Genomic DNA, 57671 nt, shown 5'->3' on the forward strand with positions numbered 1-57671 from the left:
CACACCACCGGCGAAGGCCAGACCAGCAACGGACAGCACACTCTTACGCATGATCGTGTTCATGGGGGTAGCTCCTTCACGGGGGTAAACACCCAGCCGACCGGGGGATCGGCGTTACCGGGTGCGAGCACCTCGTCCGGCGCTAACAACAAAGTCTTTTCGGCGGCCTACGGGCGGGGGGCTCGTGGCGCCGGGTCTGTGTGTAACGACCACCGGGCCGACATCATTCCGGGCTGGCCCATCCACCGGCACCCTGTCGAGCGGGGGTGCGGGGGGCGGTCGTTCAGGGGATCTGCAACGACCGGCGGGGCGGAGTCATTCCGGCATTGGCACCGGCTCGAGCGGGTGCCTGGTGCGGTCGTTCAGGGGATCTGTAACGACCGGGCCAGGCCTGGCATTCCAACCCGTTGAGTCGGGGCGGCGGGCCGGTGGTACTGCGATCGTCAGGGTATGTAACGACCCCGGGCCGGCCCCCATTCCACCGCACGAGTGCAGCCAGTCACACCCCAGAGACCCCCGATAACGGACATTCGACGCCCGGACCGCCCACCACTCCCGGCGTCAACCGGACATTCGACGCACGCCCGGCCACCGCCCCGGCCATCAGACCGGGCCGGGGCCATGGTCAACTCCAGATCACCGACATCGGGGCATCACCGCGCAGGGATACCGCGACATCGCCGACACCGAGTCGATCACCCCCACGCCGCACCAGTGGTGCGAGGGCGCGCCAGATGCCCAAGAGGTGCGGCACGGCGAGGACACGATGCCGGTAAGCGGACACCGAGCGCCACAGAGGGAATCGTGGCCATCAGGACGCCCCGAAAACCACACCACCGAGACGGTGGTTGGCGGTGATCGACTCCAGATCGCCGACATGGGGGCATCACCGCAGCGGGATACCGCGACATCGCCGACACCGAGTCGATCATCCACGGCGCACCGGTAGGCGGGCGCGTCAGGTGCCGAGGTAGCGCAACACGGCGAGGATTCGGCGGCTGTAACCGGTCACGTGGGCGAGGTCGAGTTTGTCGAAGATGGCGTTGACGTGCTTCTCCACCGCGCTCTGCGACACGTGCAGACGCTGGGCGATGGCGGCGTTCGTGTGCCCCTGGGCCATCTCGTGCAGCACGTCCCGTTCGCGCGGGGTCAGCCGACCGAACGGGTCCGGCCGGTCGGAGCCAGCGACGACCTGCCGGACCACCTCGGGGTCGAGCGCGGTGCCCCCGGCGGCGACGCGGTCCAGTGCGTCGAGGAAGTCGTCCACCTGGGCGACCCGGTCCTTGAGCAGGTACCCGACTCCCTCAGGGCGGTTCGCGAGCAGCCGGCCGGCGTACCGCCGCTCCACGTACTGGGAGAGCACCAGGACGGCGGTGCTGGGCCAGCGTCGGCGGATTTCCAGCGCGGCGCGTAGCCCGTCGTCGGTGTGCGTGGGCGGCATCCGGACGTCGGTGACGACCACGTCGGGACGGGACCGTTCGACCGCCTCGATCAGCTCGTCGGCGGTGCCGACCGCCGCGACCACCTCGTGGTCCTCCTCGGCGAGTAGCCGCGCCAGGCCTTCCCTGAGCAGCGTCGAGTCTTCGGCGAGGACTACCCGCACGGGAGCTCCGCGAGCACGGTGGTCGGACCGCCGACCGGGCTGGTCACCCGCAGCCGGCCGTCCAGCGCGGCGACCCGTCGGGCCAGCCCGGACAACCCGCGCCCGGCCGGGTCCGCGCCACCCACGCCATCGTCGTGTACGCGCATCCGGACCATCCCTTCCCGTACCCCGATCTCGACCGTGACCACGGTAGCGGCGGCGTGCTTCGCGGCGTTGGTGAGCGCCTCGCAGGCCACGAAGTACAGCACCGTCTCGGTCTGCCGCTCGGGGCGGACCGGCAGCTCGCAGCGGATCCGCACCGGCACCTCGGAGCGGCGGGCGACCATGGCGAGCACCTCGCCGAGGTCGCTGCCGTCCAGCGCCGACGGGTAGACCCGCCACGCCACCTCGCGCAACTCCTCGACGGCCCGCTGTACGTCCTCGTGTGCCTGGGCGAGTAGCGCGCGGGTGCGGTCGGCGTCCCGGGTGCGTCGGGCCCGGCCGAGCAGCATGCCGAGCGCGACGAGCCGCTGTTGGAGGCCATCGTGCAGGTCGCGCTCGATGCGGTGCCGCTCGGCGTCGACGGCGTCGATGACCCCGGCCCGGCTGGTGGTGAGCTCGCGGACCCGCGCCGCCAGCTCCGCCCGGCTTCCCGGGCCGAGCAGCCGCCGGGCCAGCCGAATGTCCAGCGCGGCGACGCTGACGATGGCCTGGACGTTGAGCAGCAGCAGCACCGCTCCGACGGCGACCTGGGCCAGCGCGTCGAGGGGGGTCAGCTCGCCGCGCACCGCCGCACGCAGCACGATCGCGGCCAGTACCACGCCGACGCCCAGCACGGCGTACGCCAACAGGCCGAGCACGCCGGGCAGCAGCCGGGCGGCGAGGTAGCCGACCTGCCGCCGGGTCGCCGCGCTGACCGGTGCGGGCAGCTCACCCGCGGCGAGCAGCCCCGTCAGCCGGCGGCGTTCCACGCGCACCAGCAGTGCGGCGTACCGCTTCATCAGGCCAGCGGCCTGGCGGCCGGCCGGGGGCGCGAGAGCGGACCCCGCGAGCGCGACGGCCGCGACGGCCAGGAAGACCAGCTCGACGGCGGCGGTCGCGGTCCCGGCGGCGACGCCGACCGGCAGCCGAAGGCGGTGCCACCACCGGCCGATCCGACGCTCTCCCGCCATTACCTGCCGCCCGCCCGACTGCCGGAGCCGACGCCACCACCGGCCGGACCGACGCTCCCCCACGACCACCTGACGCCCGCCCGACTGCCGGTCTAGCGCTCGTCCGAGGCCCACGAGCCGCTGCGGTAGAGAGTGCCGCGACCGCCCGGGTCGGGCACGCCGTGCCCCGCCCCCTGGTGGTCGAGGGGGGCGGGCTCGGGGTTGCGGGCGGCGCGACGGGCCCGCAGCACGCGAGACCCGACGAACCAGGCGACGGCCGCCACGACGGCCACGATCACCACGTTCTGGAACACGCCGACATACCCCTCGACGAGGTGCCAGTTGTCGCCGAGCAGGTAGCCGGCGAGCACGAAGGTGGTGTTCCAGATCAGGCTGCCCAGCGTGGTGTAGAGCAGGAATGTGCCGACGGGCATCCGCTCGACCCCGGCCGGGATGGAGATCAGGCTCCGGAAGATCGGGATCATCCGGCCGAAGAAGACCGCCTTCACGCCGTGCCGGAGGAACCACGCCTCGGTCCGGTCCACGTCGCTGAGCTTCAGCAGCGGCAACCGGGCCGCGATGGCGCGCATCCGGTCCCGGCCCAGCGACGCACCGATCAGATAGAGCGCCAGCGCACCCACCACCGAGCCCAGGGTGGTCCAGAAGATCGCACCGATCAGGCTGATCCGGCCCTGCGCGGCGACGAACCCGGCCAGCGGCAGGATCACCTCGCTGGGGATCGGCGGGAACAGGTTCTCCAGCGCCACCGCCAAGCCGGCGCCCGGCCCGCCGAGTCGTTCCACCAGGTCACTGACGTAGCCGACCAAGCCATCCTGGGGCGGTCCGGCCTCAGCGATGGGGGTTCCGGTGGCGAGCACGGCGTGGGACGTTCGAATCATGCCCCCACGCTACGAAGTGATCCTGAGAGCCGACCATGGGGTCGACCACCCGGCCGCGCGGCCCGACCATAGCCCCGGGGGTGTGGAAAACCGCACCCCGCTACGGTTCGCTGTGGCGCAGCCACTGTGCGTACCCCGGGACGTCGCGGCGAACGCGCGGACGCACGCCGCCGCAGTCCGCGCGGCGCGCGCCCGGGTGGTGCTCTTTCCGGAGCTGTCCCTGACCGGGTACGAGTTGAACGCCCCGGTCGTGCCCGTCGACGACCCCCGACTGAGGCCGCTGGTCGAGGCGTGCGCCGAGACGGGCGCGCTGGCCCTGGCCGGAGCGCCGGTCGCCGGTGACCACATCGCCGTGCTGGCGGTGACCGGCGCTGGCGTGACGGTGGCGTACCGGAAGATGTGGCTGGGCGACGTGGAGGCCCGCCGGTTCCGGCCGGGCGACGCGCCGGCCGTGCTCGACGTGGACGGATGGCGGGTGGGGCTGGCGATCTGCAAGGACACCGGCGTCGCCGCGCACGCGGCGCGGACCGCCGCGCTCGGGATCGACGTGTACGCGGCGGGCGTGCTGGAGTCGGCGAGCGACGCCGACGTGTCGGACCAGCGGGCGCACCGGATCGCCACCGCGCACCGGGTCTGGGTGGCCATGGCGAGCTTCGCCGGGTCGACCGGTGGCGGCTACACCGAAGCAGCCGGTCGGTCCGCCATCTGGTCGCCGAAGGCCGAGGTGTACGGCCGGACGGGCACAGAGCCGGGCGAGCTGCTTCGCGCCAGCCTCGACTGAACGCGGTTAGGGTGGGCCGGTGATCTTTGGCCGGCTGGTGCAGTTGCGGCGCTATCCGGTGAAGTCGTTGCTGGGCGAGCGATTGCCGGCCGCCGACGTATGCGAGACCGGCGTCGCGGGTGACCGCGCGCTGGCCCTGCTGGATCGGGCCACCGGTCGGGTTGCCAGCGCCAAGCAACCTCACCGGTGGCGCACCCTGCTCACCCTGCGGGCGGCCGGCACGGCACCCGACGCGGTGCGGATCACCCTGCCCGACGGCCGGCACCTGTCGACCGCGGAGCCCGACATCGACGTGGTGCTCTCCGCGACGGCGGGCCGTTCGGTGACGCTGGTCGACGCCGTACCGGCCGACGCCACGCTGCTGCGTTCCCACCCGGACGCGGTGCTGGCCGCCGGATTGGCGGACGAGGTCCCGGCGGACGAGAGCCGGCTCGGGTCAGCCGCGCCCGGCACCTTCTTCGACTTCGCCCCGATCCATCTGGTCACCACCGCAACCCTGGACCGGATCGCCGCCGACCTGCCGCCCGAGGCTGGGACGGTGGAACGCTACCGACCCAACCTGGTGCTCGACACGTCCGGGGACGCGTTCGCCGAGAACGGCTGGGTGGGCCGGGAGCTGCGGATCGGCCCGGCCCTGGTGCTCGCCGTGCTCGCCCTGACGCCGCGCTGCGCGGTGCCGACGCTGGCGCACGGCCCGCTGCCACGGGAGACCGAGGCGCTGCGGGTGCCGGCCCGGCTGAACCGGATCGAGCCGTTGCCGGGCCTGGGCCCGCAGCCGTGCGTCGGCGCGTACGCCCGGGTGGTCCGTCCCGGCCGGGTGGCGGAGGGCGATCCCGTCACGATCGGCTGATTCTCGCCCGCCAACTAATGACGCTCGGCGCGGCTCCGGCCGATGTCGTACGGGCCGGGCATCATCGCCACATGAGCACGCTCCCTTCTCGACTGTCCGTCGTCACGCTGGGCACGCGCGACATCGGCACGTTGCGCTCGTTCTACCGTTCGTTGGGCTGGCCCGAGCTGCCGTCCAGTGACGACGGTTGGTCGGCGTTCCTGCTCGGCGGCGTTCTGCTCGCGCTCTATCCGCTGCCCGAGCTGGCGGCCGAGGCGGCGCCCGGCGTGTCCGAGCCGGCGGGCGGCTGGTCCGGCGTCACGCTGGCCTGCAACGTCGACAGCCGCGAGGCCGTCGACACGGCCTTCGCCACGGCCGTCGCGGCGGGCGCCACCGTGGTCGCGGAGCCGACCGACCGGGCCTGGGGTGGGCGCTCGGGCTACTTCGCAGATCCGGAGGGCAACCGCTGGGAGCTCGCGTGGGCGGGCACGGCCCGTTTCGACGAGCGCGGCGCCCTCATCTCCTTTGGCTGAGTTCGGCGGCCATCTGCGCTGAGCTGTGGTTGGGCTCCACTCCGTCCACCAGGATGGCCTCGCCGGCGAGGTGCCTTGTCCGCAAGGGCTTGATCTCCTGATAGTTGCTGGAGTGATACCAGGAGCGGGCCGTGGGCAGGTCGGGAAATTCGATGATCACCACATCGCCCGGCCAGGTGCCTTCCATCACGTCAACGGTGCCGCCGTGGACGATGAACCGGCCACCGAAGGGGGTGAGGGTGGCATCGATACGCTCCAGATACTCCAACACGTCGGCGTGGATGGGTGCTCTGCGCAGGTGCGCAAGCGCGTACGCGGTCATGGGTTCTCCGTTCGTTACGGGCGGTCGGCCCTGGGAGTCAATTACGCCGTCGGGACGCGGTCCAGGAAACCCAGGACCTGGGTCAGCCGTCCGTCCTCGTCGATCGTTGCGACGTCGAAGCCCACGATCGGCGCCTCGACGGCTTCCGGCCCGAGCTCCCAGGTGAAGCGGACCTGGTTGTGGTGGCCGTCGACCGGTCCGGCCAACCGGAACGTCATGCCGGGGAACTGGTTCTGCACCGCGGCGATCGTCGCGTCGATCGCCTCCCGGCCCTCGGCGACGGCCAGTGGGTCGACGTAGCGGCCCTCGGGGGCCCACAGGTCGTTGATGTCCCGGCGCCGCCTCGCCGGATCGCTCTCGTTCCACATCGCGATATACCGCTCGGCCAGCTCATCGAAGGTGGTAGCCACGGATCTCTCCTTGCCCGCTAGGGATGGGGCGGGTTGTCGCCTCTGGAAGAAATGATCTCGGCGCCTTGGCGCCTTGTCGATTACGTCGCAGGTAATGGCCGGTGCGCCGATGCGGTCACTAGGGTCGGGGCGTGAGGACCATGACCAGGCCCGGGCGACCAGTCGGGGAGTTGCTGCGCGACTGGCGCCGAACTCGCGGAATGAGTCAGCTCGACCTGTCGATCGAGGCGGGAGTGTCGGCCCGGCATCTGAGCTTCGTGGAGACCGGGCGATCTCGTCCGAGCCCGGAGCTGATCCTGCGGCTGGCGGAGCAGCTCGACATGCCGCTGGCTGAGCGCAACACGATGCTGCTCGCCGGCGGCTACGCGCCCGCCTACTCCAGCCACGAGCTGAGCGATCCGGAACTGGATCCGGTACGTGCCGCCATACGACAGATCCTCGACGGACACAGCCCGTACCCGGCGCTGCTCGTCGACCAGCACTGGCAACTCGTCGAAGCCAACCCTGCCGTCGCCCTGTTCACCGCCGGCGCCGAGCCCCGCCTTTTGACTCCACCGATCAACGTGCTGCGGCTCAGCCTGCACCCCGACGGCATGGCCCCGCGAATCCTCAACCTGCCCGAGTGGCGCGCCCACCTGCTCAACCGGCTGCGGCAGCAGGCCGTGACAACCAACGACCCGGTCCTGTACGACCTGCACGAGGAGCTTCGCGGCTACCCCGGCGGCAACGGCCACGGCGCACCGATCAGCGAGGCGGTTTCGCGCATCGTCATCCCGCTCCGGTACCGCCACAACGACCAGGAGATGTCCTTCTTCAGCACCACCACCCTCTTCGGCACGCCGCTTGATGTCACCGTCTCCGGGCTGGCCGTCGAGGCCTTCTTCCCTGCCGACTCGGCGACCACCGAAACGCTCCAGGCCCTCACCACGTCGGGGGTCGGCACGGGCACGTGACACTTCACCGCCGGCTCCGGTGTCGGTACGCCGCCCAGGCGGATACCGTCGCCCCATGCCCGAGCTGATCGCTCCCACCGTCCGCCTGCACGCCGCCTGGCTCAAGGCGCATGCCGAGTGGGGTCCCGGCCTCCACGAGGACGGTTTCGGGCTGCGGCCGTCCGACGAGGTGCGCTCGCCTGACGAGTTCGCGGCCTGGGTGGGCCGGCTCGCGGACGAGTCGGACGCGGCGAAGCCGCTGGCCGCTGGACAGGTGCGGTGCACGTACCGATGGATCGTCGAAGGTGACGAGGTGCTCGGTGGGATCGCGCTGCGGCACGGGCTCGACGACTACCTGTTGCGGGTCGCCGGCCACATCGGTTACGGCATCCGGCCGTCCGCGCGCCGGCGTGGGTTGGCCACCTGGGCGCTGGGCCGGATGCTCGATGAGGCACGGGCCCTCGGCCTGGATCAGGTGCTGGTCACCTGCGCGGTGGACAACGTCGCCTCAGCGAGGACGATCGAGCACCACGGCGGTGTCCTCGAGGACATCCGGGGCACCGAACACGGCGCGGTGCGCCGGTACTGGATCAAGCTCTAGCGCGCCGTCGGCTGTCACACGCCCCCGGTGTCGCTGAAGCGTCGCAGGGTCCAGCGGGCCGGCGGCCAGCTGGCGGTGTCGTCGTCCGTGGTCCATTCGGTGATCGAGGCTGCGGCCACCCCCAGGTCGAACGCCCGGTAGAGCGGCTGAGCGCCGAGCGCGTGGAACGCGCCTTCGACGGTCTCGGTGTGTCCGACCAGCAGCACCGTGGCACCCCGGTGTCGTTGTGCGATCTCCATGATCGCGCGGCTGACGCGGACGACCAACTCGGCCCAGCTCTCGTTGCCCTTCTCGAACGGCCGGAACACGCCCCCACCCTCCGCCGCGTAGTCGGCCTGGAACCGGCTGATCGGCAGACCGTCGGCGTACGGCGGCGTGTGCCAGGTGCACAGACCACAGTCCGCGACCGGATTGACGCCCAGCGCCGCGGCGATCGGCTGAGCGGTCTGGACGGCCCGGCGCAGCACGGACGAGTACACGGCGGCTGGTCTGTCGGCGGCAAGGTCCACGGCGAGCCGCCGGGCCAACTGACGTGCCTGATCGTGGCCCAGGTCGGTCAGGCCCCGGCAACCGTGCGGGCCGCCCACGATCCCCTCGACGTGGTGGATCGACTCGCCATGTCGTACGAAGATCAGCCGCGTCCGCATCGGACCATCATGCCAGCGGTGCTGGTAGATGTATCAGTCGTCCGTACGGCCGGTGGAAAAGCCGTTGGCCTGACTGAGCAGGGCATCGAGTTGTGCGCCCGTCCGCGCCGACAGCCGGTCCCGGTCCACCAACTCGGCGATGCGTTCCCGCAGCTCGGTGACGTGCTTGGCGCGGTCCTTCGAACGGCGGCTGAGGTCCTCCAGATCGTCGCGCAGATCCTCGGCGGTCCTCCGGTCGATCTCGCCGCGGGCCTGCGCCTCAGCGAGCACCGCGGCGAACGCGGTGGTTACCTGCCGCAGGCTGACCGGCACCTGCTGACCGATGGTCGGAGGCGCGGAGCTGCTGGCCGGCGGCGAGGATGGTGCCGCCGGCGTCGGCGACTGGCTGGTGGTTGACGGTGCCGGGGCGGTGGTCGACGGTGAGTCGGCGACCTGTGACGAGTCGGGCGAGCCGACGCTCTGGGCGAGCAGCGCGCCGAGACCGACCAGCGCCGCGAGACCGGCCGTGGCCAGCACAGCGAGGGGTCGTCGTGACCGGCGGCGGCGGGGCGGGGCGTCATCCGGTGTGGGGTGGGGGCGGGCCGCCGAGCGGTCGATCAGGGTGGGCGGGTGGGCCGAGTGCGCTGACGGCAGGACGCGCAGCATCTCGGTGGGCGGCTCGACCGGCTGGCCGGCACCGAACCGGGTGGCGAGCTGTGCGGCGGTCGGCCGGCGGGCCGGGTCGGCGGCCAGGCAGGCGATGGTCAGCTCGGCGATGTCGGCTGGCAGGCCGGGCACCCGCAGCGGCGGGACCGGAGTGCCCCGCCGGTGCACCTCCAGCGCGTCCTCCCAGCTCTGCACGGGCAGCGGTGCCCACCCGGTGAGCGTGCGGTAGAGCAGCGCGCCGAGGGCGTACACGTCGCTGGCCGGGTCCGGAGGGCCGGCGGCCAGTCGCTCCGGTGCGAAGTAGGCAGGCGTGCCCATCAGCGGCTCGCCGGTCTGGCCGCCGAGCGGGTGGTGCGGCCCGCCGAGCGCGGCGATGCCGAAGTCGAGCACCTTGGCGCCGGTGTCGGTGAGCATGACGTTGCCCGGCTTGACGTCGCGGTGCACCACGCCGATGCGGTGCGCGGCGGCCAGCGCCGCGGCGATCTGCCCGGCCACCCGGACCGCCTCCGGCCAGGGCAGCGGGCCGGTCCGCAGCCGGTCGGCCAGGTTGTGCCCGTCGACCAGCTCCATCACCAGGTACGGCACCACCGCGCCGCCGGCCAGGGTCGCCTCGGCGTAGTCGTACACCTGGGTCACGTGCGGGTGGGTCAGCCGGGCGGCCGCGCGGGCCTCGCGCTGGATGGTGGCCCGCAGTTGCGGGTCGGCGGCGAGCTGCCCGGCGAGCACCTTGACGGCGACCGGCCGGCCGAGGACCTCGTCGTCGGCCCGCCAGACCTCGGACATGCCACCAAGGCCGATCCGCTCGTGCAGTACGTAGCGGTCGTGGAGACGGAGAGTGGGCGTGAACGGCGACATGGCCTCACCAGTCTGCCTGGCCGCGTCCCCCTCGACCACCCAGGGCGCCCGGTACCGGCCCACTCCTCACCTACGTACCGAAATGGGCCGGTGCGCGGGTGACGGCGGACCGGCCCCGGGCCGGCGGGTCGGCTAGGAGCAGGGGGTTGCGGCGGGCAGCGGTCGCGGCTGGATCCGGTCGGCGAGCCGGCGCAGGACGACGGCGGTGGCCCGCCGGGACGGCGCGAGCAACGGCGGCCGGACTCGCTCGACCTGGACCGGAGCATCCGGGCGGGCCGAGTTGACGTGTCGGTTCATCGCGTCGAGGGCGGTGATGTAGCCGGTCGAGTGTTCCATGGTCAACTCCTCGGGACAGGTCCGGTTGAGGCCCGGACGACGAGTGCGGTGGGCAGCAGCACGTGGCCGGCCGCGGTGTCCGCGGGCGGGTCGAGCAGTAGTTCGGCGGCGATTCGGCCCTTCTCCTCGGCCGGCTGCCGAACGGTGGTGAGGCCAGCAGCGGCGGCCTCGGGGATGTCATCGAAGCCGGTCACCGACACCGGCGGGCGCTCGCCAGCCGGCCGCTGGGCCAGGGCGTCCAGCACGCCGAGGGCGAGCACGTCGGAGCCGGCCAGCACGGCGGTCGGCGGTGTGGGCCCGTCGAACAGCCCGGCGACGGCCGCGGACGCTGCCTGGCGACTGTTGCCCGGAGCGTTGACCACGGTCAGCTCGGCCCAGTCGACGCCGACCTCGGCGAACGCGTCGGCGAACCCGGCGAGCCGGCCTCGGGTGGTCGGGTGTACCGCCTCGTTCACCCCGGACAGGGTGAGTCGGCCGGCCGGCGCGTCGGGCAACACGCCATCGGCGAGCAGGGCCACCCGGCGGTGGCCGAGGCCGGCCACGTGCGCGGCGACGCTGCGGGCCGCGGCCCGCTCGTCGATGCCGACGAACCGCTCGTCGGGGCCGGCGTCGTCGCGGGAGGCCGTGCTGACGTACGGCAGCCCGCGATCCCGGATCACGTCCAACGCCCACTCCTCGTCGGCGACGCAGTAGACGCAGAACCCGTCGACCGCAGCGTTTTCCACCGCCCGCCGGGCGTCGGTCTGCGCCGGGGGCAGCGGCACCAGCAACATGCTGGTGCCGTGCCGCTCTGCCGCGCTGCCGACCCCGGCGAGGAAGCGGACCGCGAACGGGTCGGTGAAGGCGTACGACAACTGCGAGGTGAACAGCACCCCGATCGATCCGACGAAGCCGCGGCGCAGGGAGCGGGCGGTGGGGTTGGGGCCCGGGTAGCCGAGCTGCCGGGCGGCGTCCAGGATCCGTTCGCGCAGCGCGGCGGAGAGCTGGTCGGGGCGGCTGTAGGCGTTGGACACGGTGCTGCGCGAGACGCCAACGGCGTCTGCCACGGCTTGCAGGGTTGGCTTCACCGGCACCTCTCTGTATCGATCCAGTCTGTATCGATTCAGAGATTAGCCGGACCGGTCGGCGTCGGTCAATACCGTGCGCCGACCAATCCCGTCGTCGAGCCGTCAGGGCACCAGCACCAGACGACCCCGCACGCCCCCGGCGGCCAGCCGCTCGTGCGCCACCGCCACCTCGGCCAGTGGCAGCCGTCCGGCCAACCGCAGGCCGAGCTGCCCGTTGTCGACCAGCGCGGACAGCTCGGTCAGCCGGGCGCCGTCGGCGTACACCTCCTGGACCACCACCCGGGTGGCCCGCAGCGGCGGCGGGGCGAACGGCGCCACCAGGGCGACGAAGGTCCCCTCGCCGCGCAGCGCCTCGTGCGCGGCGACAGCTGGAGCGGGACGGCCTGGTCAGCCGGTCGGTGACCGCGAGCGTGCCGGCACGGGTCGACTACCGGCTCACGCCGCTGGGCGAGAGCCTGCTGCCGGTGCAGCGGGCCATCAAGGCGTGGGCCGAGACGCACATCGGCGAGGTGCACGCGCCCGGGACCACTACGACGCCACGGGCTCCTGAACCGGGGCCCGACGAGCGCGCCGCCCGACGGGGTCAGGGCAGGCGGGCCACCGCGCCGTACATGCTCACCTCGGTCGCTGAGGTGCGCGGCTGCGGCTCGCTCTCGGCCCGCCACTCGGCGACCGAGGTGATGCCCGGCTCGACCACGTCGAGGTCGGTGAAGAAGCCGGTGAACTCGGCCCGGGTGCGCAGGTTGATCAGCCCGTGCGGGCCGCCGCCCTTGGCCGCCGCTCTGGCCTCCTCGGCGACCTGCGGGGGCAGGTAATCGTGGGTGGCGTGAGAGGCGGCCAGGTAGCTGCCTGCCGGCAGCGCGTCGAGCAGCCGCCGCACCAGCGCGTACGGGTCGTCGCCATCCGGCACGAAGTGCAGGACGGCCACCAGCATGAGCCCGACCGGCCGCGACAGGTCGATGGTGCGCAGCAGCTCCGGATGGGTGAGGATCCGCTCGGGGTCGCGCAGGTCGGCGTCGATGTAGGCGGTGGCGCCGTCGGCCGAACTGGTCAGCAGCGCGCGGGCGTGGGCGAGCACGATCGGGTCGTTGTCCACATAGACCACCCGGGACTCCGGCGCGATGCCCTGGGCGACCTCGTGGGTGTTGTCGGCGGTCGGAATGCCGGTGCCGATGTCGAGGAACTGCCGGATGCCGGCCTCGCGGGCCAGGTAGCCCACCGCCCGCCCGAGAAAGCGGCGATTCTCCAGTGCGGAGATGCGGATGGTCGGGAACGAGGCCGCCATGGCGTCGCCGGACTCCCGATCGGCCTCGAAGTTGTCCTTGCCGCCCAGCCAGTAGTTGTAGCGGCGGGCCGGGTGGGGCACCGAGGTGTCGATCCGGTCGCTCGGTACACCGGCCGTCGCGCCGGGAGCATCGGTGGTCAAGGCTGCCTCCACGAGTCGGCGCGCATCGACCGGCATCGTCTGTCCACTGTCACCGGTCGCCGACCATGTTAGTGCCACCCAGGCCGGGGCACCGCCCCGGTCGCCGGTCACGCTGGATAGAGATCCTCCAGCAGCCGTCCGAGGATCTCCGGGGTGCGCTCCGGCGGCTCGGCCTCGACGCACAGCCGCTCCATCGCCACCGCGTAGTAATCCAGGTCGTCTCGCTTGTCCAGGTAGATGGCACTCGTGAGCTGTTCGATGTAGACGATGTCGGGCAGCTCCGGGTCACCGAAGCGCAGGATGGTGAACGCTCCCCCGGCGGCGGCGTGGCCACCGGCGGCGAACGGGATGACCTGGAGGCGGATGTTCGGCGACTTGGTCGCCTCGATCAGCGCGGTCAACTGGTCGCGCATCACCTCGGCGCCGCCGATCGGGCGGCGCAGCGCCGCCTCGTCCACCACGGCCCAGAGCTGTGGCGGGTGCTCCCGGTGGAGCAACTGCTGGCGCTGCAGTCGCAGGGCGACACGCCGGTCGATCTCGGCCGAGCCGGCCGCGCCGTGCCCGAGCAGCACCACCGCCCGGGCGTACTCCCGGGTCTGCAGCAGGCCGGGCACGAACTGCACCTCGTAGCTGCGGATCAGCGCGGCCGCCGCCTCCAGCCCCAGGTACGACTGGAACCAGGTGGGCAGGACGTCGCCGTAGCGGTGCCACCAGCCAGGGCTGTTGGCGTCCCGGGCGAGTTTGAGCAGCGCCTCCCGCTCCTGCTCGTCGGTGACCCCGTAGAGGGTGAGCAGGTCCGACACGTCGCGTTCCTTGAACCCGACCCGGCCCAGCTCCATCCGACTGATCTTGGATTCGGAGGCCCGGATCTCCCAGCCTGCGCCCTCCCGCGTCACCCCGCTGGACTCCCGCAGCCGGCGCAGCTGGGCACCGAGCAGGATGCGCAGCACGGTTGGCCCGGTTGTCGGGCCGCCCTCGGCGGGAACCATCGTCACGTGCGGACCTCCGGATACCGATCCACGCGGTCGGGCACCCTGGCCCGACCGACGTGTAAGCATGCCATGGACCGACAGTGAGATGAACTCCTCCGGACCGGTGAATCAGTCCCGTCGCCGGGATGGTCCATCGGCAACGCTCAGTTGATGAGATGGTCGAAGTCGCCATCCCGAGCGCCGAGCACGAAGGCCGCGATCTCATCCACCGTGTAGATCAGCGCCGGCCCCTCCGGATGTCGCGAGTTGCGGACCGCGATGCCCGCTCCGCCGGGCAGTTCGGCGAGTTCGACACAGTTCCCGCTGGGGTTGCTGCGGCGACTCTTCTTCCAGCTCAGCGGAGGCAACTGATGGATCGGAACGCCATTCGGAGGCTGCTGCATGAGGGCGTCTTTCTGCTCACGAGCCCGCCGATGCCCGTGGGAGGAGCGGTGACGGCGAGGGGTGCGGTATCGACATTGGACGGTGCTGCACGTGCATCTGCTATTGCATCTGCACCGGACGGCGAGCATGATAACGCACGTGAACGGTGCCCATCCGTTTACGTTGAGTTACCCGAATGGGGCAACCATCAGGAGAAACTGGGCCCGACGCGGCGTGCGCGCCGCGCCGGCCGAGGGCTGGAGGCGGTCGCGGCGATGGGAGTGTTCGTGCCGGATCCGATGAGTGTCGCCTCCGGCATCTGCGCCGCGGGCGCGCTGCTCTCCTCCTGGCAGCTCCGCCGACGGGCGCTGCGCGCCGAGGCCGAGATCGAGCACCTCCAGGCCGAGCTCGCCGCCGAGCGGCACGCCGCCAGCCACGACCCGCTCACCGGGCTGCCCAACCGGCGCGCCTTCTACCGGCTCGCGGCCACCCTGCTCACCGACGCGGCCGGGCAGCCGTTGATCGCCATCGTGCTCGACCTGGACGACTTCAAGCAGATCAACGACCGGTACGGGCACGCCGCAGGCGACCAGGTGCTGATCTGCGTGGCCGAGCGGCTGGCCGGGTTCGCTGGCGACAACCTCGTCGCCCGCCTCGGCGGGGACGAGTTCGCCGGGCTGCTCGCCAGCCCGACCGTCGATCGGCGCTGGATCGAGCACGCCACCCGGCGGCTCAGCGAGACCCTCGCCGCCCCGATCCGACTGACCGGATGCAGCGTCCAGGTGACCGCCTCGGTTGGTCTCGCCCCGGTGACCGGCCCGGCCCAGCTCACCGATGCGCTCAGCCGCGCCGACGCGGCCATGTACCAGGCGAAGAGTCTCGGCGGCAGCAGGTCACCCCGGCAGCTCGTCGACATCGCGCGTGTGGCCGAGTGCTGACCGGTCGGGGATCCGCGGGTGGGGTCAACGCACCTGGTCGAGGTCGCGCAGTGCAGCGTCGGCGAGGGTGACCAGGCCGACCGGCGACACCAACCCCCGCACGATCCCCGCTGACCGTGCCCGGTCGGCCGCGCTGGCGCTGGTGTCCAACGCCTGGCGGGTCCAGTCGCTCAGGTCGTCGAGCGCGCGGACCGCGAGGAACCAGGCCAGGCGGGCCGGGTCGACGTCGACCCGGCCGTAGCCGGCGAGGACGGCCATCTCCTGCTCGGCGGTGATCGGTGCGAAGGCGAGCACCCCGCCGATGACGAACATCAGGTCACACTCGGGCGGGGCGAGCACCGCGTCGTCCCAGTCGATCAGCCAGACCTGCCCGTCCGGGCCGAGCAGCAGATTGCCCAGGTGCGGGTCACCGTGGCAGACCACGACTGGCCCGGCCGGGTCGGCGGCGCGGCGCTCGACCTCGCGGGTCAGGGCCGACACCCGGTCGGCCACCGCGGACCAGACGCCCGCCAGCTCGGCCAGCAGCGGGCCGGCGGGGTCGGCCGGGTCCGGGTCGCGCAACCGCTCGGCCATCGCGCGGGTCCCGGCCACGATCGCCGGGTACGCCGCGCCGCCGGGCGGCAGCAGCCGCATCAGCTCGGCGGTCACCGGCACCGCGTGCACCGCGGCCAGCAGCTCGCCGTACGTGCGCCAGTGCGCCTCGGTCATCGGGCCGTCGAGCGCCCGATGGTCGGAGACCCAGGGCACCACCGAGAGGCGGCGGCCGTCGCGGTCACCGCACAGCCGCCCGTCGCGGGTGCGCAACGGCGCGGGAATGCCCGGCACGCCCTGCCCGGCCAGGTGCGCCGTCACGACGAGGCCGGCCGGGGTGCCGCCACCGCTCAGCTTGACCGCGTACCGGGCGCCGTCGGCGGCTCGCGCCAGCCACAGCCGGGCGTGCTGGTCGGCACCGTGGGTCACCTCGTCCATCGTGGTCAGGTCGAGGCCGAAGTCCGCGCGGACCCAGCCGACCACCTGCCGCGACGCGTCCTCGATCATTTGGACACCCTGCCATCGGCCGGGCCGCCGGCCCATCGAATTTAGACCGGCGCCGGCCCGGGCGTCGCCGCGCGCGGCACCCGGGCCCGACCGGTTCAGCGCAGCGTGGCGAGGTGCCGGTCCAGTGCGGCGTACGACTCGGCGGCGCCCTGCGCCATGCCGGAATCGGCCATGCCGTCGCGCTGCTCCTTGGTGTCGAACCGGGTCGTGCTGGTGATCACGGTGCCGCCGTCGCCCTCGGTGAAGACGATCGTCTCCACCGCCACCTGGCCCGGCATGCCCTCGAACTCGAAGGTCTGCACGATCCGCTCCGGTGCGGCGATCTCCCGGAACTCGCCGCGGAACGCGTAGTCGTTGCCGTCCTCGGCGTGTTCGACGAAGCGGTAGCTGCCGCCCTCCCGGAAGTCGATCTCGATGTCCAGCGGGTTGCCCCGCCCCCACCACTGCCTCAGGTGCTCGGCCTGGGTGTGCGCGGCGAAGACCAGCTCGCGCGGGGCGTCGAAAGAACGGGTGAGGGTGATCTCCCGGTCGGACGGGAGGTCGATCACGAGGTCACGGAGCTCGCTCATCACTGTTCTCCTTCAGATCGCGTAGGTAGTCGTCCAACCTGTCGTAACGGTCGTCCCAGAGCCGGCGGTACTGCTCGACCCATTCGGCGAGCGTGCGCAGCGGGGCCGGGTCGAGCCGGCATCGACGCCACTGCGCCTCACGGGTCCGCACGATCAAACCGGCGCGTTCCAGCACGTTGAGGTGCTTGGAGATCGCCTGCACGCTGATCGGGAACGGCTCCGCCAACTCGTTGACCGTCGCCTCGCCAGCCGCCAGCCGGGCCAGGATGGCCCGCCGGGTCGGATCGGCGAGAGCGGCGAACACCGCGCTGACCGGATCTGTTGTCATTAGTCGCTCTCAACCATCTGGGTTATCAACCGTTGGGTTGAATATACCGCTCACCGGGGTTCCGTCAACCCCGTCAGGAGAAGCCGGTCCGGCACCGGTGTGATTCGGACCGGCGCCGGGGTATGAGTGGCGATCACCGATCGACGGCCGAGAGGAACCGACGTGGCGAGCATCCGCGCCCTCGTTCTCAACTGCACCCTCAAGCCGTCGCCGGTCCCGTCCAGCTCCGAACAGCTCGGTCGGGAGGTGCTGGCCGAACTCGCCATGCAGGGTGTGGACGGCGAGATGCTCCGGGTGGTCGACCACGATGTGCGGTTCGGGGTGTCGACGGACGAGGGCGACGGGGACGGCTGGCCGGCGATTCGGGCCAAGATCCTGGCGGCCCAGGTGCTCATCATCGCCACGCCGATCTGGCTCGGTCAGCCGTCCAGCGTCTGCAAGATGGTCCTCGAACGCCTGGACGCCGAACTCTCCGAGACCGACGCCGAGGGCCGGCTACTCACCTACGGCAAGGTGGCCGGCGTGGCCGTCGTCGGCAACGAGGACGGCGCGCACCACACCATCGGCCAGGTGCAGCAGGCACTCAACGAGGTCGGGTTCACCTGCGCCGGGGCCGGCGCCACCTACTGGGTCGGCGAGGCGCTGCACACACTGGACTACCAGGATGCCGGTCCCAAGCCCGACACCACCGGCCGCACCACGAAGACGCTGGCACTCAACAGCGCACACCTGGCCCGGCTGCTTGCCGAACAGCCGTACCCGCCGCCGGACGCGAAGGGTGCCGGCCGCGAGCCGGCCTGACGTCAGGTGCCGGGCGGGGCGGTCAGCGCCAGCCGTAGCCGGCGCGCAGGGCCTGCCCGACCCGGTCGAACCGAGGCCGGTCCAGCACGGCCCCCTCGCGGCGGATGCTGTCCTCGCGCATGGTGAGCACCCGGTCCAGCCGGACCCAGCTCGGCCGGTTGTCCCGGTCCCATTCACCGGGCCCGAGCGCGAACCAGTGCCGCTGCCCGTGCCGCTCGCTCTGGCTGGACAGCATCAGCCCGAACAGCGTCCGGCTGTGCCGCCCGACAACCAGCACCGGCCGGTCCTTGCCCTGCCGGGGGTCATCCTCGTACGGCACCCAGGTCCACACGATCTCCCCGGGGTCGGCTTGGCCGTCCCGCTCGGGGGCGTAGGTCAGCTCCCGCCGCTGCAACGCGCTCACCTGGCGCTGGCGGGCCACCTTCGCCGGGGCCGGACCGGACCGCCGGGGCGACGGGATCGCGGCGCCCACCCGTGAGATGCGCGCTGCCACATTCCTCAACAGACCAGCCACGGCGGGCAGCCTACCGGTCCCGCAGCGGCCGTCGAAGCGGGCGGTACTACGGCAGACTGGTGCGCGGCATCGCGACGACGCGGAGGTACGCGCAGTGACCATCGAGGTACGTACCAGGAGTCTGCCCGGGGCGGTTACGGCACTCGGTTCCGCCGGGGCGTACACCCTGGTGGTGGACCGGCCGGTGGACGGCGGCGGTGGCGGGCTCGGGTTCAACGGGGGCCAACTGCTCTACCTCGCGGTCGCCGGCTGCGTCTCCAACGACCTGTTCCGGGAGGCGCGGGCGGCCGGCCTCGACCTGCACCGGGTCGAGGTGACGGTGCGGGGCGACTTCACCGGCGAACCGGCCGTGTCCACGGAGGTCCGCTACGACGTACGGGTCGAGGGCGACGCCCCGCCGGAGGTGCTCCGGGCACTGGTCGAGCGGGTGGACGCGATCGCCGAGATCCCCAACTCGCTGCGCGGTGGCACCCCCGTACGGCTGGGTCGCACCGAGATCGCCGGCGCCGGGCGTACCGATGACTGAGCTGCCACACGACCTGCCGATCCTGGAGCGCAGCGCGGTGCGGGTGGTGGTCCGCGACGGCGCCGACCGGGTGCTGCTGTTCCACACCCGCGACCCGGACCACCCGCGGCTGGGCACCTGGTGGGAGCTGCCCGGCGGCGGCATGGACCCCGGAGAGACCTACCGCGACACGGCGGTGCGGGAACTGCGCGAGGAGACCGGCATCGCCGTCACCGCCGACCAGGTGGGCCCGCCAACCTGGCGGCGGCGCGCGAGCTTCCTGCACCGCCAACTACGCCACGTCCAGGACGAGGTGGTCGTCGCGGTACGGCTGGACGGCCCCGGTCCGGACGTGGACGAGGCGCAGCGACTCGACTACGAGCTGGAGGACTACTTCGGCTTCCGCTGGTGGCCGCTGCCCGAGGTGGTGGCCAGCTCGGCCCGCTTCTACCCGGGACGGCTCCCCCGGCTGATCACGCCCTTCCTGGCCGGCGAGGAGATCGACGAACCGTTCGAACTGTTCTCGTGAACCGGGTCAGCGAGGATGCCGGACCGAGCGGCGGCGGGCAGAGTGGGGGCATGACGAGCGACCTGCACGGCCCGCTGTCCCGGTACGCCGAGAACCTGCACGCTCAGATCGGTGCCGAGCATCACGTCGCCTCCCCGCTCGGCGCCTGGCTGCTGCTCGCGCTCTCCGCCACGGCGGCGACCGGCCCCCGTGCGGTCGATCGCAGAGCGGCCGACGGGTTGGCGGAGGCCCTCGGCACCGATCTGACCAGCGCGGCCGAGGTCGCCCGCGCGCTGCTGGACGCGCCGCATCCGCTGGTGGCGTCCGCCACCGCGCTGTGGCACCGGCCGGGGCAGGGCGACGGCGGACCGTCCGACTGGCGGGCCGCGCTGCCCGCGGCGACCGAGGTCGGCGCACTACCCGACCAGGCCGGGTTGGACGCCTGGGCGCGTGAGAACACCCTCGGCCTGATCGAGACGTTCCCGCTGCGGGTCGGGCCGGACGTGGTGCTGGCCCTGGCCAGCGCGCTGGCCACCCGGATCTCCTGGGCCGACCCGTTCGAGGTCGCCGACGCTGACGCGCTCGGCGTCGACAGCGCCTGGGCGACCAAGCTGCGCCGGGCGCTGCGCAGCCCGGGCCACGGCCACCAGATCGCCATCGCGACGACCCCGGGGGCCGGTGACGTGATCGTGCACGCCGCGCCAGCCCAGGCGACCGACGGCGCGGGGCTGGTCGTCGTCTCGGTGGCCGCCGCGCCGCACGTCCCGCCGGCCGAGGTGCTGGCCGCCGCGTACCACCTCAGCGCCGGCGCGGCCGACGGCGCCGAGCCGGCCGGGCGCCGCTCGCTGTTCGACCTGCCGCTCGGCGACACTCCGCTGTGGACGCTGCGCGAGGAACGGGTACGGACCCGGGCCCGCGACGGCCGAGAGGAGCGACACCGCGCGGTACTCCCCTGCTGGTCGGCCCGGAGCGAGCATGACCTGACGGCTCCGAAACTGGGCTTCCCGGCCGCGTCGGCGACGTTGGCGACCGCGCTGGCCCTGCCGGTGGAGACCTTCGAGGCGCGTCAGGCGGCGATGGCCCGGTTCGGCCGGTACGGCTTCGAGGCGGCGGCAGTGACCGGGATGTTCGGCCTGACCAGCCTGCCGCCCGAGGGCGTCGCCCGCACCGCCGAGCTGCGCTTCGGCCACCCGTACGCGGTGGTCGCGGTCGCCACCGATACCCGGCCGGACGGCACCATCGGGCCCTGGCACGGGGTGCCGGTCTTCTCCGGCTGGGTCGCCGACCCGGAGGAGCTGCCCGAGGCCGACGCCTGAGCCAGGGCGTTCCGTGCGCAGTGACGAAGCGCCGGCGGCCCGCACGCTTTGTCAGCGGCAGATGCGTTCACCGAAACTAAAGGAGCCCACGTTTGGCCATATGGGCTCGCAACGTCTCGGCGTCCTCGGCGGACATCAACCGACGTGGGATGACGGTCGCCGGCATCTGGCCGACGTACACGATCCAGAACTCCGGGGTATCCCTTACCTGGGCGACCCCGTCCCAGGCGATGCCGCCGGACTCCGAGCCGCTGCGCATCATGATGTTGTCATCGGTGATGTCGTAGCTGCCCTCGACAGCGAAACGACTGGAGCGGCGCCGGGCGCGCAACCGCACCCACGGCGAGTACAGCATCGACAGCAGGCCACCCACGACCATCGCAATCCACAGCGGTGAGATCTGCTCGCCCCACGCGAACCCTCGCGAGACGGCCAAACCGATCGCCCCGACCACCGCCAGCACCGCGCCGATATAGCCGAACCTGCGCAGCCGCACGCTGCTCAGCGCAGCGGCCACGCGGCCTGGGTAGGCGGGATCGGCTGGGACGTCAAAACGGATGTGCACGCCAGAACGATAGTGCCCCCACCCGCCGCCCGGGCGGCGCCTGACTTCCGCCCCGCTGGCCGGCCGCTTCGGCCTGAAGATGCTGACCGCTGCAGCCGGGCGCTGATCTTGTAGAGGACACCTCGCACGATGGCTCGGCGCGTAAGGAAAACTGGCGGGCATGGCTGACTTGGGCGATGCGAAGGCCGCGCTGCACCACTACCTCCAGGCGACTCGCGAAGACCTGATCTGGAAGGTCGACGGGCTGAGCGAACGCGAAGCCAGAATGCCCCGCACCGCGACCGGCAACAACCTACTGGGAGTCCTCAAACACTGCCTCAATGTCGAAGCCGGCTACTTTGGGCCTACCTTCGGGCGCGAATTCCCGACGCCTGAGGAACTGGTCCCCATGCAGGCGTTCGAGGAGGACCCGCAGGCAGACTGGTACGCGACGGAGGACGAGACGAAGGATGGACTGATCGACCTGTATCGCCGTGTCGGGGTGTTCGCGGATCAGACGATCCAACAGCTACCGCTCGACGCGCCGGGGCGGGTGCCGTGGTGGCGGCCAGGTGCACAGGACGTGACGCTGCAAAGGATCATCGTCCACGTGACCTTGGACCTCGCTCGTCACGCCGGTCACGCCGACATCATGCGCGAGCAGCACGACACGGCGATCGGCCTGCGGCGGGAGAACACCAACATCCCCGACGACTATGACTGGCCGGCGTACGTCACCAAGCTGACGAAGCTCGCTGACCGATTCGGATAGCCGTCCGGGTCCGTCAACACCGGCGGTGAGGTCAGCATCCACCGGCGACGTTGCGAGCGGCTGGCGATGTACCGGAGATCCGGGTGAGCGTTGCCGCCCTGCCGAACTGCGACAATGAGCTTCCTGATCAGCCAGGCGTCCGCGTTGGCCAACGCTCAGGGGCCGGCCTGACGGGCGGGACGCGGGTGGGAAGATTTTTTCCGGGGCTGTGTCGATCCGCGGGCCGCTCGTTCGACGTGTGGGGGCGAGGGCCGACGGGCGGCCCCGCCGGACGAGGAGAACGCGATGTCGAAGTACCTGCTGATCATGCGGGGCACCGATGAGACGAACGCGGCCATGATGGCTGATCTCGACGAGATGATGGCCACGACCCGCCAGTTCATCGAGGACATGATGAAGGCCGACGTTCTCGTCGCGGCGGAAGGGCTGGACGATCCGGGCCAGGGCGTCGTGGTCGACTTCAGCGGCGAGGCGCCGGTGGTCACGGACGGGCCGTACGGCGAGACCAAGGAACTGTTCGGTGGCTACTTCCTGCTCGATGTCGCCACGAAACAGGAGGCGATCGAGTGGGCCAAGCGGGTCCCGGCGGTCCGCGGGTCCAAGATCGAGGTCCGGCGGGTGGCCGAGGCCGACGAGGTCCCGCAGGGCGGCGAGAGCAACGGCCAGATCTGATGGGTACGGCCGACGTCGAGGCCGTCTGGCGGATCGAGTCGGCCCGGATCGTCGCCGCGCTGACCCGGTTCACCGGCGATTTCGGGCTGGCCGAGGACGCGGCCCAGGAGGCGGTGGCTGAGGCGCTGGTGTCGTGGCCGCGTGCCGCTCCGGCCAATCCGGCCGGCTGGCTGATGGCCACGGCCCGGCGGCGGGCGATCGACGCGATCCGCCGCCGGGCCGCCCTTCAGCACCGATACGCCCTGCTGGCGGCCGACCCCGCGGTCGACGAAGAAGTCGACCCCGACAAGATCGACGACGACGTCCTGGCGCTGATGTTCGTCAGCTGCCACCCGGTGCTCTCCCCGGAGGCCCGGGTGGCGCTGACCCTGCGCGTGGTCGGCGGCCTGCCCAGCGAGGAGATCGCCCGCGCGTTCCTCGTACCCGTGCCGACCGTGCAGGCCCGCATCACCCGGGGCAAGAAGACGATCGCGGCGGCCGGGGTGCCGTTCGAACTGCCGGCGGCCGGCGAGCGCCGGGAACGGCTGGGCGGCGTGCTCAGCGTCCTCTACGTGATCTTCACCGAGGGGTCGACGGCGACGTCGGGCGACCGGCTGCTGCGTCCCGACCTCGCGTACGAGGCGATCCGGCTGGCCCGCACGCTGGCCGCGCTGCAGCCGGACGAGCCGGAGGTGCACGGCCTGCTCGCGCTGTGCGAGCTGACGGCCGCGCGCTTCCCGGCCCGGACCGGCCCGGACGGCTCGCCGGTCCTACTCGAGGACCAGGACCGGCGGCTGTGGGACTTCCCGGCGATCCGCCGTGGGCTGGCCGCGCTGGCCAAGGCATCGACTCGCGGCCTCGGCCCCTACGGTCTGCAGGCCGCGATCGCCGCCACCCACGCGTCGGCACCCTCGGTCGAGGAGACCAACTGGGACCGGATCGTGGTGCTCTACGAGGCGCTCGGCCGGGTCGCGCCCTCCCCGGTGGTCGAACTCAACCGGGCCGTCGCCGTGGCCATGGCCTCGGGTCCAGCGCAAGCCCTGGCCATCGTGGACGAGCTGATCGCCTCGGACCGGCTCCCCGGTTCGCATCTGGTTCCCACCGTGCGCGGTGAGCTGCTGACCCGCCTCGGCCGGCGACCGGAGGCACGCGCCGAGCTGGAATTGGCGGCCCGGCTATGCGCCAACCAGCGCGAACGCTCAGTGCTGCTGCGTAAGGCAGCCGCGCTGGGCTGACTTCCCCAGCTCGGTCAGCCAGGATCCGAGCAGATGAGTTGTCTCCCTCCCCGCTTCGGCCGCTGGCCTCGGAGCAGTTGGTCACGCGCGGGGATGGCTGGTGATGCCGTCCAAGACGGTGGTCAGGTTGTGGTTGAAGGTTTCCTCGGCGTTGAGGTGGGCGCCGTCGATGACGAGCCGGGCGACGGTGGGGTACCGGCCGGTCTTCAACATGCGGGTGAGGTAGGGGCCGAGGCTGGCCTGCCAGGCGGCCTCATCGGTGCCGGTGGAACGGGCGGTGCGTCGCTCGGTGACCTCTCTGCGGACCGCTCCGATGATGAAGGCGTTGAGGGCGCTCAAAGCCCGCTGGAGATCGTCGATGCCGCGCACGCTGGGGGCCTGGCTCAGCGCCGCCGCGGTCGCTTCGCCCACGGCGAGCGCGTGAGGTCCCAAGTGTGGCCTCCCGCCGAGCAGATCGGAAAACCACTCATGATCAAGGGCGGCGTCGCGGGTCGCGTGGGCGACGGCCAGCACCGTGGCGCGCCACTCGGAGTGCCGGCCGACCTCGGCGATCCGGGCATAGACGACGTCGACCATCAGATCGAGCAGTTCGGATCTGTTGGTCACGTAGTCGTAGAGCCGCATCGGGCCGACCCCCAGCTCTTTTGCGATCTTGCGAAGCGACAGTCCGTCGAGGCCGTGCACGTCGGCTAGCCGGATCGCCGTAGCGGCGATTTTCTCGCGGCTCAACGGCACCGGCGCCGCTCGCGGCTGGGGCTCGGGCCGTTCCCAAACGGGCATCGGCGCGCTACCGTACGGCGTATCCATGAATACAGCGTACGCTAAGGGGACGAAGATGAGAATCGCGATTGCCGGTGGCGGCCTTGGCGGGCTGACGCTGGCACGGATCCTGCATCGGCACGGCATCGATGCGGTGGTGTACGAGCGCGAGGCAAGCCGATCCGCGCGATCGCAAGGCGGCACGCTCGACCTGCACCCGGAGTCCGGGCAACGGGCCCTGGCCGAGGCGGGCCTCACCGGCCGGTTCCGGTCGGAGGCGCGGCCCGAGGGCGAGGAACATCGCATCGTCGACCCGACCGGACGGACCCTGGTACACCATGAGCCGCAACCTGGCTCATTCTCCGGACGTCCCGAGATTGACCGGAGCGTACTGCGTGATCTTCTGCTCGATTCGCTCCCCAGCGGCGCGGTTGCGTGGCGACACCGGCTTGTCGCAGCGACGCCACGACCTGACGGAGGCTGGGGACTGACGTTCGACGGCGGCCACAAAATCGACTGCGACATCCTCATCGGTGCCGACGGCGCGCGCTCGGTTGTCCGGTCGCTGCTGACCGACGCGGAAACATCCTATGTGGCCACCTTTGCGGAGCTGAACATCTGCGACGTCGACCGGCGCCATCCCGATCTCGCCGAGCTGGTCGGCCCCGGGAACCTGTGGTGCGTCGGGGTGAATCAGATCCTGGCAGCGCAACGCATCGGCGATGGCAGCCTCCGCGTCGGGATCTCGCTGCGCGCAGAGGATCGCTCGATCGACACATATCGCAGCAAGCCTGCTCTGCTGGACATGTTCGGTGGCTGGCACCCACGCCTCACCGCACTCATCGAGGCCGGCGACAGCGCGCCGACGCCGCGCAGGATCGAAGCGATGCCCATTGGTACGCGCTGGTCCAGCCGGCCGGGTATCACCCTCATCGGCGACGCCGCGCACCTCATGCCGCCGGTCGGCGAGGGCGCCAACCAGGCCATGCTCGACGCCGCCGAACTCGCCAGCCGACTCGCCGCCAACCCCGCCGACCCGGACTCTGCAATTCAGGCGTACGAGGAGGCGATGTTCAGCAGGATCCACCCGATCGCCGAAATGTCCGCACGAGTCCAGGCGATGATGCTGTCCCCCACCGCAGCGGAAGACATCATCCGCTTCTTCACGCCCCGGCCCGCCGAACCGGCACCCGCAGACTGAGAACGCGCTGCGCCTGACCATCGCACGGGATGGTCCCGCTTGACCTTGACACAGTGACAAGCTCTTCACTGTGTCAGGGAGGTGGTCCCGATGACCATGCCGAACGAGGACACGGACGCGATGCGAGCTCTCCAGGGGCTGGCGAACAGCGGCTCGTCGGTGCGGCTGCGGGCAGCGCTGGCGGTCGGCACGAACCCTGACCCCCGGTTCATCGACAAGCTCATCGAACGATGCGCGATCGAGCCCGACTTTCACGTACGCGAGATGCTGACGTGGGCACTCATCCGACACTCGTCAGCAGTGACGGTCCCAAAGCTCATGGACGAACTTCGCTCGGAGCGTGCGCAGGCACGAAGCCAGGCGCTGCACACGCTGTCCAAGATCGGGGATCGGCAGGCGTGGCCAGCGATAACACGGGCGCTGCTGACCGACGCCGACGACGAGGTGGCGCGGAGCGCCTGGCGAGCAGCGGTCGTACTCGTGCCCGAAGGTGAAGAACTCGGGTTGGCCGGAGTGCTGTCGACACAGCTCGGGCGCGGCGAGCGTGAGACGCAGTTGAGCCTGAGCCGGGCGCTGATCGCGCTCGGTGAGGTGATCATGCCGACCCTGCGCGCCGCGATGACGGATCTCGACCCTCGCGTGCGCGCGCACGCGATCGCCACGGAAGGGCTGTTGCGCGACCCGGATGCCGGATTCGAGTTCGCGATCGAGGAGGCGAAGCGCGTCGTAGCCGTCGGCAGGGCCGGCCAGGAGGGGTGACAGGCAGTGTTGATCGGTGAGGTGGCACGACGGTCCGGGGTCAGCGCCCGGATGCTCAGGCACTACGACTCGCTCGGGTTGGTGCGGCCGACGGGTCGTACCGGCGGTGGCTATCGGGAGTATTCCAGCGAGGACATCCGGCGGATCTTCCATATCGAGAGCCTGCGGTCATTGGGGCTGTCGCTGCGTGAGGTCGGGCGCGCGCTCGATGATCCCGGCTTCACGCCGTCAGAGCTCGTCGATGACCTCATCCGCCAGACGCGAAAGCGCATCGCAGAGGAGACGGAGCTGCTCACCCGACTCGGTCGGATCGGTGCCGCGGAACCCGCCGGCTGGGAGGACGTCCTCCAGGTCGTTGCCCTCCTCCAGGCACTGGGGTCGGAGAGTGCCGGGAAGCGCCAGCGCGCGGCCTTGTCGGCAGTCGAGGAGGTTCCGGTACCAGTGGAGGCACTGGTCGAGGCAGCGCTGAGCGAGACGGACCCGAACGTCGCCGGAGCTCTTCGATGGGCTCTGGCGCAATCGGGCGGTGGCGGTTTGGCACTGCTGGCGGAGGGCCTCGGCTCACCCGTGGCCGAGGTGCGGAAGCGTGCCGTCCAGTCCATCGCCGAGATCCCGAACGGTTACGCGACCGCGCTGCTGCGGGACGCCCTCGCGAGCTCCGACATCGTGGTACGCAGGTATGCAGCTCTGGCGCTCGGGGCACGTGGAGTAGCCGACGCGGTCCCGACGCTCATCGACATGGTCGTTGAGGAGACGAATGACGTCGATGCAGCCGATGCATTGAGCGCGCTGGCGAGTGACCCCGCGTTGGCGGATCAGATCGCTACCAGGCTCGTTGACTGCCTCGCTCACGGCACGGGTGAATCGTCTGTCCGTCGACGGCTGACACAGGCGCTCGCGGACATCCCGGGGATCACGACCGCACGCGCCCTCGCAGATCTGTCACATGACGAAGACCGTGCCGTTGCGCTTACTGCGACATACATTCTGAAGCTGCGCGACGCGCGGTAACGGACCGTCACGGTGTGCGGGAAGGCAGAAGCACCTACGGCCGCTCGGCGACCTGGGTGACGAATGTGCGCCACGCCGTCGGGCTGAAGGCCAGGGTGCCGCCGTCGCGGTTCTTCGTGTCGCGGACCAGGACGACGCCGGGAAGGTTGTCGGCGACCTCCACGCAGTCGCCGCCGTTGCTGCCGCTCTTCGTGCTCTTGCGCCACCGCGCGCCGGTCATGTCCATGAGGCTGCCGCTTCTTTCAGGAGGTCCAGGGACCGCCCGCGGGGAAGGGCCTCGCCCCGTATGCGTTCCCACCGTCGCTCCAGCGTAGCAATCTCCGACGCCTGGTCGACGATCTGCGCGTGCGCCTGACTGTCCACATGCGCCACTCGCGTTCCGCCGGGCAGTTCGGCGAGTGTGAACGGCCCATTGAGCCCCGGGTAGGCTGCCGCCTCGCTCGGCACGATGTGGAGTTGAACGCTCGGCAGGTCGGCACAGACCAAGAGGTGAGCGAGCTGGGCAGCCATGAGCGCCCGGCCCCCGGCGACCGGGCGGCGGATGATCCCTTCGTCCAGCACCGCGATGAACAGGGGTCCGCGCTCACGGGTCAGGATCGCTTGCCGGTCGATGCGTGCCGCGACCAACTCGTCTATCTCGGCTGGGATCAGCGCCTCCCAAGCAAGCGTGGCGCGTGCGTACGCCTCGGTCTGGAGCAGGCCCGGAACCCAGGCGAGCTGGAACGCCCGCAGCGCGACCGCTTCACGCTCGATGTCGACCCACGGTCGGAACCACACCGGCTCACGGCGGTTGAGCACGTCCGGCCATAGTTCCAGCACGTCCTTCCGGAGGATCTGTGCTACCTCGGCACGGTGCCGGGTCTGCGGGATGCGCCCCGGGTTTGCCCACCGGGCGACGGTCTTCGGGTGCAGACCGATGCGACCGGCCAGGCTTTCGGCCGTCTCGCACGCCTCGGCGAGCGCCGCGACGAATGCATGGTTCATGCCCGCGTCCCTTCGGGAGCAAATGGTACGTACCGAAGAAATCATCTAACGCTGTGTGATTGTCACGCAACCCTCGGCAGGGTGCTGCGTAGACGGCGTGAGTGGTGGAGGCGACAGAAGCCCGCCGCCCGCGTTCGTGCCGGGGGCCCGGCCGATCCGACGGCGAGCACCGAGGCCGGGCCCCCTTCCCATCACCGAATGCGAGGGGAAGCCGTGCCGGACACACCGAAGACGCCCGACGCGAGGCCGAATGCCGAGGTGGCAGAGCGGACGATCCAGTCCGGTGACCTGCTGCGCCTGACCCGGGATGCGAGCCCGCAGTTCGTCCGGGCGGTCACCGTCCGCGTGATCCGCGTACTGGCCGACCGGCACACCTACCACGGTTGGCTGTGGATCGAGTGCTACGAGCTGGCCCCGCACGGCGACGCGGTAGCCCGCCGCGAGCTGTACCTGATGCCCGAGGGTGTGCGCTGGCTGACGGCTCCACCCGCCCCGGTCCGTCGGCGCCGGCCGGTCGTACCCCTGCGGGTGACGGTGTGACCCGCCGCCGGTCCCTCGCGGCCCACCTGGCGCTGTCAGGCGTGTGGGATCGCCTGGCCGGGCCTCGGCCCGATGACCAGGCCGCTAATCATCGCCCGCGTGAACAGAGTTCTCGCCGTCCTGCACTGCCTTCCGTACCTCGTCGTTCGCCGTTGTCGGGTCGTAGCCGGTGGCGCGAAGGAGGTCGCTGGCGGCGGTACGCAGTTGGGTCACCACCGCGTCGCCAAACTCGTCGACCCCCTGGGCTCGGGCTCGGCCAGCCTGGTGGAGGGCAGCGCGCACCGCGTGGCGGGTCCTCTCGGTGGGGCGCCCGGCGCGATGCTCACGGCGCAGCAGGTCGACCGCGTCGGCGAGTTGTCCGACGCTGGCGGGCAGGTCGGGCGGAATCGGCTCGTTGTACTGCAACGCCATCGCCGAGCGGCGGGCCACTCCCCGGCTGTGCTCGATGACTCGTTCCAGCAGCTGGCTCGCGCGCGCGAACCGCTCCACATCCTGACGGCGCAGCCAACGGGCCGGCGCGAGGCTGACCACCTCCTCGGCGCCGCTGAGTGCCTGGTGCATCCGATCGAGGTCCGGCCCCATGCCGCGGAGGGCGTCCAACGCGCGAACCGCCCGCTGCTGATCGCTCGTCGTCAGCGCTGCGGAAACCTCTCGCAACTGACGTGCGAGGCAGTGGAAGATCGGGGCCGCGTCACGGTCGAGGATCCGCATCGGGTTCAACGGCACCAGCAACGCGACGACCACGATGCCCACCACGCCGCCGACCATCGCCTCCACGATCCGCGGCCACTCCAGGTCCTTCTGAGCCGGAGCGAGGGCCGCGAGCAGCACCGCCGTGCCGCCGGCCTGGCCGACGGCAGCCCCACTGCGCCCGAACAGCACAAGCGTGGCGAGGATGGCGCATCCGACGATGAATCCGGTCTGCCAGAACCCGGTGCCCAGAAAGCTCAGCAGGAAGTCGGTGGTGGCGATGCCGAGCCCGACGCCGAGCAGCAGTTCGACCGTGCGGTGTGCGCGCTGCCCGAGTGAGGCGACGATCGTGCCGACCGCGGCGGAAGGGGCGAAGATCGGCGCGGGGTTGCCCAGCAGGTCGTGGCCGATCGACCAGGCCAGAGCCGCAGCGAGGCCCGCCTGCACCGAGATCACCAGGGCGGCTTCCAGTTGGCTCAGCCGCAGTCGTCCCGCCCGGCCACCTCGACCCCGAGCCCGAACAGCAGTTGCCTTCGCACGTGCCGCCAGCCGGTCGCGCCGTGTCGGGCTGGCGCCCGGCTGACGGCGGCCATCAGGATTCACCGAGCACTCGTACCACGGCGCAGCTCGGCAGATCCGGCCAATCCCCAACATGATCTCTTACGCGATGGGTGCCACCGCAGTGCCGTGCGGCACCGCGGTGGCACCCGCACCCGTCACACCCCGACCGGCACCCGCTCCTCCTCGCGCTGCGCGGCGCGGGCCGCCAGCCGACGTTCCCGCTCCTGCGCGCCGATCAGGTCGTCGGGCAGCGAGTCCGGCACCTCCAGGTCGAAGCGGCGCAGCAGCCGGATCGCGAAGCCGCCCAGGGTGATGAGGAACAGCGCCGCGCCGAAGCAGACGTACGCGAAGCCGATGCCCCGGCCCGGGCCGGTGCCGATCACGGCGCCCACCGACCCGGCGAGCGCCCCGTCCGAGGCGAGCAGCGGCTCGAACAGGCTGGTCGCCGCCGGGGCGAGCAGCGCGAAGCCGATCGGCAGCGTCGACCAGGAGATGGTCTGGTTGAGGCTGAACACCCGGCCGTGGAAACGCTGCGGCACCTTGACCTGGACGATGGTGGCGTAGATGGACTGCGCGGTGGTCATCGACATGGCCAGCCAGAACGCCCCGACGCAGATCATCGCGACCGACGCGTCCAGGCCGACCAGGACGCAGCCGAGCGCGGTGCCGAGGTTGCCGATCAGTACGCCGATCATGCGCCGGTGCCGGGGCCCGCCCCAGAGCGACATGAGCACGCCACCGGCGACCGCGCCGACCGCCTCGGCGAGAGCCACCTGGGCCACCTGCGTGGCGCTGCCGAAGGAGAGCACCAGCGGGGTGGTGAGCACCAGCGCGGGGGCCAGGAAGATGTTGCCCAGCGCGAAGTAGCCCAGCATCAGCCGGAAGCCGCGGTGCCGCCACGAGTAGCGCAGGCCGTTGGCGATCGCCACCAGCAGCCGTTCCTTGGGCCGCCAACCGAGCAGGTCGGGGAAGCGGACCAACGACAGGGTCACCACCGCGACCAGGTAGCTGACCACGTCCAGCAGCAGGATGCCCTTGAGGTCGATGGCGGCCAGCAGACCCGCGGCGAAGACCGGCATCAGCAGCATGCCGAAGCCGTTGGAGAGCTGGGTGATGCCCATCGCGTGCCCCAGGTAGCGCTTGGGCACCAGTTGCGGCACGGCCGACTGGAACGCGATGCGCTGGAACGACCCGGCCACCTGACTCAACGCCACCAGGGCGTAGATGTGCCAGAGCGCCAGGTTGTCGGTCCAGAGCAGCGCGGCGAGCACGAGCTGGATCGAGCCGGCGCTGCAACTGGCGATCATCATGATCTTCCGCCGGCTGACCCGGTCAGTGATCGCGCCGGCCACCGGCAGCATCAGCACCCCGCAGACCAGCGCGAGTGCCCAGAGCAGACCCAGGTTGGCCACCGAGCCGGTGCGGGTGAACAGCCAGATCGGCAGGGCGAACGCGGTCAGCGCGGAGCCGGTGGTGGAGACCAACTGCCCGGCGGTGACCGCCACGAACCGGGCCATGCTCGGACGGACCACCGGCTGCTCCGGACCGGTGATGTCGTCGACCCCGCGGGTGTCGGCCACCGCCCAGCCGGCGTCCTCACCGCGCGCCGCCGCGGTCAGGGCGGAGACGTCGCCGGCGGCGAGCGCCGGGTGCACCCGGGTGACGATCTCGGCCAACTCCTGCGCCCGGTACTTGAGGAAGAAGTGCCCAGCCTGGTCGAGCACGACCAGCGCCAGCCGGTCGCTGAGGAACTGCCACTCGGCGTACCGCTCGGTGTGGTAGTCGGTGACCGGGTCCTCCGAGCCGACCACCGAGATGATCGGGGCACGCAGCTTCACCGCGCGCCGGTCGAGCAGGTCGGTGAAGTACTCCTCCGAGGCTCGGGAGTCGGCCCGCATGTTGCTGATGATCCGGTCAGCCTGCTCCGGGTCCAGCTCGTCGGTGTCCACCCCCATCGACTTGAGCCAGCTCGCGTAGTGCTTGTTGCTGCGCAGCTTCTCCAGTCGGGTGCGGACCGCCGCGAACAGTCCCTTCGGGCGGGCGAACGGGAACATCGCGCCGATGTAGAGCGCGGTCAACTCCCGACCGGCGGCCTCCACCTTGCGCGCCACCTCGGCGACGATCGCGCTGCCGACGCCGCAGTGCCCGTACAGGGCGAGCGGACCCTCGACGCGCTCCAGGATCTCCTCGGCGACCCGGGTGGTCAGCTCGTCGAAGGGCAGCGCGTCCTCGGTGAGCCCCACGTCGTGGCCGGGGATGGCCAGCGACCACAGCGCGTGCCCGGCCGGCAGCGCGTCCGCGAGGGGCTGGTAGACGATCGCGCTGCCGCCGCCGTACGGCACGCAGACATAGGTGATCACCCGCTGCGCCGCCGGAATCGGCTTGGTCAGCTCGTAGAGCAGCCGGCGCGGCCCGTCGCCCTCGCCGCCGCCGGACATGAAGGTGGCCAGGTCGCGGATGGTCCGCTGCTGGAACAGGTCCATCACGCCGACCGGCCGCCCGCCGTGCTCGGCCTTGCGGATCCGGGCCACCACCTGGGTGGCGAGCATCGAGTGCCCACCCAGGTCGAAGAAGTCGTCGTCGATGCCGAGGGTGTCCACCCCGAGCACGTCGGACCAGATGCCGGCGAGCAGCCGCTCGGTGTCGTCGCGCGGCTCGACCAGCGCCACCGACGCGGCGCGGGTGACCACCGGCGCGGGCAGCGCCTTGCGGTCCAGCTTGCCGTTCGGGGTCAGCGGCAGCGCGTCCAGCGTGACGAACGCGGCCGGCACCATGTACTCCGGCAGGGTCTCCTTCAGCGCCACCTTGACCGTGTCGTGCTCGGCCGCGCCGACCAGGTAGCCGGTGAGCCGCTTGTCGCCGGGGGCGTCCTCGCGGACCAGCACCACCGCCTCGGTCACCCCCGGCTGGGCGCGCAGCGCGCTCTCGATCTCACCCAGCTCGATGCGCAGCCCGCGCAGCTTGACCTGGTGGTCGATCCGCCCGAGGAACTCCAGCACCCCGCCGGGCGGGCCGCCAGCGTCGCCGCCGGTCCGGGTCACGTCGGCCGGCGCGGCGCCGGTCCGGTCGTCCGCCTCGCCGGGTACGCCGGGCGCGACCCGCCAGCGGGCCAGGTCGCCGGTGCGGTAGAGCCGGGCGCCCGGCTCGGCGGCGAACGGGTCGGGGACGAACCGCTCGGCGGTCAGAGCCGGCCGGCGGTGGTAGCCACGGGCCAGTCCGATGCCGCCGATGTGCAGCTCACCGGCGACGCCGACCGGGCACGGATTGCCCCGGGCGTCCAGCACGTGCAGCCGCAGGTTGCTGATCGGCGCGCCGATCGGCACGCTGGTCAGCTCGGCCAGCAGCGTCGGGTCGCACGCCCACGCGCTGACGTCGATCGCCGCCTCGGTCGGGCCGTACAGATTGTGCAGACCGCAGCCGGGCAGCCGGGCGGTGAAGTCCCGGGCCGCGGCGACCGGCAGTTCCTCACCGCTGCAGATCACCCGGCGCAGCGCGGTGGCCGCCTCGACGCCGTCCTCGGCGAGGAAGACGGTGAGCATCGACGGTACGAAGTGGGCGTTCGTGACCCGCTCGGAGATCAGCAGGTCGCGCAGGTAGCCAGCGTCCTTGTGACCGCCCGGCTCGGCCAGTACCAGCCGGGCGCCCTCCCGCAGCGGCCAGAAGAACTCCCACACCGAGACGTCGAAGCTGGCCGGGGTCTTCTGCAGGACCGCGTCGTCGGCGCCGAGACGGTAGGTGCGCTGCATCCAGTCGAGGCGGTTGACGATGCCCCGGTGGGTGTTCGGCACGCCCTTGGGCCGGCCGGTGGAGCCGGAGGTGTAGATGACGTACGCCAGGTGCGCCGGGCCGGCCGTCGGCGTCGGGTCGGTGGCCGGCTGGTCGGCCCAGACCGACTCGTCGTCCAGGGCGAGCACGCTGGCGTCGGTCGCCGGCAGCACGTCGCGCAGGTGCTCCTGCACGAGCACCACCGGCGCGGCGGCGTCGGTGACCATGAAGGCCAGCCGGTCGGCCGGGTACTCCGGGTCCAGCGGCAGGTACGCGCCACCGGCCTTGAGCACGCCGAGCAGGCCGGCGACCAGCTCCACGGAGCGTTCCGCGCAGACCCCGACCAGGGTCTCCGGGCCTACTCCGCAGGCTCGCAGCCGGTGCGCGATCCGGTTCGCCGCCGCGTTCAGCTCGGCGTACGTCACCGAGCGGCCGGCGAACGTCAGCGCCACCGCGTCCGGCGTACGGGCAGCCCGCTCCTCGATCGGGGCGTGCAGGGTCTGCTGCCGGGGGAAGTCGCCGGCGGTGTCGTTCCAGCCGGCGAGCAGCTCCCGCTCGGCAGGGGCGAGCAGATCCAGCGCGGAGACCGGCCGGTCCGGGACGGCGACCACGGCGCGCAGCAGGGTGGTCAGCCGGTGCGCCATCCGCTCGACGGTGTCCCGGGTGAACAGGTCGGTGTTGAAGACCAGCTTGCCCCAGAGCCCGTCACCGGTCTCGACGGCGTGCAGCTCGAAGTCGAAGCGGGTGGCGCGCAGCTCCATCGGATGCCACTCGAAGCCGACCCCGGCGCCCTCGGCGACCCCGTCGAACCGGCCCATCTCGTAGTTCTGCAAGACGAACATCGCCTGGAACACCGGTGAGCGGCTGACGTCGCGGGGCAGCCCCAGCTCGTGCACCACCCGCGCGAACGGCACCTCGGCGTGCTCCAGCCCGTCCAGCACCGCACGCCGGGTCAGCTCCAGCAGCTCGGTGAAGGTCGGGTCGCCGGCCAGCTCGGCGCGCATCGGCAGCATGTTGACGAACATGCCGACCACGTTCTCCAGCTCCGGTGCGGACCGACCGGCCACCGACGCGCCGACCGCGAAGTCGTCCTGCCCGGAGTGCCGGGCCAGGAACACCTGGTACGCGGCGAGCAGCGTCATGAACAGCGTGCCGCCGTAGGAGCGGGTCAGCGCCAGCAGCCCATCGGTGGCGACCCTGTCCACAGTGAACTCGACGAAGTCGCCCCGGTAGGTCTGGGTGGCCGGCCGGGGCAGGTCCAGCGGCAACTCCAGCGGGGTGATCCCGGCCAGCCGCCCCTTCCACCAGTCCAGGTGCCGACGGGCGCCCGGACCGGCCAGCTCCCGCGCCTCCCAGACCGCGAAGTCGCCGTACTGCACCGGCAGGGCGGGCAGTTCCCCGTCGCGGTAGCCGGTGATCAGGTCGCGCAGCAGCACGTCCACCGACCAGCCGTCGCCGACGATGTGGTGCTGGCCGAGGAAGAGCACGTGCTCGGTCGGCGCCAGCCGGATCAGCAGAGCGCGCAGCAGCGGCCCGTTGGCCAGGTCGAACGGTTCCGCGGCGGCGTGGTCGACCAGCGCCTCGGCGGCGGCCTCGTCGACGGCGTCCAGCACGGTCAGCGGCACCTCGACCGCGTCGTCGAGCACCACGGTCGGCCGACCGTCGGAGTCGGCCGGGAACCGGGTGCGCAGGGACTCGTGCCGCCGGGTCAGGTCGGCCAGCGCGCGGCGCAGCGCCGCGACATCGAGCGGGCCGCGCACCCGCAGCGGCACCGCGATGTGGTAAGCGGCCTCGCCGGGAGCGAGCTGGTCCATGAACCAGACCCGCTCCTGCGCGTACGACAGCGGCACCTCGGCGTCCGGCGGGCGGGGCGTGATCCGTTGCGCGGCGGGTGTACCGCCCGACCGACGGCGCAGCCGTTGGGAGATCAGCGCCTGTCGGGCGGCGTCGCGGGCCGGATCCTTCACGTCGGTCATGACGGGGTTTCCTTCTCCGCCGCGAGCAGCGCGGCGACTTCGGTTTCGGAGAGCTCGTCCAGTTCGGCGGCGATCCGCTGCTCGATCTGGGCGGCCAGGTCGGCCACCACCGGGCTGCTGAACAGCGCCCGCATCGGCAACTCCACGTCCACCTCGGCGCGAATGCGGGCCATCGCCCGCATGCCGCGCAGCGAGTTGCCGCCGAGGGCGAAGAAGTCGTCGAGCGCGCCGACCTTCTCCAGTTGGAGGATCTCGGCGTAGACCTCGGCGACCAGCGCCTCGGCGTCGGTGCGCGGGGCGAGGAAACCGTCGGAGGTGGCGGCGGCCGGTGCCGGCAGCGCGGCGGTGTCCAGCTTGCCGTTCGGGGTCAGCGGCAGCGCGTCCACCCGGACGAACGCGCCGGGCACCAGGTGCGCGGGCAGCTCAAGGGCCAACTCGGCGGCGAGCGCCGTCTCGTCGACCGGGCCGACCAGGTAGCCGACCAGCGTCGGCTCGCCGCTGTCGGCACGGACCACCACGGCCGCCGCGTCCACGTCCGGGCGGGCACGCAGCACCGACTCGATCTCGCCCAGCTCGATCCGCATCCCCCGGATCTTGACCTGGTCGTCCCGGCGGCCCAGGTAGTCCAGCGTGCCGTCGGCCCGCCAGCGGGCCAGGTCACCGGTGCGGTACATCCGCTCCCCCGGCGGCCCGTACGGGCAGGGCAGGAATCGCTCGGCGGTGAGCGCCGCGCGGCGCAGGTAGCCCCGGGCCAGTTGCGCCCCGGCGACGTACAGCTCGCCGACCACGCCCGGCGGCACCGGGTTCAGCGCCGCGTCGAGCAGGTGGACCCGGGTGTTCCAGGTGGGCTGGCCGATCGGCACCGGCCCGGTGGGTACCGGGCTCCCGGGCGCGATCCGGGCCGCGACGCAGCCGACGGTGGCCTCGGTCGGGCCGTACTCGTTGATCACGGCCACCTCGGGGTGCGCCGCCCGCCAGCCGGCCAACTGCTCACCGGTCAGCGCCTCCCCACCGATCACCAGGTCGGTGGTGGGCGACAGCGCGTCGTCGAGCAGCGGCAGATGGCTGGGGGTGACCTTGAGGAAGGTCGGCGGCCCGCCGGCCCGGGCGGCCGGCGTGTCGATGCCGGCCAGCCGGACCGTGCCGCCGGCGGTGAGCGGGCCGAGCAGCCCGGTCACCGTCAGGTCGAACGAGACCGGCGAGTGCAGCAACGCGGTGCCGGCCAGGCCCGGGTAGGTGTCCCGGGCCCAGGCCAGGTAGGCGGTGACCGCGCGGTGCTCGACCAGCACGCCCTTGGGTCGGCCGGTGGAACCGGAGGTGTAGAGCAGGTATGCCGGGTGCTCCGGGCGCAGCGGCGCCCGGCGGGCGTCGTCGGTGAGGTCGGCGTCGTCCAGGTCGGCGGCGGTCGCCGGGTCCAGCACCAGTGCGTCGGCCGGGGCCAGCGCAGCCGTCTGCGCGGTGGCCAGCACCAGCGTCGGCTCCGCGTCGGTCAGCAGATAGTTGATCCGGTTCGCCGGATAGCCGGTGTCCACCGGCAGGTACGCCGCGCCGGCTTTCAGCACCGCGAGGATGGCCACCAGCAGCTCCACCGAGCGGGGCAGCAGCAGCGCGACCCGGGTCTCCGGGCCGGCGCCACGGCCGACCAGCAGCCGGGCCAACCGGTTGGCCCGGGCGGCCAGCTCGGCGTAGCTCAGCTCCGTTCCGTCGCAGATCAGGGCGACCGCGGCCGGGGTGGCGGCGGCCTGCCGCTCCACCTCGGCGACCAGGGTGCTCGGGGCCACCTCGCGGCCGGTGCCGGTCCAGGTGCGCAGCAGGTCGCGTTCGGCGTCGTCGAGCAGGGGCAACGCGGACAGCCGCGTCCCCGGGTCGGCGACAGCGGCGGTGAGCAGCCGCAGGTAGCGGGCGACGACCGTCTCGGCGGTGGCCCGGTCGAACAGGTCGGTGCGGTAGACCAGCCGGCTGGTGCCGCCGGTGATGTCGAAGGCCAGGTCGTCCTTGGTGGTGCCCAGCGGCACCGGGTCCAGGCCCGAGTCCGGGATGAGGTTCAGCGCGGTCTGGAACACCGGCTGCACCGACGGGTCGCGCTGCGGGGCGACCGCCTCGACGATCCGCTGGAACGGGACCTGCCCGTGCTCCATCGCGTCCACCAGGCCGGTACGCACCCGGCCGAGCAACTCGGTGACGGTCGGGTCTGCGGTCAGGTCGCAGCGCAGCGCCACCGGGTTGACGAACATGCCGATCAGCGGGGTCAGCTCGGCGGTGTCCCGGCCAGCGGTGGAGACGCCCACCACCACCTCGGGGTCGCCGGAGATCCGGGACAGCAGCGCGGCGAAGGCGGCCAGCAGCACCATGTACGGGGTGGCCGAGGTGCCGGAGGCGAGCTGCCCGACCCGGTCCAGCAGCCCGTCGGGGAGGTCGAAGCGCACCTCGTCGCCGGCGAAGCCGAGTTGGGCGGGGCGCGGCCGGTCCAGTGGCAGGCCGGTCAGCGCTGGCGCGCCGGCCAGGTGGTCGCGCCAGAAGGCGAGCTGCCGGTCCAGCTCGTCGCCGGTGAGTTGGCGGCGCTGCCAGACGGCGAAGTCGGCGTACTGGATGGGCAGTTCCGGCACGTCGGCGGGTGCGCCGGTCAGCGCGGCCCGGGCGAACGCGGCCACCTCGGCGTCGAACAGCACGGCGGAGTGGCTGTCGAAGACCGCGTGGTGCACCACGAACTGCAACCCGAGCTGTTCGCCGGAGAAGCGGACCAGCCGGGCCCGCCACAGTGGCGGGGAGTCCAGCGGGATCGGGGTCCGGGCCAGCTCGGTCATGGTCTCAGCGTGGCGCCGCTCCTGCTCGTCTGCGGGCAGGCCGGTCAGGTCCAGCACCGGCAGTTCCAGCGGCTCGGCGGCCCGGACCACCTGCACCAGCGCGCCGTCGACCATCCGCAGGTGGGTACGGAGCGACTCGTGCCGCTCGACGACCTGGGCGAACACTTCGACGGCCTGGGCCACGGTGACGCCGGCCGGGAACCGCCACGGCGCCGAGACGTTGTAGACCGGCGAACCGGTGTCGAGCTGGTTGGCCGTCCACACCCGCTCCTGGGCGAAGGAGGCCGGGAAGGTCCACTCGCTGGTCATCGTTGCTGCCTTCCGTTCGCGACTGCGGGGCTCCGCTTCGCTGCACTCCTCGCGCTCACTGGCTCGCCTCGCGTACCGAGCGGGGACGCATGTCGGTCCAGACGGTGTCGATGTGCGCCAGGCACTCCTCGCGGGTGCCGGCGAACCCAGCGTCGTGCCACCCCGCCGGGAGGTCCCGGTCGGCCGACCAGATCGAGTACTGCTCCTCGTCGTTGCGCACGACCAGGAATCGGGGTTCGGCCATCACTGTGCTCCATCGGTGTCGGGGGTGTGCGGTTCGGCCATCGCGACGGCGATCTTGCGGGGGCCGGTGAAGGGCTCCCGGCCGTGCGCGGCGGTCATGTTGTCGACCACCAGCACGTCGTCGCGCTGGTAGTCGAAGCGGACGCTGGCGGCCCGGTAGGCGGCGCGCAGGTGGTCCAGGACGTCGGCGGGGATCTCGCCGCCGTCGCCGTAGTAGGTGTTCGATGGCAGCCCGTCGGCGCCGAACATGGCCAGCAGCCCTTCCTGAAGGTCCTTGGCGAGGCTGCTCACGTGGAAGAAGGTGGCGTGGTTGAACCAGCGGGGAACGTCCGAGCCGGGCCGGTGGTGCACGGCGTCGCGGACCGCCCGGGTGCGCAGCCCGTCGCGACCCACCCATTCCAGCGTGATCCGGTTGGCCGCCGCGTACGCCTCCACCTCGGCCCGGTCGTCGGTGCCGAACACGTGCTGCCAGTTGGCGCCGAAGTCCTCGTGGAAGTTGCGCATCAGCATCCAGCGGCGGCGGACGAACTCCTCCCGTACCGCCGGGTCGATCTCCCGGTAGACCCGGCGGATGTCGGCCAGCGGGGTGGCGCCCAGCGTCTGCGGCGCCGTGATGCAGTAGAAGAACAGCGTCAACGGCCAACGGGCCTGGTACGAGTTCTCGTTGTGCAGGAAGATCTCCTCGTCCGGCGGGTAGTCGGTCGAGGTGTACACCCGGCCCTTGATGGCGTGCCGTGGTGAGGACCGCTCGGTGTAGGTCAGCGGCTCACCGGACAGCGCCCGGACCACCCGGTCGAAGCCGTCGACTCCGCCCACGTCGAAGCCGCGGAACAACAACCCGCCCTGCTCGGCCAGGGTGGCCCGCAGCTCGGCGCGGCGCTCGGTGATCAGCTCGGTCAGCGCCCGGCCGTCGGATTCGACGACGACGGGCAGCGTGGCGATCGTGTCGCTCATTGCTCTCTACTCCTGATTTCTCGTCACGCGCGGGGCAGTCGCGGAATGGCGGGGATCGGCGCCGGGCTGGCCGGCTCGTCGGTGGTGGTGGCGCGCAGTTCCTCGATCCGGGCGGCCAGCCCGGCCACGGTGGGGGTCTCGAAGAGGCTGCGCATCGGCAGTCGCACCCCGGTCGCCCTGCGCATCGCCGCGATCAGCTGCACCGCGACCAGGGAGTTGCCGCCCAGGGCGAAGAAGTCGTCGTCGATGCCGACCTCGGCAACCCCGAGCCCGTCCTGCCACACGCGGGCGATGGTCATCTCCAGCTCGGTGCCCGGCGCGGCGCTGCCGTCGCCGGACGGGGTCGGGCCGGCGACCGCGTCGTCCCCGGCGAGGTTGTCGGTGGTGACCCGGCCGGCACGGCTGCGGATGTCGTCGACCGTCCGGGTGGCGATGACCACCTGGGCGCCGAGGCCGGCGGTGAGGCTGCGGCGGAACGCCTCCGCACCGTCCACCGGGCGGATGTCCTCGGTCGAGGTCGGCGCACCCGCCCCGGAATCCGCGGTGGACGGTCCGGCCAGGCCACCGGTGACCGCACCCTGGTCCACCCGGCGCAGCACGAAGTCGCTGATCGCGACCAGCTCCCGGCCGTCCGGGTCGCGCAGCGACAGATCGGCGGCGACCACCTCGTCGGTGCCGCCGGACCGGTGCCGCAGCTCGCTGGTGAACCGTGCCGGCAGCGTGTCGCGCACCACGATCCGGCCGTACGACAGCGGCAGGTAGGTGCCGCTGCCCTGACCCCGGCCGAACGCGGTCGCCACGTCCAGCAGCGCCGGGTGCAGCCCCCAGGCGGGCAGGTCACCGACGGCCGCGGCGGGCGCCTCGACCACCGCGAGTTCGGTGCCGTCGGCCAGGTGGTGCTCGCCCAGCGCCGCCCAGCGCGGCCCGAAGGTGAGCATGCTGGTCCGCCCCCGACCGAACGACGCGTCGTCGTCCACCCGTCGTCCGGCGGGGATCGCCGGGTGGGCCGGCGGGGCCGGCTCGTCCGTCCAGCCGGCCGAGCCGCGCACGTGGGTACGCAGTCGACCGCCGGCGAGACTCCGCACCGCGAAGTCGGTGCCGCCGTCGTCGGCCGGCGTCAGCTCCACCCGGTACTGGGCGATGGTGCCGTCGGGCACCGCGAACGGCTCCAGGAAGACCACATCGCGCAGCTCCACGGCGGCGCCCGGGCCGGGCGCGGGCAGCGCGGCGGCTACCGCGGCCCGCACCGACTCCAGGTGGGCGGTGCCCGGTATCACCGGCACGCCGCCGATCCGGTGCTCGTCGAGCAGCCAGTGGGTGTTGGCGGAGACCAGGCCGTGCAGCACGGTCTCCGCGGGCCCGGTGACCTTCGTGGTGAGCACCGGGTGGTCGACGGCGCTGGTGACCGTGTCGCGGCCGGCCGCCCGGAACCCGGTCGGCACGGCGGTCTCCACCGCCATGCCCACCTCGGCCCAGCCGCCCCAGTTCTGCGACAGCACCGGGGCCCGCCAACCCGCGCCGGAGCGGGCGTGCGCGTCCAGGAAGGCGTTCGCGGCGCAGTAGTCGATCTGGCCGAAGCCGCCGACCAACCCGGTGATGGACGAGCAGAGCACCACGAAGTCCAGCGGCAGGTCGCCGAAGACCTGGGCGAGGGCGAGGGTGCCGGCGAGCTTCGGGGCGAGCACCCGCTCGGCCTCGGCCCGTTCCTTCACCTCGGCCATCCCGCCGCCGGGCAGGCCGGCCGCGTGCACGATGCCGTCGATGCCGCCGTACGCGGCCGTCGCGGCGTCGCGGACCCGGCTCAGGTCGGCCGGGTCGGTGACGTCGGCGGCGAGCACCAGCACCTCGGCGCCGGCGGCCTCCATCCGTCGGATCGCCGCGATGGCCCGACCGGCCCGGTCGTCGCCGTGCACGGCGAGGTGGTCGTCCCAGCGCTCCCGCTCCGGCAGCCCGGATCGGGCCAGCAGCACCAGCTTCGCCCGGGCCCGGGTGGCGAAGTCCTCGGCCAGGGTGATGCCGATGCCGCCGAGACCACCGGTGATCACGTACCGGCCGCCGTCGCGCAGTGCGCCCGGATCCCCCTCGGCGTCGATCGTCACCTGCTCGACGCCGGCCACCCAGCGACGGCCGCCGCGCAGGGCCACCTCCGGTTCCCGGGGACGGCGCAGCTCGGCGACCACCGCCGTGGCGTCGTCGTCGGTCGGGTCGGCGTCGACCAGCCGGACGGCCAGACCGGGCAGCTCGGCGGGGAGCACCCGGACCAGCCCAGCCAGCGTGGCGTGCTCGGGGCGGCGCAGGTCGTCGCCGCGTACGTCGCCGGTGCCGGCGGTGACCAGGTCCAGCGCGAGCCCGCTGTCGTCGCCGGTCAGGCCGGCGCCGGCGAGCGCCTGCACCAGGTGCAGGGCGCTGAAGAAGCCCAGCTCCTGGGCGGCCCAGGTGGCCGCGATGTCGGTGCCGGTCGGCGCGCCGTCCAGGGTGAACGCGTGCACCAGCCGCGTCGGCGATCCACCGTCGGCGGTGAGCGCGGCGACCAGCGCGTCGTGGTCGGCGCGCACGCCGGGGCGCAACCGGTAGCCGCCGTCGGCGGCGGCGAAGGAGTCGCCGGGGCGTACCGGCACCGGGTCGGCGCCGGCGGCCCGCAGGCCGGCGAGCAGCGCGTCGCCGCGCGGACCCGCGGTCAGCACCAGGCAGCGGCCCAACGGCCCGGCCGGCGGCAGCGGCGCGGCCTGCCGCCAGACCGGCACCGCGAACCACTCGGGCAGCGGGCGCGGGCCGGACTCCACCGGGGCTGCCGCGACCGGCTCCTCCGGGTCCGGGTCGATCCAGTACCGGCGGCGCTCGAACGGGTAGCTGGGCAGCGGCACCCGGCGGGCCGTCGGGTCGGCGTCGACGCGTACCGGCAGGCCGGCGCACCAGAGCGTGGCGGCAGTGCCGAGCAGGGTGGCGAGGTCGCCGGTGCTCTCCCCGGCGCCGGGCAGGCTGCCCAGCGGGGTGAGCGCGCGCTGCTCCGGCGCTCCCTTGGCGACCTGCATCCGGGCCAGGTTGGCCAACTGCCGGCCGGGACCGCACTCGACCAGCTGCCAGGTGCGAGCGGCCAGCAGGGTGGCCACGCAGTCGCCGAAGCGGACCGGCCGGCGCAGGTGCGTCGCCCAGTACGCCGGGTCGGTGGCCTGCTCGGCGGTGATCCAGGTGCCGGTGACGTTCGACAGGAACGGCATCGTCGGCGGGCGCAGCGGCACCGCGGCCATCAGCGCGGTGAACTCGGCGAGGATCGGCTCCATCATCGGGGAGTGGAACGCGTGCGAGGTGCGCAGCATCTTGGACTTGCCCTTGAGTGTCGCGGCGAACGCATCGACGGCGGCGGTCTCGCCGGCCACCACGCAGGTGCCCGGGCCGTTGACCGTGGCCACCGAGAGCCCTTCGGGCAGCAGCTCGGCGACGACTGACTCGTCCAGCGCGACGGCGAGCATCGACCCGGCGGGCAGCGACTGCATCAGCCGGCCCCGGGCGGCGACCACCCGCAGCGCGTCCGGCAGGCTCAGCACCCCGGCCACGGTGGCGGCGACGTACTCGCCGATGGAGTGGCCGATCATCGCGGCCGGGCGGATCCCGGCGGCCTGCCAGAGTGTGGCCAGGGCGTACTCGACGGTGAACAGCGCCGGCTGGGTGTAGCGGGTCTCGGTGAGTTTCTCCCCCGCCGCCGGGTCCCGGCCGAGGATCAGGTCGCGCAGGTCCAGGCCCAGGTCGGGGCGGAGCAGTTCGGCGCACTCGTCGACCACGGCGGCGAAGCGGGGCTGCTCGGCGTAGAGCTGCGCGCCCATCCCGGCGTACTGGGCGCCCTGGCCGGAGAACAGGAACGCCACCTTCGGGGCTGGGCTGTTGGTCAATGGTTGCGGTCCGCGGACCGGGGCGCGGAGGGCGGCGACCGCACCCGGGAGGTCGGTGGCTACCACGGCACGGCGGTGCGGGTACGGGCGGCGGCCGACGAGCAGGGTGTGCGCGACGTCGGCGAGGTACGCCGGTCCGGCGTCGGCGGCGCCGTCCAGGTGGGCGGCGAGGCGCTGCACCGCGGCGTCCAGGGCGCTCGGGGTGGCTGCGCTGACCTGGAGCAGGTGCGCCGGGCGCACCCGCCGCTCGGTGCGGTACGCCGCTGGCGCCTCCTCCAGCACCACGTGCGCGTTGGTGCCGCCGATGCCGAACGAGCTCACGCCGGCCCGGCGCGGCCCACCGTCGGTGTCCCACTTGGTGAGGGTGTTCGCCACGTAGAACGGGGTGTCGGCGAACTCGACGGCCGGATTCGGCGTCTCGTAGTTGATCGTCGGCGGGATCAGCCCGTGCTCCATCGCGAGCACCGTCTTGATCACGCTGACGATGCCGGAGGGCTGGCTGAGGTGGCCGATGTTCGACTTCACCGAGCCGATGCCGCACCAGCCCCGCTCGTCGGTGTCCCGGGTGTACACGGCCGAGAGCGCGGCCACCTCGATCGGGTCGCCCATCGCGGTCCCGGTGCCGTGCGCCTCGACGTAGCTGATGCTGCGGGGGTCGACGTCGGCCATCGCCACGGCCTGGGCGATCGCCGCCACCTGCCCGTCGACACTGGGCGCAGTGAAACCGACCTTGCCGGCACCGTCGTTGTTGATCGCGTTGCCGAGCACCACGGCGCGGATGGTGTCCCCGTCGGCGATCGCGTCGGAGAGCCGCTTGAGCAGGGTCACCCCGACGCCGCTGCCCCACACCGTGCCGTTGGCGGCGGCGTCGAACGGGCGGCACCGGCCATCGGGGGACGTGAAGCCGTCCATGCCGAGGTAGCCGACGTGCGGCAGCTCGATGTTGACGCCACCGGCGAGCGCCATGTCGCACTCGCCGTTGCGCAGCGCCTCGCAGGCCAGGTGGAACGCCACCAGCGAGGTGGAACAGGCGGTGTGCACGGTCAGGCTCGGCCCGCGCAGGTCCAGCCGGTACGACACGTTGGTGGCCACGTAGTTCGGCGAGTTCCCGGTGGCGATGGAGACCGCGCCGTGCGGGTTGCCGCCGACCCGCCGGTTGCGCAGCACGTTGCGGTTCAGGTACACGTTGCCGCCGGTGCCGGCGTACACCCCGATGGCGCCGTCGTAGCGGGCTGGGTCGTAGCCGGCGTCCTCCAGCGCGGTGTGGCAGGACTCCAGGAACAGCCGGTGCTGCGGGTCGGTCAGCTCCGCCTCCCGGGCGGTCATCCCGAACAGCGTGGCGTCGAACTCGTCGTAGCCGTCGACCAGCGGGGCACGGTTGACCCAGCCCGGGTCGTCGACCTCCTCGACGGTCGAACCCCGGGCGAGCTGCTCCTCCCGGGTCAGCTCGGTGACCGACTCCACCCCGTCGACGAGGTTGCGCCAGAACTCGTGCACGTCGGCCGCGCCGGGTAGGCGCGCGGCCAGGCCGACGATCGCGATCGGTTCGATGCCCTCGTGGGGCAGCTCGGTGACGTCGTCGGGTAGGTCGACTGCGATCGGGTTGCTCATCAGGCTGTCCTTCGTCACGCGGTGCCGCCGGGGCGGCGGGGAGGGATACGGCGGGTACGGCTGCGGCGGGCGGCGGCGCGCAGGGCGGCCCGGGCCAGCTCCGGTCGGTCGGCGGCACCGTCGAGGCTGGCGGCGAGCGCCCGGACGGTGGGGTGGCGGAACAGGTCGAGCATCTTGATGGACCGGCCGGTGGCGGCGATCAGCCGGGCGTGCACGGCGGCGAGCGCGAGGGAGTGCCCGCCGATGTCGAAGAAGTTGTCGGTCACCCCGACCCGGTCGCGCTCCAACACCTCCCGCCAGATCCCGGCGATCAGCTCCTCGGTCTCGGTGAGCCCGTCCGGGCCGGCGGGCATCAGGGCCGGCGGAGGGCCGGCCGCGTCGCCACCGGCGACGGTCATCGCGCCGAGCTGCGGCACCCGCACGGTGGGTCGGGGCAGCGCGGCGGCCACCTCGCGGGCCGGCGTGTCCGGTGCGGCGGCCAGCGCGCCCACCAGCTCGGCCAGGTCGGCGAGCAGGTCGTCGATGCGGGCGGGGTCGAAGAGGTCCGGGTTGTAGACCACCTCGACGCCGGTACGGCCGCCTGTCTGCACCACGTAGACGGTGATGTCGAACGGTGAGCCCGGTTTGGGCACCGGCACCGGCTCGGCGGTCAGCCCGGTCAGCGTCAACCGGGGCGGCGCGAAGTTGAGCACGTTGAACAGCACCTGCACCAGCGGCGCGCGGGCGGTGTCCCGGCCGACGCCGAGGGCCTCGACGATGCGTTCCAGCGGCGCCCCGGGGTGGGCGGTGGCCTCGTGCAGCTCCCCGGCACACCGGTCGACCAGCTCGGCGAAGCTCGCCCCGCCGGTGCGGACCCGCACCGGCACCGTGTCGATGAAGAAGCCGATCACGTCGTCGAAGGCGGCCAGCCGCCGGTCGGCGACGATCGCGCCGAGCACGTGGTCGTCGCCGTCGGTGAGCCGCGCGATCAGCTCACCGAAGCCGGCCAGCAGCACCGCGGCGACCGTGGTGCCACGCCGCTCGGCCAGCTCGCGGACCGCGCGGTCGGTGTCGGCGGACAGCCGGACGGCCGCCTCCACCCCGGCGTAGGTCTGCACGGCCGGTCGGGGCCGGTCCCGGGGCAGGTCCAGCACCGTCGGTACGCCGTCCAGGTGCGCGGTCCACCAGGCCAGGTCGGTCGCGCCGCGCAGCCGGTCCCGCTCGGCCCGCCACACCGCGTAGTCGGCGTACCGGGCGGGCAGCTCCGGCAGCGTCGGCGGCTGGCCGGCCACCGCCTGGGCGTACCCGGCGGCCAGGTCGTCGTAGCAGACCCGCTCGGACCAGCCGTCGAAGACGGCGTGGTGCCAGGTGGCGGCCAGCACGTGCTCGGCCGGGCCGAGCCGGTAGACGGTCACCTGCCAGGGCGGCCCGGTGGCCAGGTCGAAGGGGTGCGCGGCGCCGGCGGCGAGCATCCGGGCCAGCTCCGCCTCCGGCTCGGCGCTGCCGGTCAGGTCGACCACCGGCACCGCCACGTCGGTCGGCTCGGCGCAGACCGCGTACGGCACGCCGGCGGTCTGCGGGATCCGCCAGCGCAGCACGTCGTGCCGCTCGGCGACGGCCCGCAGTGCCGCGCTGAGCGCGGCCGTGTCCAGCGGGCCGTGCAGCCGGTGCGCCACCGCGATGTTGTACGGCGCGCTGGACGGCGCGAGCTGGTCGACGAACCAGAGTCGGCGCTGCGGCGGGGAGAGGGTGGGCGGGTTGCCGGTGCTCAGTCCGTCGGCGCCGACCGGCGCGGCGGCCACCCGCTCGGCCAGTCGGCCGAAGGTGCGCTGGGTGAACACCTCGCGGGTGTCGAGCTGCCGGCCCAGCTCGGCGCGGAGCGCGGCGACCAGGCGCATCGCCGCGATGGAGTTGCCGCCAGCGGCGAGGAAGTCGGTCGCCGGCTCGGGTGCCGCGCCGAGCAGCCGGGTCCAGATGCCGGCCACCGCCGCCACCACGGACCCACCTGTGGCATCAGGCGTGCGGTCGTCCACAGTCGACGTGGTACGGGCGGCGGCCAGCGCGCGCAGCGCCGGCCGGTCCAGCTTGCCGCTGACCGGGCTGACCGGCAGCGTGGCGTGACGCAGCACCCGGGCCGGCAGCATCGCCGTGGTCAGCCGACTGCCGGCGTACGCCCGCAGCCGGGCATCGTCGGGCGCGTCCGTCGGGCTGAGGAACGCGACCAGCTCGATGCCGGCCGGGCCGGGCACCGCCTCGACCGCCACCCCGGTCACCCCGGGCAGGTCGGCCAGCACGGCCTCCACCTCGCCCAGCTCGATGCGCTGCCCGCGGATCTTGACCTGCCGGTCGACCCGGCCGAGGTAGACGATCCGGCCGTCCGGGTCGTGGCGCACCAGGTCGCCGGTGCGGTACAGCCGCTCGCCGGGCAGCCCGGAGAACGGGTCCGGGACGAACCGCTCGGCGGTCAGCGCCGGCTGGCCCAGATAGCCGTCGGCCAGCCCGGGCCCGCCGATCAGCAGCTCACCTGTCTCGCCCGGCGGCACCGGGTCCAGCGCGGCGTCCACCACGTACGCTCGGTGGTTGGGCAGTGGCCGGCCGATCGGCATCGGATCGGTCTCGGTGGCGCTCAACGGGCCGCTGACCGCCAGCACCGTCGTCTCGGTGGGGCCGTAGCCGTTGAGGAAGCGCCGGCCGGGTGCCCACCGGGCGACCAGCGCGGCCGGCACCGCCTCGCCGCCGCAGAGCACGGTACGCCAGTCGGGCAGCTCGGCCGGGTCCAGCATGGACAGCACGGTGGGCGTGATGAAGCCCCAGTTGACCTCGTGCGCGGCGATGAACCGGGCCAGCCGGACCGGGTCGGCGCGGTCCTCGGCGCCGAGCAGCTGCACCGAGCCGCCGAGCAGCAGCGGCACGAACAGGTCCATGGTGGCCGCGTCGAAGCCGAGCGAGGCGATGCCGAGGCTGCGTACGTCGGCGTCGGCGCCGGTGAGCGCGACCACGCCGGTGACGAACTCGACCACGTTGCGGTGGCTGGTGAGCACGCCCTTCGGGCGGCCCGTCGAGCCCGAGGTGAACAGCACGTACGCCGGGTCGCCCGGGCGGGCCGGGCAGGGCGTGAGTGGGGCCGGGCCGGGCAGCCCGACCGCCTCGATGCCGGGCGCGTCGCCGAACTCCGCCTCGGCGGCGTCGCCGACCACCAGGGACACGCCCGCGTCGGCGGCGATCCCGCGCAGCCGCCGACGCGGGCCTCCCGGCTCCAGCGGCACGTAGCAGCCGCCGGCCAGCAACACCCCCAGTACGGTGGCGACCAGCTCGGGCCGGCGGGCGCCACACACCCCCACCCGGGTCTGCCGGCCGACGCCCCGGGCACGCAGCGCGGCGGCCACCCCGGCGGCCAGGGACAGCAGCTCGGCGTAGCTGAGCCGGCTGTCCCACTGGCGCACCGCCACCGCGTCCGGTGTGCGGGCGGCCTGTGCGATCACCAGCTCGGCGATCGTCGCGTCCGGCCAGGGCAGCGGCTCGCCCCGTATCGCGCTGATGGACAGGATGTCGGTCACCGGTTCCCCCCGGGGTAGCTGCTCGGATCGGTGATCTGCAGGCGCAGCTCGCTGACGTAGGCGCGGCCCGCCGCGTCGGTCACCCAGCTGTCGGTCGGCGTCGGCAACAGCTCGCTGACCACGAGCGCCACGTCCGGCCCGCTGCGGGCGGCGGCGTCGACCATCGCGCACAGCGACTGGGCGTAGAGCGGGCCGGTCAGGTCGACGTAGCAGGGTTTGACCTCGGTGCCGACCTTCACGAACACCTGCTCGGGCAGGCCGAGCCGACCCCGCCAGCGGCGTACCGCGAGGAACCGCGCCGCCTCCCCGGTGACCCCGGCCAGGCCGCTCTCCTCGACCGTGGTCCGCCAGGTGCGTCGGGCCACGACCAGCCGGTCGATGGTGATCCGGGGCGTGTGCGGTGCCGGGTCGAGCAGCTTGAAGGCGTCCACCAGCAGCGAACCGAGCAGGTTGGCGAAGACCTCCATGAGCGGCCACCGGCTGCCGTCGGGCAGCACCACCGCCAGCCGGTCGCCGTCTGGCACCACCCGCACCTCGGTCGCCGGGACCAACCGGTCGACCTCGCCGCCCCGGGCGGTGTCGATGCCGAGCTGCCGGTCGGCGGGGCTGGTCAGCCCGTACGTGGTGCGGGTGGTGACGCGGGGGAAGCCCTCCGGGTAGAGCACCCGGACCCGGGCGGGGCCGAGGTCGGTGTCCAACCCGGCGCGCAGCGCCGCCGGGTCGGGGTGGAACGGCACGAACACCGCGCTGTCGAAGGTGGCGTTGGCCGGGTGCAGCTCGCCGAGCACGAGCAGGAACTCGCCCCGGTTCAGCGCGGCCAGGTCGGTGGCGCTGATCTGCACGTCCGGGCTGTGGATCCGGGCCGACGGCCAGCCGGGCGCGTTCGCCGGGAACACCCGCCGGGCCTGGTCGGCCAGCTCCACGCCGCGCAGCCGCAGCTCGGGCTGCCCGGGTGGCAGCGCGGCCAGGTCGAACAGGTCCGCCCAGCGGGCGGTGAAGCCGGCGGTGGTGGCGGCCAGCGGACCGTCCTGGGCCATCAGCAGCCCCTGGGCCAGGGACCAGACGTCGGCCAACCGCACCGGCCCGTCGGCGCGCAGCTCCTCGTACAGCTCGGCGAAGATCCGCTCGCAGGCGGCGCCGATCTCGGCGGTCAGCCAGCGGGCCGCCTGGAGCACCACGGCCAGCGGCGTGGCGAGCGCGGCGAGCACCTCGGCGCCCACGCTGACGGTGAGGTCCCGGGCGCTCTCCTCGTAGGCGACCGTGCGGCCGACGTACATCTGACCGGCCTGCCGGGTGGCGGGTCGTCCGGTGACGGCGGTGAACTCCGCGTTCAGCACGGCCAGCGCGGCACCGAGCCGGTCCGGGTCTCCGGCGCTCGCGGCGACCTCGTCGCAGGCCGCGCAGAGCCGTTCGAAGCCGGCGCTCACCTCGGCGCGCAGCGCGAGATCGCCGATCGCGGCCAGCCTTTCGCGCAGCACCTGCTCGGCCCGAGGGCTGATCGGCAGGCCGGCGTCCCAGGTCAGCAGGCCACGCTCGACCAGCCGGTCGAGCAGCAGGAAGCCGTCGGCATCGGTGCGCAGCCCGGCGTCGCCGTCCGCGCGGACCCGCTCGACCAGGCGTACGGCCGGGGTGCGCCCGTCGCAGGAGGCCAGCAACCGTGCGTCGAGGGCGGACAGCTCGACCGGCGGGTGCAGCGGTCGGTGCAGCCACCGACCCGTCACGCTCAGGTGCGGCGGCAGCGCTGGCGCCCACCAGCGGCGCACGGCCGGGTCGTCGGCGAGCCGGTCGGCGTACGCGATCAGCGCCCACGCCTCGAAGTGGACCTCGCGCCGGGACACCAGCCCCGGTCCCGGCCACAGCCGGGTCGCCGGGTCGGCGGGGTCGAACGTGCCCCAGCAGACCGGGCCGAAGAACCCGATCGTCTCGGCCTTTCCGCAGTAGCGCTGCCAGTAGCGCAGCAGGCTCAGCTCGCGCTTGCGCCGCCGGACGTTGCGCACCATCGGGTCGGTCCGCAGCAGCCCGTCCAGGGCGATCAGCATCTCCGGGTTCTGCCAGGTGACCGCCTCACGCAGCAGCGGGTCGGCGGCGATCCGGCCGGCGGCCGCCGAGGAGTCGGCCAGCGCCACGGCGAACGCCTTGTCGAACATCTCGGCGGCACCGCTGCCGGCACTCGCCCGCCCGTCGGCGGTCTCCTCGGCGGCCAGCAGCGCATCGGCGGCACCGGCGGCGTCCGGGGCGGCGAAGGCGGCCAGCCCGTCGGCCGGGAAGCCGGCGGTGCGCAGCACCACGTGGCGCCACACCGACCAACCCGTGTCGCCCAGGGGCAGCAGGTGGTTCATCGGGCCGACTCCGACTCGTCGGTGTCCACGATGTGCAGCCGCAACTCGCTGAAGTAGCGCCGGCCGGCCGCGTCGGGCACCCAGGCGTCCTGCGCGGTGGGCAGCATCTCGCTGACCACCAGGGTCGTGTCGTCGCCGCCGTCCCGATCGGCCGCCCGGACCATCGCGCAGAACATGTTGGCGAAGGCGGGGCTGCTCAGGTCGACGAAGCACGGCTTGGTCTCGGTGCCGAGCTTGATGTACACCTGCTCCGGCAGGCCCAGCCGACGCCGCCAGTCCCGCACGGCCAGGAAGCGGGCCTGCTCCCCCGTCACCGCGCCGAGCCCACTCGCGCCGACGGTGGTCCGCCAGGTCTGCCGGGCCACCACCAGACGATCCAACGTGATCCGCGGGGTGTACGGCGCCGCGGCGACGAGCTTGAACCCGTCCACGGCGTGCGTGCTGAGCAGGCCGGCGCACACCTCGGTCAGCGGCCAGCGCTGCCCGTCGGCGCCGGTGACCACCAGCCGGCCGTCCTCATCCCGCACGGTCAGCGCCACGGTGGGCAGCACCCGCTCCGGCTCGGCGTTGGGCGCGGGCGCGAACGCCAACTGTCGGTCGGTCGGGCCGATCAGCGCCTCGGCGACCCGGCTGGTGCGCCGCGGCCAGTCGGTGGGAAAGAGCAGCCGGATCCGGTCCGGGCCGAGATCAGCCTCCAGCGCGGCGCGCAGCCGCTCGACGTCCGGATGCGCGGCGGTGAAGACGTGACAGTCGAACGACGACCAGGCGGCGTGCATCTCGCCGAGCACGACGGTGTAGTCACCGCGGGCCAGCGCGTCCGCGTCCGCCGCACAGATCTGCAGGTCGGGGCTGTGCAGCCGGGCGTTGGACCAGCCCGGCCGGACGGTCGGGAAGACCTCGTCGACCCGGGCGGCGAGGTCCGCCACGTCCAGCCGCACGTCGGTGCTGCCCGGTGGCAGGTCGGCCAGCCCGAACAGCCCGGCCCAGCGGGCGGCGAACTCGCTGGCCACCGCGTCGACCGGGCGCGGCCCGCTGCCCCAGAAGAGGCCCTGCACCAGGAACCACAGGTCGGACAGGGCCACCGGGGCCTCGCCGGCCTCGGCGCGCAGCTCGTCGTACAGCTCCCGGAACACCGCCCCGTACGCCTCGTCCAGCGCACCGGCCAGCCAGCGGGCGGCCCGCAGCAGCACGGCCAGCGGCGCGGCGATGTCGTCCAGCAGTAGCGCGCCGAAGACCACGTCCAGGTCCCGACTGGTGTCCTCGTAGCAGAGCGTCCGGCCGGCGTACATCTGCCCGGCCCGGCGCTGCGCCGGCTGCCCGGTGAGGTCGGTGAACGTCTCGTCGAGCGCGTCCAGGGCGGCGCGCAGCCGGTCCGGGTCGCCGGCCGCGACGGCGACCGCGTCCCGCGCGGCGCACAGCCGGTCGAAGCCGGCCTGGGCGGCGGCCCGGGCCGGGGCGTCGCCAACCTCCGTGATCCGCTGCCGCAGCACCTCCTCGGCGGCGGGGCTCACCGGCAGGGCGGCGTCCCAGGTGGCCAGCTCCCGCTCCACCAACCGGTCGAGCAGCGCGTACCCGTCCTCTGGTCGGCGCAACCCGATGGCCGGGTCGGTGACCAGGTCGCGCGCCGGGCGTCGGCCGTCGGCGGCGGCGAGCAGCGCCGCCTCGACCGGGGTCAGCGCTACGGGCGGCCGGCCCGGACGGCGCACCTCCCGGCCGGCGAGGCTCAGCTGCGGGGCCAGCCGTGGCGCCCACCAGCGGCGAACCGCCAGGTCGCCACCGATCCGCCGCGCGTACTCGGTCAGCGCCCAGGACTCGAACCACACCCAGCGGCGGCGGGTCAGCGCCGCGCCCGCGCGCACCTCGGCGGCGACCGGCAACTCCGGGTCGACGGTGACCCAGCAGCTCGGGCCGAAGAACCCGACGGTCTCGTTCTTGCCGCAGTAGCGCTGCCAGTACTTCAGCAGGGCGCGTTCCCGGTCCCGCCGGCGGACGTTGCGGGGCGCGTCCGGGCCGCTCCGGACCAGCCCGTCCAGGGCGACCAGCGCGCCCCGGTTCTGCCAGGTGACCGCCTCGCGCAGCAGCGGGTCGGCAGCCAGCTCGGTGATCCGCCGTCCGGTGGTGGACACCGCCTCGGCGAACTCCTTGTCGAACAGTTCGGCGCCGACGCCGGTGGCCAGCAGCTGGTCCGCGGCGGCGGCGGCCTGCGGGGCGGCCAACAGGGTCAGCCCGTCGGCCGGAAAGCCGGTGCTGCGCAGGATGGCGTCACGCCACACCGACCAGCCGGTGTCACCGAGCGGCACCCGGTGCATGTCAGCCGCGCCGCTGGCGGCGGCGAGCGTCCCGACCCGGCCCCGGCCGCCGCCGACGGCGGCCCGGTCGGCGGCCCGGTCGGTGGCCCGGTCGGCTCCCCGGTCGGCGGTGAGCGCGGCGGCGGTCAGGTCGGCGCGGATCGCGGTGGCCAGCTCGGGCAGCGCGTCGTGGAGGAAGAAGTGCCCGCCGTCCAGCTCGTGCAGGGTGAATTCGGCGGTGGTGTGCTCCCGCCAGGCGGCGCTCTGCTCGCGGGTCACCGCCCGGTCGTTGCGACCGCTGAACGCGACGATCGGCAGCGGCAGCGGCTCCTCGGGCTGGTACCGGTAGCCGTCCACCCGTTCGAAGTCGGCGCGCAGCAGCGGCAGCAGCAACTCGACCAGCTCGGGATGCTCCAGCACCCCTGCCGGCAACCCGCCGCCGGCCCGCAGCCGGCGCAGCAGTTCCTCATCGTCCACCCGGGACAGCCCGTCGAAGGCGCTGGGCTCGGTGACGTGTGGCGCGCGGGCGCCGCCGACGTAGAGTCGCAGCGGCAACGGGAGCCCGGCGCGGCGCAGCTCGCGGACCACCTCGAAGCCGAGCCGACCGCCCATCGAGTGGCCGTAGAGGGCGTACGGGCCCGCGGCCCGCCCGGCGATGGCGGTCGCCACGTCGACCACCCTGAAGCGGGGGTCCTCGCTGATCCGGTTCTCCCGGCCGGGTAGCTGCACCGGCAGCACCTCGATGTCGGGGCCGAACCGGTCCGGGAATGCGCGGAACGCGCTGGCGCCGGCACCAGCGTAGGGCAGGCAGAACAACTGCACCGGCGCCGGATCGCGGCTGCCGGCGGAGAGGAACCAGTTCACCGCACACCTTTCTGAGGGGGGTCGATCCAGTACCGCTGCCGCTGGAAGGGGTAGGTGGGCAGCGAGGTGCGTCGGATGCCGCCGGCCGGGTGCAGGGCCGTCCAGTCGAGGTCCCGGCCGGCCACCCAGTCGGCGGCGAGCTCGCGCAGCGCACCGGCCGGGCCGGCCACCCGGGCGTCGGTGCTCAGCAGCTCGTCCAGCGCGGCGACCGCCGCGGCCGGGTCGGTGGCGATCACGGCGGCCCGGCAGCCGAACTCGCGCCGGCCCAACGCCAGCGTCGCGGCGACCTCGGCCAGGGCGGGGGCGGTGCCGGCCAGGTGCCGCCGCAGCCGGGTCAGCGCCGCGCGCAACGCCACCGGGGTACGCGCCGAGACCGGCAGCAGTTGCGCACCGGCCGGCCCGGCGTCGACCGGCTCGACCGGGGGCGGTTGCTCCACCACGACGTGCGCGTTGGTGCCGCCCAGGCCGAACGAGCTGACCCCGGCGACCCGGCGCGGCGCGTCCGGCCAGTCGCGCACCTTGGTCGGTACGTAGAACGGGCCTGCGGCCAGGTCGATCTCCGGGTGCGGGCGGGTGAAGTGCAGGTTCGGCGGGACGACGCCGTGCTGCACGGCGAGCACCGTCTTGATCAGCCCGGCGATGCCGGCGGCGGCGTCGAGGTGGCCGATGGTGGTCTTCACCGAGCCCAGCGCGCAGGTCTCGACGGGCGCGGCGCCCTGGTACACCTCGTGCAACGCGGCCACCTCGATGGCGTCGCCGAGCGGGGTGCCGCTGCCGTGCGCCTCGATGAAGCGGACCTCGCCGGGTGCGACCTCGGCGGCGGCGAGCGCGCCGGCCACCGCGGCCGCCTGCCCGGCCGGCCCGGGCACGGCGTAGCCGGCCCGGTCGGCGCCGTCGTTGGTGACCGCCCAGCCGGGCAGGATCGCGAGGACCCGGTCACCGTCGGCCTGCGCATCGGCGAGCCGGCGCAGCGCCACCACGCCGACACCGGAGCCGAAGCCGGCGCCCTGGGCGGCCTCGTCGAAGGCCCGGCAGCGGCCGTCCGGTGAGGCCAGGCCGCCGGGGGTGTGCCGGTGCCGGGGCCAGGTCACGCTCACACCGCCGGCCAGGGCGATGTCGCACTGGTAGTCGGCCAGGCTCTGCGCGGCGAGGCACACCGCGACCAGCGAGCTGGAGCAGGCGCTCTGCACCGCCACCGCCGGCCCGGTCAGACCCAGCCGGTACGCGACCTGGCCGGGCAGGTGGTCGGTGAGCTGCCGGCCGACCAGCCGGGCCTCCCAGTCGTCCGGGTCGACGTCGCCGACCACGGCCGGATTGTCCATGAGGTGGAACAGGAAGTAGCGGTTGACGGAGGTGGCGCCGTACACGCCGACCAGGCCGGGGAACCGGGCCGGGTCGTGCCCGGCATCCTCCAGCGCCTCCCACGCGGTCTCCAGGAACAGCCGGTGCTGCGGGTCGGTGCGGGCGGCCTCCCGCTCGCCGAAGGCGAAGAACTCCGCGTCGAAGTCGGCGACCCCGTCGAGCCGGCCGGTGGCCTTGACGTGCCGGGGGTCGGCGCGCAGCCCCGGGCCGACGCCCAGCGCGGCCAACTCCTCGTCGCTGTGATCGTGGATGGCGTCCATGCCGGCGCACAGGTTCCACCAGAAGGTGGCCGCGTCCGGCGCGCCGGGGAACCGGCCGGCGAGACCGACCACCGCGATCTCGTCACCGGTGTACTCGCGTACACCGACCGGCGCGGCGGACGGGCCGGCGGCGCTCGGCGGCGCGGCGGGCGGGGTCTGTGCCGTGACAACCGCCGGCGCCGGCAGGGCGGCCGAGGTCGGCAGAGTGGCCGGTGCTGGCAGGCTCGCCGGTGCTGGCAGGTCGACCAGCCGGGCTTGGGCGGCGACCGTCGGGTGGTCGAAGAGCCGCAGCAGGGGCAGCCGGACGCCGAACCGTTCGGCCAGCCGCTGCTGCACCTGGCCCAGCAGCAGGGACTGCCCGCCGACGTCGAAGAAGCTGTCGGTGCGGCCGACCGCGTCCCGGTCGAGCACGGCGCACCAGATGTCGTGCACGATCCGCTCGGTGGGGGTGGCCGGTAGGTCCCCGGCGGGCACGGCCCGGGCCGGGTCCGGCAGTGCCCGCTCGTCGACCTTCCCGCTGACGGTCAGAGGGAACTCCGTGACCGGCACGACGGCGCGGGGCAGCGCGTACTCGGGTAGTTGCCGGGCCAGGGCGGCCCGTAGCGCCGCCGGGTCGACCGGTGTCCCGGCCGGACGGACGTACGCCAGCAGCTCGCCGTCGCGCGCGATGGCCCGGACCTCGGCGATGCCCGGCTCGGCGGCGAGCACCGCCTCGATCTCGGTCAGTTCGACCCGGAACCCACGCACCTTGACCTGCCGGTCGAGCCGGCCGAGACAGCGCAGCTCGCCGGTGGGCAGCAGCTCACCCAGGTCGCCCGTGCGGTACACCGGCACACCGTCGGGGTCGTGGCCGAACCGGTCGCTGTGCTGGTCGAGGT

General features: G+C 73.0%; 48 protein-coding genes (1 of these 48 running past the window's edge). 17 read left to right on the forward strand and 31 right to left on the reverse strand.

Features of this window, described 5'->3' with window-relative positions; genetic code table 11:
• Positions 1 to 958: 958 nt before the first annotated feature.
• The 3 genes from ABZV00_RS07160 to ABZV00_RS07170 all read right to left on the reverse strand — a co-directional run bounded on the left by ABZV00_RS07160 (position 959) and on the right by ABZV00_RS07170 (position 3632).
• Positions 959 to 1603 (reverse strand): response regulator transcription factor, encoded by a 645-nt coding sequence (locus ABZV00_RS07160; protein WP_355602625.1) that lies wholly within the window; start codon positions 1601 to 1603, stop codon positions 959 to 961.
• Positions 1594 to 2754: a histidine kinase gene (locus ABZV00_RS07165; protein WP_355602627.1), complete on the reverse strand. Its 1161-nt coding sequence runs from the start codon at positions 2752 to 2754 to the stop codon at positions 1594 to 1596. The genes ABZV00_RS07160 and ABZV00_RS07165 overlap by 10 nt, the downstream gene beginning before the upstream one ends.
• 92 nt (positions 2755 to 2846) lie before the next feature.
• Positions 2847 to 3632 (reverse strand): DedA family protein, encoded by a 786-nt coding sequence (locus ABZV00_RS07170; RefSeq protein ID WP_328417394.1) that lies wholly within the window; start codon positions 3630 to 3632, stop codon positions 2847 to 2849.
• A gap of 82 nt (positions 3633 to 3714) precedes the next feature.
• Here ABZV00_RS07170 and ABZV00_RS07175 point away from each other — a divergent pair, with 82 nt between their 5' ends.
• From ABZV00_RS07175 to ABZV00_RS07185, 3 genes are all read left to right on the forward strand, one after another.
• Positions 3715 to 4413 carry a carbon-nitrogen hydrolase family protein gene (locus ABZV00_RS07175; protein WP_355602629.1) on the forward strand — a complete coding sequence of 233 codons (699 nt, stop codon included), beginning with the start codon at positions 3715 to 3717 and terminating at the stop codon, positions 4411 to 4413.
• A gap of 19 nt (positions 4414 to 4432) precedes the next feature.
• Complete coding sequence (locus ABZV00_RS07180; protein WP_355602631.1) at positions 4433 to 5263, forward strand: MOSC domain-containing protein; 831 nt, start codon at positions 4433 to 4435, stop codon at positions 5261 to 5263.
• Between the two features lie 71 nt (positions 5264 to 5334).
• Positions 5335 to 5775, forward strand: a complete 441-nt coding sequence (locus ABZV00_RS07185; RefSeq protein WP_355602633.1) for a VOC family protein — start codon at positions 5335 to 5337, stop codon at positions 5773 to 5775.
• On the opposite strand, the gene ABZV00_RS07190 is transcribed toward ABZV00_RS07185, so the two are convergent.
• The gene (locus ABZV00_RS07190) at positions 5759 to 6097 is read right to left on the reverse strand and encodes a DUF1330 domain-containing protein (RefSeq protein ID WP_355602635.1); all 339 of its coding nucleotides are present in this window, start codon (positions 6095 to 6097) and stop codon (positions 5759 to 5761) included. The genes ABZV00_RS07185 and ABZV00_RS07190 overlap by 17 nt on opposite strands.
• 41 nt (positions 6098 to 6138) lie before the next feature.
• Complete coding sequence (locus ABZV00_RS07195; RefSeq protein WP_355602637.1) at positions 6139 to 6507, reverse strand: nuclear transport factor 2 family protein; 369 nt, start codon at positions 6505 to 6507, stop codon at positions 6139 to 6141.
• 140 nt (positions 6508 to 6647) lie between these two features.
• On the opposite strand from ABZV00_RS07195, the gene ABZV00_RS07200 reads away from it, so the two are divergent.
• Both ABZV00_RS07200 and ABZV00_RS07205 read left to right on the forward strand, forming a co-directional pair.
• The gene (locus tag ABZV00_RS07200) at positions 6648 to 7460 is read left to right on the forward strand and encodes a helix-turn-helix transcriptional regulator (protein ID WP_355603111.1); all 813 of its coding nucleotides are present in this window, start codon (positions 6648 to 6650) and stop codon (positions 7458 to 7460) included.
• Between the two features lie 55 nt (positions 7461 to 7515).
• A complete protein-coding gene (locus ABZV00_RS07205; protein ID WP_355602639.1) occupies positions 7516 to 8040 on the forward strand; it encodes a GNAT family N-acetyltransferase in 525 nt (174 codons plus the stop codon).
• Between the two features lie 14 nt (positions 8041 to 8054).
• Here ABZV00_RS07205 and ABZV00_RS07210 read toward each other — a convergent pair whose 3' ends face one another.
• From ABZV00_RS07210 to ABZV00_RS07245, 8 genes are all read right to left on the reverse strand, one after another.
• Positions 8055 to 8687 (reverse strand): histidine phosphatase family protein, encoded by a 633-nt coding sequence (locus ABZV00_RS07210; protein ID WP_355602641.1) that lies wholly within the window; start codon positions 8685 to 8687, stop codon positions 8055 to 8057.
• 33 nt (positions 8688 to 8720) lie between these two features.
• A complete protein-coding gene (locus ABZV00_RS07215) occupies positions 8721 to 10187 on the reverse strand; it encodes a serine/threonine-protein kinase (RefSeq protein ID WP_355602643.1) in 1467 nt (488 codons plus the stop codon).
• Between the two features lie 132 nt (positions 10188 to 10319).
• Positions 10320 to 10523, reverse strand: coding sequence for a hypothetical protein (locus ABZV00_RS07220; RefSeq protein WP_328417410.1), 204 nt, complete (start codon positions 10521 to 10523; stop codon positions 10320 to 10322).
• A gap of 2 nt (positions 10524 to 10525) precedes the next feature.
• Entirely contained in the window at positions 10526 to 11569 is a 1044-nt protein-coding gene (locus ABZV00_RS07225) for a LacI family DNA-binding transcriptional regulator (protein WP_328417411.1), read from the reverse strand.
• A gap of 123 nt (positions 11570 to 11692) precedes the next feature.
• Complete coding sequence (locus tag ABZV00_RS07230; protein WP_355602645.1) at positions 11693 to 11908, reverse strand: zinc-binding dehydrogenase; 216 nt, start codon at positions 11906 to 11908, stop codon at positions 11693 to 11695.
• A gap of 265 nt (positions 11909 to 12173) precedes the next feature.
• Entirely contained in the window at positions 12174 to 13016 is an 843-nt protein-coding gene (locus ABZV00_RS07235) for an SAM-dependent methyltransferase (RefSeq protein ID WP_355602647.1), read from the reverse strand.
• 107 nt (positions 13017 to 13123) lie between these two features.
• On the reverse strand, positions 13124 to 14011 hold the full coding sequence (locus tag ABZV00_RS07240) for a helix-turn-helix transcriptional regulator (protein ID WP_328417416.1): 888 nt from the start codon (positions 14009 to 14011) through the stop codon (positions 13124 to 13126).
• A gap of 140 nt (positions 14012 to 14151) precedes the next feature.
• Complete coding sequence (locus tag ABZV00_RS07245; RefSeq protein ID WP_328417417.1) at positions 14152 to 14391, reverse strand: DUF397 domain-containing protein; 240 nt, start codon at positions 14389 to 14391, stop codon at positions 14152 to 14154.
• Between the two features lie 267 nt (positions 14392 to 14658).
• Here ABZV00_RS07245 and ABZV00_RS07250 point away from each other — a divergent pair, with 267 nt between their 5' ends.
• A complete protein-coding gene (locus ABZV00_RS07250; RefSeq protein ID WP_328417419.1) occupies positions 14659 to 15309 on the forward strand; it encodes a GGDEF domain-containing protein in 651 nt (216 codons plus the stop codon).
• A gap of 24 nt (positions 15310 to 15333) precedes the next feature.
• Here the strand turns inward: ABZV00_RS07250 and ABZV00_RS07255 are convergent, their stop codons facing one another.
• From ABZV00_RS07255 to ABZV00_RS07265, 3 genes are all read right to left on the reverse strand, one after another.
• On the reverse strand, positions 15334 to 16347 hold the full coding sequence (locus ABZV00_RS07255; RefSeq protein WP_355602650.1) for a phosphotransferase: 1014 nt from the start codon (positions 16345 to 16347) through the stop codon (positions 15334 to 15336).
• 95 nt (positions 16348 to 16442) lie between these two features.
• Positions 16443 to 16916 (reverse strand): SRPBCC family protein, encoded by a 474-nt coding sequence (locus ABZV00_RS07260; protein ID WP_328417423.1) that lies wholly within the window; start codon positions 16914 to 16916, stop codon positions 16443 to 16445.
• Positions 16900 to 17244, reverse strand: a complete 345-nt coding sequence (locus tag ABZV00_RS07265; RefSeq protein WP_328417425.1) for a metalloregulator ArsR/SmtB family transcription factor — start codon at positions 17242 to 17244, stop codon at positions 16900 to 16902. Before ABZV00_RS07265 ends, ABZV00_RS07260 begins: the two co-directional genes overlap by 17 nt.
• A gap of 162 nt (positions 17245 to 17406) precedes the next feature.
• On the opposite strand from ABZV00_RS07265, the gene ABZV00_RS07270 reads away from it, so the two are divergent.
• A complete protein-coding gene (locus tag ABZV00_RS07270; RefSeq protein WP_355602652.1) occupies positions 17407 to 18045 on the forward strand; it encodes an NAD(P)H-dependent oxidoreductase in 639 nt (212 codons plus the stop codon).
• A 22-nt stretch (positions 18046 to 18067) separates the two neighbouring features.
• Here the strand turns inward: ABZV00_RS07270 and ABZV00_RS07275 are convergent, their stop codons facing one another.
• Complete coding sequence (locus ABZV00_RS07275) at positions 18068 to 18559, reverse strand: type II toxin-antitoxin system PemK/MazF family toxin (RefSeq protein ID WP_328417429.1); 492 nt, start codon at positions 18557 to 18559, stop codon at positions 18068 to 18070.
• A gap of 94 nt (positions 18560 to 18653) precedes the next feature.
• Between ABZV00_RS07275 and ABZV00_RS07280 the strand changes: the two genes are divergently transcribed.
• From ABZV00_RS07280 to ABZV00_RS07290, 3 genes are read left to right on the forward strand one after another with little or no spacing between them, the layout of a single operon-like run.
• Complete coding sequence (locus tag ABZV00_RS07280; protein WP_328417430.1) at positions 18654 to 19085, forward strand: OsmC family protein; 432 nt, start codon at positions 18654 to 18656, stop codon at positions 19083 to 19085.
• Positions 19078 to 19593 carry an NUDIX domain-containing protein gene (locus ABZV00_RS07285; protein WP_328417431.1) on the forward strand — a complete coding sequence of 172 codons (516 nt, stop codon included), beginning with the start codon at positions 19078 to 19080 and terminating at the stop codon, positions 19591 to 19593. The genes ABZV00_RS07280 and ABZV00_RS07285 overlap by 8 nt, the downstream gene beginning before the upstream one ends.
• A gap of 50 nt (positions 19594 to 19643) precedes the next feature.
• Positions 19644 to 20888, forward strand: a complete 1245-nt coding sequence (locus tag ABZV00_RS07290) for a hypothetical protein (protein ID WP_355602655.1) — start codon at positions 19644 to 19646, stop codon at positions 20886 to 20888.
• A gap of 76 nt (positions 20889 to 20964) precedes the next feature.
• On the opposite strand, the gene ABZV00_RS07295 is transcribed toward ABZV00_RS07290, so the two are convergent.
• The gene (locus tag ABZV00_RS07295; RefSeq protein ID WP_355602657.1) at positions 20965 to 21453 is read right to left on the reverse strand and encodes a YcxB family protein; all 489 of its coding nucleotides are present in this window, start codon (positions 21451 to 21453) and stop codon (positions 20965 to 20967) included.
• Positions 21454 to 21613: 160 nt separating this feature from the next.
• On the opposite strand from ABZV00_RS07295, the gene ABZV00_RS07300 reads away from it, so the two are divergent.
• The 3 genes from ABZV00_RS07300 to ABZV00_RS07310 all read left to right on the forward strand — a co-directional run bounded on the left by ABZV00_RS07300 (position 21614) and on the right by ABZV00_RS07310 (position 24090).
• Entirely contained in the window at positions 21614 to 22204 is a 591-nt protein-coding gene (locus ABZV00_RS07300; RefSeq protein WP_355602659.1) for a DinB family protein, read from the forward strand.
• Positions 22205 to 22489: 285 nt separating this feature from the next.
• Complete coding sequence (locus ABZV00_RS07305) at positions 22490 to 22876, forward strand: YciI family protein (protein ID WP_355602661.1); 387 nt, start codon at positions 22490 to 22492, stop codon at positions 22874 to 22876.
• Positions 22876 to 24090: a sigma-70 family RNA polymerase sigma factor gene (locus ABZV00_RS07310; RefSeq protein ID WP_355602663.1), complete on the forward strand. Its 1215-nt coding sequence runs from the start codon at positions 22876 to 22878 to the stop codon at positions 24088 to 24090. The genes ABZV00_RS07305 and ABZV00_RS07310 overlap by 1 nt, the downstream gene beginning before the upstream one ends.
• A gap of 81 nt (positions 24091 to 24171) precedes the next feature.
• Here the strand turns inward: ABZV00_RS07310 and ABZV00_RS07315 are convergent, their stop codons facing one another.
• Complete coding sequence (locus tag ABZV00_RS07315; protein ID WP_355602664.1) at positions 24172 to 24897, reverse strand: TetR/AcrR family transcriptional regulator; 726 nt, start codon at positions 24895 to 24897, stop codon at positions 24172 to 24174.
• A 28-nt stretch (positions 24898 to 24925) separates the two neighbouring features.
• Between ABZV00_RS07315 and ABZV00_RS07320 the strand changes: the two genes are divergently transcribed.
• From ABZV00_RS07320 to ABZV00_RS07330, 3 genes are all read left to right on the forward strand, one after another.
• Positions 24926 to 26050 carry an NAD(P)/FAD-dependent oxidoreductase gene (locus ABZV00_RS07320; RefSeq protein ID WP_355602666.1) on the forward strand — a complete coding sequence of 375 codons (1125 nt, stop codon included), beginning with the start codon at positions 24926 to 24928 and terminating at the stop codon, positions 26048 to 26050.
• 96 nt (positions 26051 to 26146) lie between these two features.
• Positions 26147 to 26809: a HEAT repeat domain-containing protein gene (locus ABZV00_RS07325; protein ID WP_355602668.1), complete on the forward strand. Its 663-nt coding sequence runs from the start codon at positions 26147 to 26149 to the stop codon at positions 26807 to 26809.
• Between the two features lie 6 nt (positions 26810 to 26815).
• A complete protein-coding gene (locus tag ABZV00_RS07330) occupies positions 26816 to 27820 on the forward strand; it encodes a MerR family transcriptional regulator (protein ID WP_355602670.1) in 1005 nt (334 codons plus the stop codon).
• A gap of 34 nt (positions 27821 to 27854) precedes the next feature.
• Here the strand turns inward: ABZV00_RS07330 and ABZV00_RS07335 are convergent, their stop codons facing one another.
• Together ABZV00_RS07335 and ABZV00_RS07340 are read right to left on the reverse strand one after the other, a co-directional pair.
• On the reverse strand, positions 27855 to 28040 hold the full coding sequence (locus ABZV00_RS07335) for a DUF397 domain-containing protein (RefSeq protein WP_355602672.1): 186 nt from the start codon (positions 28038 to 28040) through the stop codon (positions 27855 to 27857).
• Entirely contained in the window at positions 28037 to 28804 is a 768-nt protein-coding gene (locus ABZV00_RS07340; RefSeq protein ID WP_355602674.1) for a DUF5753 domain-containing protein, read from the reverse strand. The genes ABZV00_RS07335 and ABZV00_RS07340 overlap by 4 nt, the downstream gene beginning before the upstream one ends.
• Before the next feature lie 198 nt (positions 28805 to 29002).
• On the opposite strand from ABZV00_RS07340, the gene ABZV00_RS07345 reads away from it, so the two are divergent.
• Positions 29003 to 29344 carry a hypothetical protein gene (locus ABZV00_RS07345; protein WP_355602676.1) on the forward strand — a complete coding sequence of 114 codons (342 nt, stop codon included), beginning with the start codon at positions 29003 to 29005 and terminating at the stop codon, positions 29342 to 29344.
• Positions 29345 to 29428: 84 nt separating this feature from the next.
• Here ABZV00_RS07345 and ABZV00_RS07350 read toward each other — a convergent pair whose 3' ends face one another.
• The 10 genes from ABZV00_RS07350 to ABZV00_RS07395 form a co-directional block, all read right to left on the reverse strand.
• Complete coding sequence (locus ABZV00_RS07350) at positions 29429 to 30490, reverse strand: FUSC family protein (protein ID WP_355602678.1); 1062 nt, start codon at positions 30488 to 30490, stop codon at positions 29429 to 29431.
• Between the two features lie 260 nt (positions 30491 to 30750).
• A complete protein-coding gene (locus ABZV00_RS07355; protein WP_355602680.1) occupies positions 30751 to 36336 on the reverse strand; it encodes an amino acid adenylation domain-containing protein in 5586 nt (1861 codons plus the stop codon).
• Complete coding sequence (locus ABZV00_RS07360; protein ID WP_355602682.1) at positions 36333 to 39449, reverse strand: amino acid adenylation domain-containing protein; 3117 nt, start codon at positions 39447 to 39449, stop codon at positions 36333 to 36335. The genes ABZV00_RS07355 and ABZV00_RS07360 overlap by 4 nt, the downstream gene beginning before the upstream one ends.
• Before the next feature lie 55 nt (positions 39450 to 39504).
• Positions 39505 to 39693, reverse strand: coding sequence for an MbtH family protein (locus tag ABZV00_RS07365; RefSeq protein WP_089021352.1), 189 nt, complete (start codon positions 39691 to 39693; stop codon positions 39505 to 39507).
• On the reverse strand, positions 39693 to 40646 hold the full coding sequence (locus tag ABZV00_RS07370) for a TauD/TfdA family dioxygenase (protein WP_355602684.1): 954 nt from the start codon (positions 40644 to 40646) through the stop codon (positions 39693 to 39695). The genes ABZV00_RS07365 and ABZV00_RS07370 overlap by 1 nt, the downstream gene beginning before the upstream one ends.
• A 23-nt stretch (positions 40647 to 40669) precedes the next feature.
• On the reverse strand, positions 40670 to 46144 hold the full coding sequence (locus ABZV00_RS07375; RefSeq protein WP_355602686.1) for an SDR family NAD(P)-dependent oxidoreductase: 5475 nt from the start codon (positions 46142 to 46144) through the stop codon (positions 40670 to 40672).
• Positions 46145 to 46158: 14 nt separating this feature from the next.
• Positions 46159 to 49680, reverse strand: a complete 3522-nt coding sequence (locus tag ABZV00_RS07380) for an amino acid adenylation domain-containing protein (protein WP_355602688.1) — start codon at positions 49678 to 49680, stop codon at positions 46159 to 46161.
• Positions 49677 to 52019, reverse strand: a complete 2343-nt coding sequence (locus ABZV00_RS07385; protein ID WP_355602690.1) for a lantibiotic dehydratase — start codon at positions 52017 to 52019, stop codon at positions 49677 to 49679. Before ABZV00_RS07385 ends, ABZV00_RS07380 begins: the two co-directional genes overlap by 4 nt.
• Positions 52016 to 55171 (reverse strand): thioesterase domain-containing protein, encoded by a 3156-nt coding sequence (locus tag ABZV00_RS07390; protein WP_355602692.1) that lies wholly within the window; start codon positions 55169 to 55171, stop codon positions 52016 to 52018. Before ABZV00_RS07390 ends, ABZV00_RS07385 begins: the two co-directional genes overlap by 4 nt.
• Positions 55168 to 57671, reverse strand: partial view of an AMP-binding protein gene (locus tag ABZV00_RS07395; RefSeq protein ID WP_355602694.1) — the 3' portion only. The gene runs 1048 nt beyond the window's last position; 2504 of the gene's 3552 nt are visible here — the last part of the coding sequence; the start codon falls outside the window, past its right edge — the gene reads right to left on this strand; it ends in the stop codon at positions 55168 to 55170. The genes ABZV00_RS07390 and ABZV00_RS07395 overlap by 4 nt, the downstream gene beginning before the upstream one ends.

Source organism: Micromonospora sp. NPDC005173, from assembly GCF_040608515.1.
In the GTDB taxonomy this organism is placed as follows: Bacteria; Actinomycetota; Actinomycetes; order Mycobacteriales; family Micromonosporaceae; genus Micromonospora.

Excerpts from the sequence above, each read along its gene's own strand:
- ABZV00_RS07165 (WP_355602627.1), bottom strand. The coding sequence starts at position 2,754 with ATGGCGGGAGAGCGTCGGATCGGCCGGTGGTGGCACCGCCTTCGGCTG.
- ABZV00_RS07170 (WP_328417394.1), bottom strand. The coding sequence starts at position 3,632 with ATGATTCGAACGTCCCACGCCGTGCTCGCCACCGGAACCCCCATCGCT.
- ABZV00_RS07185 (WP_355602633.1), top strand. The coding sequence starts at position 5,335 with ATGAGCACGCTCCCTTCTCGACTGTCCGTCGTCACGCTGGGCACGCGC.
- ABZV00_RS07190 (WP_355602635.1), bottom strand. The coding sequence starts at position 6,097 with ATGACCGCGTACGCGCTTGCGCACCTGCGCAGAGCACCCATCCACGCC.
- ABZV00_RS07200 (WP_355603111.1), top strand. The coding sequence starts at position 6,648 with ATGACCAGGCCCGGGCGACCAGTCGGGGAGTTGCTGCGCGACTGGCGC.
- ABZV00_RS07205 (WP_355602639.1), top strand. The coding sequence starts at position 7,516 with ATGCCCGAGCTGATCGCTCCCACCGTCCGCCTGCACGCCGCCTGGCTC.
- ABZV00_RS07210 (WP_355602641.1), bottom strand. The coding sequence starts at position 8,687 with ATGCGGACGCGGCTGATCTTCGTACGACATGGCGAGTCGATCCACCAC.
- ABZV00_RS07215 (WP_355602643.1), bottom strand. The coding sequence starts at position 10,187 with ATGTCGCCGTTCACGCCCACTCTCCGTCTCCACGACCGCTACGTACTG.
- ABZV00_RS07220 (WP_328417410.1), bottom strand. The coding sequence starts at position 10,523 with ATGGAACACTCGACCGGCTACATCACCGCCCTCGACGCGATGAACCGA.
- ABZV00_RS07245 (WP_328417417.1), bottom strand. The coding sequence starts at position 14,391 with ATGCAGCAGCCTCCGAATGGCGTTCCGATCCATCAGTTGCCTCCGCTG.
- ABZV00_RS07255 (WP_355602650.1), bottom strand. The coding sequence starts at position 16,347 with ATGATCGAGGACGCGTCGCGGCAGGTGGTCGGCTGGGTCCGCGCGGAC.
- ABZV00_RS07260 (WP_328417423.1), bottom strand. The coding sequence starts at position 16,916 with ATGAGCGAGCTCCGTGACCTCGTGATCGACCTCCCGTCCGACCGGGAG.
- ABZV00_RS07265 (WP_328417425.1), bottom strand. The coding sequence starts at position 17,244 with ATGACAACAGATCCGGTCAGCGCGGTGTTCGCCGCTCTCGCCGATCCG.
- ABZV00_RS07285 (WP_328417431.1), top strand. The coding sequence starts at position 19,078 with ATGACTGAGCTGCCACACGACCTGCCGATCCTGGAGCGCAGCGCGGTG.
- ABZV00_RS07290 (WP_355602655.1), top strand. The coding sequence starts at position 19,644 with ATGACGAGCGACCTGCACGGCCCGCTGTCCCGGTACGCCGAGAACCTG.
- ABZV00_RS07300 (WP_355602659.1), top strand. The coding sequence starts at position 21,614 with ATGGCTGACTTGGGCGATGCGAAGGCCGCGCTGCACCACTACCTCCAG.
- ABZV00_RS07305 (WP_355602661.1), top strand. The coding sequence starts at position 22,490 with ATGTCGAAGTACCTGCTGATCATGCGGGGCACCGATGAGACGAACGCG.
- ABZV00_RS07310 (WP_355602663.1), top strand. The coding sequence starts at position 22,876 with ATGGGTACGGCCGACGTCGAGGCCGTCTGGCGGATCGAGTCGGCCCGG.
- ABZV00_RS07315 (WP_355602664.1), bottom strand. The coding sequence starts at position 24,897 with ATGGATACGCCGTACGGTAGCGCGCCGATGCCCGTTTGGGAACGGCCC.
- ABZV00_RS07320 (WP_355602666.1), top strand. The coding sequence starts at position 24,926 with ATGAGAATCGCGATTGCCGGTGGCGGCCTTGGCGGGCTGACGCTGGCA.
- ABZV00_RS07325 (WP_355602668.1), top strand. The coding sequence starts at position 26,147 with ATGCCGAACGAGGACACGGACGCGATGCGAGCTCTCCAGGGGCTGGCG.
- ABZV00_RS07335 (WP_355602672.1), bottom strand. The coding sequence starts at position 28,040 with ATGACCGGCGCGCGGTGGCGCAAGAGCACGAAGAGCGGCAGCAACGGC.
- ABZV00_RS07340 (WP_355602674.1), bottom strand. The coding sequence starts at position 28,804 with ATGAACCATGCATTCGTCGCGGCGCTCGCCGAGGCGTGCGAGACGGCC.
- ABZV00_RS07345 (WP_355602676.1), top strand. The coding sequence starts at position 29,003 with ATGCGAGGGGAAGCCGTGCCGGACACACCGAAGACGCCCGACGCGAGG.
- ABZV00_RS07355 (WP_355602680.1), bottom strand. The coding sequence starts at position 36,336 with ATGACCGACGTGAAGGATCCGGCCCGCGACGCCGCCCGACAGGCGCTG.
- ABZV00_RS07360 (WP_355602682.1), bottom strand. The coding sequence starts at position 39,449 with ATGACCAGCGAGTGGACCTTCCCGGCCTCCTTCGCCCAGGAGCGGGTG.
- ABZV00_RS07365 (WP_089021352.1), bottom strand. The coding sequence starts at position 39,693 with ATGGCCGAACCCCGATTCCTGGTCGTGCGCAACGACGAGGAGCAGTAC.
- ABZV00_RS07370 (WP_355602684.1), bottom strand. The coding sequence starts at position 40,646 with ATGAGCGACACGATCGCCACGCTGCCCGTCGTCGTCGAATCCGACGGC.
- ABZV00_RS07375 (WP_355602686.1), bottom strand. The coding sequence starts at position 46,144 with ATGAGCAACCCGATCGCAGTCGACCTACCCGACGACGTCACCGAGCTG.
- ABZV00_RS07385 (WP_355602690.1), bottom strand. The coding sequence starts at position 52,019 with ATGAACCACCTGCTGCCCCTGGGCGACACGGGTTGGTCGGTGTGGCGC.